Below are 56,648 nucleotides of genomic sequence, written 5' to 3' on the forward strand. Positions count from 1 at the left end.
GGGGAGACGGGCGTGAGTGAGGATCGCAGCGAGGGACGAGCGAGGACCGGAGCGAACGCGGGAGTCGACCGATGAGCTTGAGTCTGGCCCAGATCGCCGTCGACGCCCGGGACCCGGAAGCCCTGGCCAGGTGGTGGTCGGAGGTCCTGGGCTGGCCGCTGCGCGTCGACTCCGATGGTGACGCCTTCCTGACCCCGCCGACCGGCGACGGTGCCGAACTGCTGTTCCTGGGTGTCCCCGAGGGCAAGACCGTCAAGAACCGTCTGCACCTCGACTTCACCCCCGATGACCAGCAGGCCGAGGTCGACCGGGTGCTGGCGCTGGGGGCCACCCGTGTCGACATCGGGCAGGGTGAGCAGACTTGGGTCGTGCTGGCCGATCCGGAGGGCAACGAGTTCTGCATTCTCTCCGCCCAGTGACGCTCAATCTGAACCAGATGGCGACAATCTGGGGATTTGTCGCCATCTAATTCAGATTCGCGTCGACCTCAGTTGGCGACGACTCAGTTGGCGTCGACCTCAGTTGGCGTCGACTCAGTTGGCGTGCAGGGCCTCGTTCAGCGTGATGCCGGTGCCGTCGCGCTTGACGACCTCGACCGCGCCGGACACCGAGTTGCGGCGGAACAGCAGGTTGCTGGACCCGGACAGCTCCTTGGCCTTCACAGTCTGGCCGTCAGAGGTGGTGACCTTGGTGCCGCCGGTGACGTACAGGCCGGCCTCGACGACGCAATCGTCGCCGAGTGAGATGCCGACGCCGGCGTTGGCGCCCAACAGACAGCGCTTGCCGATCGAGATGACCTCGGTGCCGCCACCGGACAGCGTGCCCATGATCGAGGCGCCGCCGCCGATGTCGGAGCCGTCATCGACCACCACGCCGGCCGAGATGCGACCCTCGACCATGGAGTTGCCGAGCGTGCCGGCGTTGAAGTTGACGAATCCCTCGTGCATGACGGTGGTACCGGTGGCCAGGTGGGCACCCAGGCGGACACGGTCGGCGTCGGCGATGCGCACCCCGGTGGGCAGCACGTAGTCGACCATCCGCGGGAACTTGTCCACCCCGTACACCGCGACGGCACCGCGGCTACGCAGCTTGGCGCGCACCAGTTCGAAGCCCTCGACCGCGGCCGGGCCGAAGTTGGTCCACACCACGTTGGCCAACAGGCCGAAGATGCCGTCGAGGTTGGCCTCGTGCGGCTTGGTCAGCCGGTGGCTGAGCAGGTGCAACCGGAGGTAGGCGTCATAGGTGTCGACGGGCTTGTCGTCGAGCGAGGCGATGCTGGTGCGCACGGCCACCACCTCGACGTCACGATCGGCGTCGGGGCCGGTCAGCGCGGTGAGCGCGTCGGTCAGCTCGGCCACCGACAGGCGCACCGTGCCGGTGCTGCCGTCGCCGGTCAGTTCGGGGTTGGGAAACCAGGTGTCCAGGACGGTTCCGTCGGCGGCGATGGTGGCCAGGCCGACGCCAGATGCGGCAGTCACGTCGGCACACGTTACTGGACTAGCCTCGACGGGCATGGGGCTAGACCTGCGCGCCGATCCGATCACACTGACCGCCGCACTGGTGGACATCCCCAGCGAATCGCGCCACGAGCAGCGCATCGCCGACGAGATCGAGGCCGCGCTGCGGGCGCAGGCCCCGCACTTCGAGGTGATCCGCTCCGGTGATGCGGTACTGGCCCGCACCAACCTGGGCCGCGGATCGCGGGTGCTGCTGGCCGGGCACACCGACACCGTGCCCGCCGCCGACAATGTGCCCAGCCGACGCGAGGGTGACCTGATGTACGGCTGCGGCACCTCGGACATGAAGTCGGGCGACGCGGTGTTCCTGCATCTGGCCGCCACCATCGCCGAGCCCGCTCACGACCTGACCCTGGTGATGTACGACTGCGAGGAGATCGAGTCCAGCGCCAACGGGTTGGGTCGCATCGAGCGCGAACTGCCCGATTGGTTGGCCGCCGACGTCGCGATCCTGGGCGAGCCGTCCGGCGGGTTCATCGAGGCGGGCTGCCAGGGCACCATCCGGGTGGTGGCCTCGGCCGCCGGCACGCGCGCACACTCTGCGCGATCGTGGTTGGGCGACAACGCCATTCACAAACTCGGTGCCGTGCTCGACAGGTTGTCCCGGTACCAGGCCCGCAGCGTGGACATCGACGGCTGCGTGTACCGCGAGGGATTGTCCGCGGTGCGGATCGACGGCGGGATCGCCGGCAATGTCATCCCGGACGCCGCATCGGTGACCATCAACTTCCGGTTCGCCCCCGATCGCGGCGTCGAGCAGGCGGTGGCCCACGTCCACGAGGTGCTCGACGGCCTGGATGTCTCGTTGCAGACCACCGACGCCGCCGCCGGAGCGCTGCCGGGGCTGGCCAATCCCGCCGCGGCCGCCCTGGTCGCCGCGGCCGGGGGACAGGTGCGCGCCAAGTACGGCTGGACCGACGTGTCCCGCTTCGCCGCCCTCGGCATCGCCGCGGTGAACTACGGCCCGGGTGACCCGAATCTGGCGCACAAGGTCGACGAGCACGTCGAGGTCGGCGCCATCACCGCGACCACCGAGACCTTGCGGGCGTACTTAACCGCTTGACCCGATCGCTAACATGGTTTCCGTGCTGGGAATCGACGACATCTCCGGGTAAGACCCCGAGATCTCTGCTGTCGTCATCCACCCTCGTCGTTTTCTCGGGAGTTCCCGCATGTCTATTGTCTGTTCCCATCTTTCGTTCAGTTGGCCCGATGACACCGAGGTCTTCGCGGACCTGTCGTGTTCGTTCCCGCGCGGCCGCACCGGTCTGGTGGCGCCCAACGGGGCCGGTAAGAGCACCCTGCTGCGGCTGATCGCCGGCGACCTGACCCCGACGGCGGGCACCGTGTCGGTCGACGGCGTCCTGGGTTACCTGCCGCAGAATCTGCCGTTCTTGGCCCGGCACACGGTGTCCGACGTGCTGGGGGTGACGCCGGTGGTGGCGGCACTCGATGCGCTGGCCGCCGGGGACGCCGGCGAGGAAGTGTTCGCCGCGATCGGCGACGAGTGGGACATCCAGGAGCGCTCCCGCGCCCAGCTGGACCGGCTGGGCTTGGAGGATCTGGAATTGGACCGGCCGCTCTCGACGCTGTCGGGTGGGCAGGTGGTCTCGCTGGGCCTGACCGCGCAGCTGCTGCGCAAGCCCGATGTGCTGCTGCTCGACGAACCCACCAACAACCTGGATGCCGATGCGCGGCAACGGCTTTATCAGGTCATCGATGATTTCGGCGGCTGTCTGCTGGTGGTGAGCCACGACCGGGTGTTGCTGGACCGGATGGACGGCGTCGCCGAACTGCGGGCCGGCGAGGTGTCGCACTTCGGTGGCGGATTCACCGACTACCGGGCTGCGGTACAGGCGGCACAGGTGCTGGCCGAGAGCAACATCCGCAATGCCGAGCAGGAACTCAAACGGCACCGGCAGCAGATGCAGCAGGCGCGTGAACGCGCCGACAAGCGCGCGTCGACCGCCAAGCGCAACCTCAAGGACGCGGGTCTACCGAAAATCGTTGCGGGAAAGATGAAGCGGGACGCCCAGCAGTCCGCGGCCCGCGCCGATGATGTGCATGCCCGGCGGGTCAGCGACGCCCGCGACCGGCTCGATGATGCCGAGCGGGCCCTGCGCGACGATGATCTGCTGGCTCTGGACCTGCCCGACACCGAGGTGCCGGCGGGCCGGGTCCTGTTCAGCGGGTCGGGTCTGTCGGCACCGGTGTTCTCCGGTGTCGACCTGGACATCCGCGGCCCGGAACGTATTGCGCTGACCGGTGCCAACGGGGCCGGAAAGTCGACGTTGCTGCGCATCATCGCCGGGGACGCCGACCCGGGAGACGGCGTCGTGCAGCGTGGTGAGGGTCGTATCGCATATCTGTCGCAGCGTCTCGATCTGCTCGACGAGCAGGTGTCGGTGGCCGACAGTCTGGCAACCTATGCGCCCGGTCTTTCGATCACCCGGCGTCGACACCTGTTGGCGCAGTTCCTGTTCCAGGGTGACCGAATCGATCTGCCGATCGCGGCGCTGTCCGGCGGGGAACGGTTGCGGGCCACCCTCGCCTGTGTGCTGTTCGCCGAGCCGGCCCCGCAGCTGCTGCTGCTCGACGAGCCGACCAACAATCTCGACCTGGCCAGCGTCGCGCAGTTGGAGTCGGCGCTCGATGCCTACCGGGGCGCCTTCGTCGTCGTCAGCCACGACCGCAGCTTTCTGGACAACATCGGGATCGGGCGACGGTTGCGGCTCGCCGACGGGGTGCTGGCGAGGATTTAGCGCAAAGTTGCCTTCAGCGCATCGGCGTAGCCGGCGGGGGAGACGTCACCGAGCAGGAGCCGTTGCAGCATGTAGCCGGGGACCAGGCTGAAGTAGGCGGATCCGGCGGCCGCGGGGTCGGTACCGGCGGGCAGCAGACCGGCCTCGGCGGCGCGCCGGGCATACGTGACGAACAGACCCCGGATCTGGCCGTACCCGTCACCGGCCAGCCGGGCCAGGTTCTCGTCGCGCAGTGCCTCGCCCCACACCTGCACCGCCATCCGCAGCGGATCGTCGTGATCGCCGGGGTCGATGGCGGCAACGACACCGTGGACCGCATCGGCGGGCGTCGGTACCGGATCGGCGAGCAGGACACTCTGCAGTTGGACGTGCGCGCCGGCCAGCACCCGTTCGGCGACGGCGGCCACCAACTCGTTCTTACCGCGGAAGTAGCGGTACACCGCACCTGCAGACAGGTCGGACTCCATCAACACGTCCTGCATGGTGGTCGCGTGAAAGCCCTGCCGGGCGAAGCGTCGAGTGGCGGCGTCGAGTATCTGGGCGCGGCGGGCGTCGAGGTGTTCCTGGGAGACCTTCGGCATACCAGCAATGTAAAGCGAATGTTCGTTCTTGACAATCGTCCGGAAGCCAATACTAATAGAAGGGTCATTCGTTTTTAATAAGGAGCTGGAGATGAGCCAGGACATCCACGTTGTGATCGGTGCCAGTGGCGCCACCGGCAGCGTGATCGTGCGGGAGTTACATGAAGCCGGTCGACGGGTGCGTGCGGTCAACCGCAGCGGTCGAACGTCCGTGCCCGGCGGCGGGGTGGAATTCGTCGGCGCCGATGCCACCGACCCCGCCCAGATGCGCGAGGTCTGCACGGGCGCCGCAGTGGTCTACAACTGCGTCAACCCGCCTTTCCTTCAGTGGCGCGACGCGTTCCCCGCAGTGGTCGACGGGGTACTGGCCGGTGCCGCCGAGGCCGGAGCCACATTGGTGCATGCGGACAACACCTGGATGTACGGAACGGTCGCCGCGCCGATGACCGAGGCCACACCGTATCGCCCGGTGAGTAATCTCGGTGTGCTGCGCGCCTGGCTGGCGGATCGCATTCTGGCGGCCCATCAGCGGGGCGAGGTCCAGGCCGTGATCGGGCGCGCCGGTGAGCTTTTCGGCCCGCGGGTGGAATCCACGATTGGTCGCAACGTATTCGGGGCCGCGCAGCGGGGCCGGACCGTGCATTGGCTGGGTGCCGTGGATGTCCCTCTCACACCGTTGTACATCGATGACTTCGCCCGTGGCCTGATCACATTGGGAGAGAGGGAGGAAGCGCTCGGTCAGGTGTGGCACGTGCCGCACCCCGAACCGGTGACCGCGCGGCAGTTCGTCGGCATGATCACGGCGGTGGCCGGTCAACCCGTCCGAATCATCGCCCATGGCAGCAGAACTGCGCGGGCACTCGGGGTCGTCTCGGCGATCGCCCGGGCCGGGGCCGAGATGATCTACCAGTTCGAGCAGCCCTTTGTCGTCGACGGCTCGCGGTTCGCGCGGGCGTTCGGCGAAAAGCCCACCGGATACGACGACGCCATCCGGTCGACGCTCGACTGGTACCGCGCCAACCCGGGCGCGTTGCGACTCGGTCGTTAGTCCACCTGCGGCCGGGTGGGCGCGGGCTGCGCCGGGACGGGCACCTCGACCGGGGCGCGACCGGCGCTACTCTGTCCGGCCTGCGCCTCGGTGTCCGCCGTCGGGCCGGCCTCGCGCTTCTCGCGCGGGTCGTCCTTTTCCTCGCGCTCGGGCCGCTCCGCCCGCTCACCGATCTCGTCGTCGGCGGACGTCTCGACGCCGGGCAGTTTTCCGGCGCCCACTCCGGACGCACCGGCGGCCTGTGCCGCCTGCTGCACGCCCTGCATGATCTGCTGCGGGACCTGCTGTAGCCCCTGAGCCAGGCCCTGCAGCGGTGCGGTGATGGACTGGGCCAGCTGCCCGACCTGTTGGCCGACCTGACCCATGATCTGGCCCATCTGGCCCATCGGGTCGGCACCGGCGGCCCCCGATGACCCGGCGGCTCCGGGAGCCCCAGCGGCACCGGAGCCGGTCTGTCCCGTGCCATCCAGCGCATCGGCCGCGGCCTTGAGGCGACGGCCACCCTCGGCGTCCCCGCCGGCATACGCGGCCGCCGCCTTCTGCAGCAGCTCGGAGATGGTGGCGGCCGAGGTGGAGGTGACGCCCATGGTGGCGCCGCGACCGTCCAGGACACTGCCCAGGGCCGAGCTCACCGAGGCGGCGATGGTGCCGTGGCTGGTGTTCACCCCGGATCCCTCGGGGGCGGTCAACCCGGCCAGCCCGGACCTCACATCCGAGTGGATCTGCGAGTAGTTGCGCACTCCGTCGGTCTGGACAAAGAGCGGATCGGTCATCTGCGGCCCCCGTTCGATACCGGGATAATTCTATGGCCGCGGTGCTGGCCGGGGCCGCACGAAATCCGGCCCGTTCATTCGCCGGCCTGCCGGGCGGCGTCCCGGGCCGCGCCACCCCAGCCCAGCGCATCCCACCGGGCCGACACCGAATGCAGCCCGGCGACATCCCGGGCAGCCGATGCGCGGGCATGCTCCAACGTCAGCCCGCCGACCACACAGTCACAGGTCAGACCGGAGATGACGGCGACCGCACGCCCGTCGCCAAGGCGCACCGCGTCGTGCGCGGCCCGCAACGCCACCGCCTGCTGCCCACCGCGCAACGCCGCCCGGACCGCCTCGCGCGCCGCGGTGATCGCACCCACCTGGTCACGGCGTGCAGCGGCCGTCCACGCCTTGGCCAGCGCCAGCTCCGGTGCGAACAGCATCGACTTCAAGCCATGCCGGGACTCCGCGCGCGCCAACGCTTTTGCCGCCTCCACCGGTGATCCCTGCTGGGCCAGCGCCTGTGCCAACAGCATCCACGCCAGCGGACCCCACGAGTAGCCGGTGACCGACAGTGCGGTCGCCGACTCGCGCAGCGGCCCGACCGCATCGGCGGGCGCACCGCGCGCCAACGCGATATCGGCGAGCAGCAGCCGGCCGATCGCCGCGGCGGGTGCGGTGTCGGCGGCCAGGCCGCGCACCAACGACTCGGCGTCGTCCAGCCGGCCGGCCAACATCAACGCGGTGGACTGGCCGTAGGCCGAGGTGAACCGCAGCACGCCGGGGTGGCCGGCGGCCGCCGCCCGTTCGGCCAGCGCATCGACCTGCTCCCATCTGCCCATCCGGGCCGCCGACAGTGCGGCCGCGGCAGCCGCCCAGCCGACCGCGCGGTCCTCGGCCGCGGCGGATCCGAGCACCGACTCGGCGATGTCCATCGCCCGTTGCGGGCTGCCGGCGTTCATGGCGAACGTGCACAGCAGCGCATCGATGGTCGGCGCGGAGAGCAACCGGCCCCGGGTCGCGCGCAGAAACGCCGTGGCCCGCTCCGGCTCGTCGAGCATCCAGAACTGGTTGGCCGCTCGCGGCAGCGCCCAGGCGATCAGTTCGTCATCGTCGAGACCGGCCGGATCCACCTGCGCCAGCACCGCATCGGCGTCCGGGCCGCGGCCCTGCCAGGCCAGGGCCTGGGCCAGCGTCAGCCGCGCCGGCAACGATTCCGCGTGCTGCAGGGCGTCGCGTGCCCGTTGCTCGGCGGCCGCGAGGTCGCCACGACCGAGCGCGGCGGCGGCTGCCTCGACCAGATCCGGCACAGCCGCAGTGTAGGGCGACAAGGAATGGAGCCACGGCGAAACCGCCGGTACGTTCTACCCGTGCCCGACTCCAGCCCGTGGGCGGTCTGCGTGTACTGCGCATCCGGTCCCACCCACCCCGAACTGTTGAAACTCGCCCACGACGTCGGTCGGGCCATCGCCGACCGCGGCTGGACCCTGGTCTCCGGTGGCGGCAACGTCTCGGCCATGGGTGCGGTCGCCGACGGTGCCCGCCAGCACAACGGACGCACCATCGGCGTCATCCCGAAGGCGCTGGTGCACCGCGAACTCGCCGACGTCGACGCCGACGAACTGGTGGTCACCGACACCATGCGGGAACGCAAGCAGGTCATGGAGGAGCGCGCCGACGCGTTCATCGCCCTGCCCGGCGGGATCGGCACCCTCGAGGAGTTCTTCGAGGCCTGGACGGCCGGCTACCTGGGCATGCACGACAAACCGATCATCATGCTGGATCCGTTCGGTCACTACGACGGACTGCTGGCCTGGCTGCGCGGACTGGTCGGGACCGGGTATGTCGGCGAACGCGCGCTCGACCGGCTGGTGGTCACCACCGATATTGAGACGGCTCTCAGCGCGTGTAGCCCCGGTCACTAAGGTGTGGTCATGAGTGACGACACAACGCGCACCAGCGTGGGCCTGCTCGACATCGCCACCAAGATCCCAGGGCTGGTCCTCGACGCCCCGGCGATCGTCCGTGGCGTCCTGACCGGCATGGGCGCCCGGCCCAGCGCCAAGACCTCCATCGGCAAGGTGTTCCAGGAACGCGCCGCCCAGTACGGCGACAAGATCTTCATCAAGTTCGACGACGAGCAGATCACCTACCGCAAGGCCAACGAGACGGTCAACCGGTACGCCGCGGTGCTGGCCGCCAAGGGTGTCGGCCACGGCGACGTCGTCGGCATCATGCTGCGCAACTCGCCGGACTCGGTGCTGCTGATGCTCGCCACCGTCAAATGCGGTGCCACCGCCGGCATGCTGAACTATCACCAGCGCGGCAAGGTGTTGGCGCACAGCATCGGTCTGCTCGACGCCAAGGCGATCATCGCCGAGTCCGACCTGGTGGAGCCGATCACCGAAAGCGGGGTCGAAACAACCGGTTTGACGACGCTGGAGGAGCTGCGCCAGGCGGCCACCACGGCACCGACCACCAACCCGGCCACCACGGCCGCGGTGCTGGCCAAGGACAAGGCCTTCTTCATCTTCACCTCGGGGACCACCGGGATGCCCAAGGCCAGCGTCATGACGCACTATCGCTGGCTGCGCGCGCTGGCCGGATTCGGCGGTCTGGGCCTGCGCCTGAACAGCAATGACACGTTGTACTGCTGCCTGCCGCTCTACCACAACAATGCCCTGACGGTGTCGGTCGGTTCGGCGCTGAACGCGGGAGCCGCGCTGGCGCTGGGCAAGTCGTTCTCGGCGTCGAAATTCTGGGACGACGTCATCCGCTTCGACGCGACCGCGTTCGTCTACATCGGCGAGATCTGCGGGTACCTGCTCAACCAGCCGCCCAAGCCCACCGATCGCCAGCACAAGGTGCGTGTGATCGTCGGCAACGGTTTGCGGCCGGCCATCTGGGACCAGTTCACCGAGAGGTTCAACATTCCCCGGGTGTGCGAGTTCTACGGCGCCAGTGAGGGAAACACCGCATTCGTCAACGTGTTCAACGTGTCCAAGTCCACCGGTATCTGCCCCAGCCCGGTGGCCTTCGTCGAATACGACCTGGAGACAGGCGAACCCGCGCGTGGCTCCGACGGGCGCCTGCGCAAGGTGAAGAAGGGGCAGCCCGGTCTGCTGCTGTCCAAGGTCAGCAACTTTCAGCCGTTCGACGGGTACACCGACAAGTCGGCCTCGGAGAAGAAATTGGTCCGCGACGCGTTCAAGGACGGCGATGTCTGGTTCAACACCGGGGACCTGATGCGTTCGCAGGGGTTCGGCCACGCCGCGTTCGCCGACCGGTTGGGGGACACCTTCCGCTGGAAGGGCGAGAACGTCGCCACCACCGAGGTCGAGGCGGCGATCTCGGCCGACAGCCAGGTCGAGGAGGCCACCGTGTTCGGGGTCGAGGTGCCCGGCGCCGGTGGCCGCGCCGGCATGGTCGCGCTGCAACTCAAGGAGGGCCAGGAGTTCGACGGCGCCGCGCTGGCCAAATCCGCCTACGCGCACCTGCCCGTCTACGCGGTCCCGCTGTTCGTACGGCTGGTCAAGGAACTGGCGCACACCTCGACGTTCAAGAGCCAGAAGGTCGAGTTACGCAAGCAGGGTTACGGCGACGAGGTCGAGGATCCGCTCTACGTGCTGTCCGGAAAGTCGGAGGGCTACGTGCCGTTCTACCCCGAGTACGTCGACGAGGTCGTCGAGGGCAAGCGCCCGAAGTAGTCGCCGGGTTCGGTTCTAGTCGTAGACGATGACGGCGCGGCCGATCACGTCACCGCGGCCGATGGCGTCCAAGGTGTCGTTGACGTCCTCCCAGCGCACCTCGGTGATGGTGTCGGTGACCCGTCCGGCCTCGGCGAGGGCCAGCACCTCGGTCAGGTCGTTGAAGTTGCCCCAGAACGACCCGTAGTAGGTGAACTCACGAGATACCAAGGGAAACAACGGGATATCGATCCGATTGCCGATCAGTCCGACCGAGGCGACGGCACCCTCGACGGCGAGGAGCTCGAACGCCAGCTTGATCGAGTCCTCGGCTCCGGCGCAATCGAGCACTGCGTCCAGTTCGGCGCGGCCGGTGAGGTTTTCGAGTTCCGCGGCCACCGCTGCGGCGGTCTTGCCGCCGACGTTGACGACATGGTCGGCGCCATGGCGGGCGGCCGACTGCAGCTTGTCGTCGCTGCGCCCCAACGCCACCACCGTCGCACCGCCGCCCAGCAGCCTGGCGTACTGCACCCCGTAGCTGCCCAGTCCACCGATGCCGGTGACCGCCAATGTGCGCCCCGGGCCCAGGTGGCCGCCGTCGCGCAGTTTCTGCAATCCGCGATAGGGGGTCAGCCCGGCGTCGGTCAGTGGGGCCAGGGTCGCCGGCGTGAGCCCCTCGGCAGCCGGCACCGTGATCACGTAGCGGTAATTCACCGGGAGGTACTCCTGGTAGCCGCCGTGCCGGCCGAATCCGGCCCAGGTGCCGTGCCCGCACAGTTGCTCATTGCCCTCATGGCACTGCCGGCAAGCGCCGTCACCCCACGGTCCGAACACCACCACCTGGGCGCCCTCCGACAGCGCCGCCGCTGCGGGCACCTGCGAGCCCACCCGGTCGATCCAGCCCGCGATCTCGTGACCCGGGGTGATCGGGTAGTCCATCGCGAGGCCGCGGTCGAAGTAGCCGTCGATGAGCTGGTAGTCGGTGCGGCACATCCCGGCGCCGCCGACCTTGACCAGTACGTCCTCGGGTCCGATCTCGGGGACGTCGATCTCTTCCAGGCGCAGGGGCTGGTGGTAGCCGTACATGCGGGCCGCGCGCATCTTCATGGGACGTCCTCCGTGTGACCGGTCAGAAATCAAGATCATGGTGACATCCCGCTGTGCTGCGCGCACCCGTTCCGGCAAGTGCGGACCTGGTTCGCCGCCCATCCCGCGAAACCCGCGTACCCGGGGTTCCCGCGCGACGGATCGCCCCGGGTACGGGGGTTTCGCCGGGAAAAGCGGGCCGCCGAGCCGCACGGCTAGCCTGGATGTGTGCAGTCGACTTTCCTGGGCCGCCCGGTCGCCGGTGACCGCGCCCTGATCATGGCGATCGTCAACCGCACGCCCGATTCGTTCTACGACCGCGGTGCCACGTTCACCGACGGGGACGCGATGGACGCCACCCACCGCAAGATCGCCGACGGCGCCGACATCATCGACATCGGCGGGGTGAAGGCCGGCCCGGGCCAGACGGTCGACGCGGACGAGGAGATCGCCCGGGTGGTGCCGTTCATCGAATGGCTGCGCGGCGCCTACCCGGACCAGTTGATCAGCGTCGACACCTGGCGCGCCGCCGTCGCCAAGCAGGCCTGTGCGGCCGGGGCGGACCTCATCAACGACACCTGGGCGGGCGCCGACCCGGGGCTGCCCGAGGTCGCCGCGGAGTTCAATGCCGGCCTGGTGTGCTCGCACACCGGTGGCGCCGTCCCGCGCACCCGTCCGTTCCGGGTGAACTACGGCATCACCGAGCGCGGAGTCGTCGACGACGTCATCGCCGAGGTGACCTCGTCGGCCGAAAAGGCGGTGGCAACCGGGGTCGCCAGGGACCGTATCCTCATCGACCCGACCCACGATTTCGGGAAAAACACTCATCACGGTCTTAGTTTGTTGCGCCACGTGAAAGATCTTGTAAACACGGGATGGCCCGTCCTGATGGCCCTGAGCAACAAGGATTTTGTCGGGGAGACTCTGGGTGTGGGACTGACCGAACGCCTGGAGGGCACACTGGCGGCGACGGCTTTGGCCGCCGCCGACGGAGCCGCCATGTTCCGGGTCCATGAGGTCGGCCCCACTCGACGCGTACTGGAGATGGTCGCGTCGATCCAGGGATCGCGTCCACCGACGCGCACGGTGAGGGGACTGGCATGACTCTGATATCCGAGCTGACACCAGAACTGACCGGTATCGACAAGACTGACGCGGTGGTGGGACACCCGTGGTTGACGGACCACAGCTTCGGCCGCCCGTCCTGGACGGTCGAGGAACTCGTCGAGGCCAAACGAGGACGCACCATCTCGGTGGTGCTGCCCGCGCTCAACGAGGAGGAGACCGTCGGGTCGGTGGTCGAGACCATCGCCCCGCTGCTGGGCAATCTGGTCGACGAGCTGATCGTGCTGGACTCCGGTTCCACCGATGACACCGAGATCCGCGCGCTCGCCGCCGGGGCCCGGGTGATCAGCCGGGAGGTGGCCCTGCCCGAGGTCCCGCCGCGTCCGGGCAAGGGCGAGGTGCTGTGGCGGTCGCTGGCCGCCACCACCGGTGACCTGGTGGTCTTCGTCGACTCCGACCTGATCGATCCCGACCCGATGTTCGTCCCGAAGCTGCTGGGTCCGCTGCTGACCGTCGACGGTGTGCACCTGGTGAAGGGTTTCTACCGGCGGCCGTTGAAGGTCAGCGGCAGCGAGGACGCCAACGGCGGCGGGCGCGTCACCGAACTGGTGGCCCGACCGCTGCTGGCCGCCCTGCGGCCCGAACTGACCTGCCTGCTGCAACCGCTGGGCGGCGAGTACGCCGGCACCCGGGAGCTGCTGACCTCGGTGCCGTTCGCGCCGGCGTACGGGGTGGAGATCGGTCTGCTGGTCGACACCTACAACCGGTACGGCCTGGACGGCATCGCGCAGGTCAATCTGGGGGTGCGCACGCACCGCAACCGGCCGCTGACCGAACTGGCCAGCATGAGCCGTCAGGTGATCGCCACGCTGCTCAACCGCTGCGGCATCGAGGACTCCGGGGTCGGGCTGACGCAGTTCTTCGCCGACGGCGATGACTACACGCCCCGCATCTCGACGGTGTCACTGGCCGACCGCCCCCCGATGAACACGCTGCGCCCGTAGTCACCGGACGGGGTTGTCACACCGGTAGGGCAATATCGATGTCGTGACGCTGATACTCATGTACCTGGTGGTGCTGATCCTGGTCGGCGCGGTGTTGTTTGCCCTGGGCAGTGTGCTGTTCGGTCGCGGCGAGCAGTTGCCGCCGTTACCGCATGCCACCACCGCGACGGTGCTGCCGGCGTCGGGAGTCACCGGCGCCGACGTCGAGGCGGTCAAGTTCACCCAGACGCTGCGTGGTTACAAGACCAGTGAGGTGGACTGGGTACTGGACCGCCTCGGTGCCGAACTCGATTCGGTGCGTGCGGAGTTGGCGGCGCTGCGCGCGGCCTACGGTGTGGAGGATCCCGCGGCGGTGGTGGGCGAGCACGGGGCCGCGCACGCCAGGGTCGACGAGCCGTGACCGTGTCCGAGGTCGACGCCCGCGTCCGATGTGGCTGGGTGCCAACCGATTCCAAACCGAATTCGGTGCTCTACCGGGAGTATCACGACACCGAGTGGGGGGTACCGCTGCGCGGTGAACGTGCCCTTTTCGAACGGGTCAGCCTGGAGGCCTTCCAGAGCGGGTTGTCCTGGCTGACGATCCTGCGCAAGCGCGACGCCTTCCGGCGCGCCTTCGCCGGGTTCGATCCGGAGCAGGTTGCGCGCTTCACCGATGCCGACATCGCGCGCCTGATGGACGATGTCGAGATCGTGCGCAACCGCGCGAAGATCGAGGCCACCATCAACAACGCCCGCGCCATCGGTGATCTGGACGTCGACTTCTCGGATTTGCTGTGGTCATTCGCCCCGGCCGCCCGCGCACGGCCCACGACGCTGTCCGACGTCCCGGCCGTCACCGCCGAATCGACCGCGATGGCCAAAGATCTGAAGCGGCGCGGCTTCCGGTTCGTCGGGCCGACGACGGCCTACGCGCTGATGCAGGCGACCGGCATGGTGGACGACCATATTGCGTCCTGCTGGGTGCCGAGCGCGGTGTAGGGCGCACCGATCCGGTTACGTTCCGTCAGTTTTGCCGGGTCTTTTCACACCGCGCCGCTGGGATAGGGAACAATAGGATGAGTTCACTGGCAATTCTGTGCCGGCACTTGCCGGTCTTGATCGGGTCCGTCTCACGACGGGCCGGCTCACGCGGAGGGAGCACACGATGGCGGCGATGAAGCCCCGGACTGGAGACGGTCCATTGGAAGCGACCAAAGAGGGGCGCGGCATCGTGATGCGGGTACCACTGGAAGGCGGTGGACGGCTCGTCGTGGAGCTGACCCCCGATGAGGCCGCCGCGCTCGGCGACGAACTCAAGGGTGTCACCAGCTAGGTCGGATACCTGCGGGGACGCGCTGACCTCCGGGTCAGCGCGATACCAGCTCGTAGATACGAAGGGTCTGCTCGGCGATCTGCGCCCAGGAGAACTCCTCGATGCACCGTTGCCGCCCGGCCGCGCCGTAGGTGCGTGCGCGCTCGGGGTCGGCCACCAGGGTGTTGACGGCGTCGGCCAGGCGCTCCTCGAAGCCGCGGGCGTCGGCGGCGTCGTAGTGCACCAGCAGCCCGGTCCGGTTGTCGTCGACGACCTCGGGGATTCCGCCGACATCCGAGGCGACCACCGCGGTCCCGCAGGCCATCGCCTCCAGGTTCACGATGCCCAGCGGCTCGTACACCGACGGGCACACGAAAACGGCTGATGCCGACAGGATTTCGCGGATCTTCTCGACCGGCAGCATTTCGCGCACCCAGAACACCCCGGTCCGCGCCGTGCCGAGCTCCTGCACCGCAGCGCTGACCTCCTCGGCGATCTCGGGAGTGTCCGGAGCGCCCGCGCACAGCACCAGCTGGATGGCGGGATCGAACCTGTGGGCGGCGGCCACCAGGTGTGCCACGCCCTTCTGCCGGGTGATCCGGCCGACGAACGCCACGATCGGCCGGGACGGGTCGACGCCCAGCTCGGCCAGCACCGATGCGCCCGGCTGCGGTGCAGCCGGATACCAGACATCGGTGTCGATCCCATTGCGCACCACATGCACCCGGGCCGGATCCAGCGCGGGATAGGTGGCCAGCACATCGCCCCGCATCCCGGAGCTCACCGCGATCACCGCATCGGCGGCCTCGACCGCCGTGCGCTCCACCCACGACGACACCCGGTACCCGCCGCCGAGCTGTTCGGCCTTCCACGGTCGCATCGGCTCCAGCGAGTGCGCGGTCAGCACATGCGGGATCCCGTGCAGCAACCCGGCCAGGTGCCCGGCCATCCCGGTGTACCAGGTGTGCGAATGAGCCACCGTCGCGCCAGCGGCCGCGTTGACCATCACCAGATCGGCCGACAGCGTGGACAGTGCGGGGTTGGCCGACTGCAGCGCCGGATCGGGTTGCGCGACGATCGCGGTATCCCGCGGCGTACCCATGCAGTGCACGTCGACCTCGCACAGGTGTCGCAGCTGCGAGACGAGTTCGGTCACGTGTACGCCGGCTCCACCGTAGATCTCCGGCGGATACTCCCGAGTCATCATCGCCACCCGCATGGTGTGCACGGTATCGGTCGCGGGGTCACCGGCGCACCCCTGTGCGCTTTCTGGACATCGAGTCGCCCCAAACACCTTGACATGCAGCACTTCGTTCGGGCGATTGGCTAGCCGCACTGCGGCCAGCCCGATAGGTTGGGAGCATGAGGGAAGCGCCACACGTGCTGGGCATCGTCCTGGCGGGCGGGGAGGGCAAGCGCCTTTACCCACTGACGGCAGACCGCGCGAAACCGGCGGTGCCGTTCGGCGGTTCCTACCGGCTCATCGATTTTGTGCTCTCCAACCTCGTCAACGCGCGTTACCTGCGGATCTGCGTTCTGACGCAATACAAGTCGCATTCGCTGGACCGGCACATCTCGCAGAACTGGCGGCTCTCGGGGCTGGCCGGTGAGTACATCACCCCGGTCCCGGCGCAGCAGCGGCTCGGGCCGCGGTGGTACACCGGCTCGGCCGATGCGATCTACCAGTCGATGAACCTCATCTACGACGAGGATCCCGACTACATCGTCATCTTCGGTGCCGACCACGTGTACCGGATGGATCCCGAGCAGATGGTGCAACACCACATCGAGAGCGGCGCCGGTGCCACCGTTGCCGGCATCCGGGTGCCGCGCGCGGAGGCCTCGGCGTTCGGCTGCATCGATGCCGACGACTCGGGTCGTATCCGCGCCTTCGTCGAGAAGCCCGCCGACCCGCCCGGCACCCCAGACGACCCCGAGCAGACCTTCGTCTCGATGGGCAATTACATCTTCACCACCAAGGTGCTCATCGACGCGATCCGCGCCGATGCCGACGACGACCATTCCGACCACGACATGGGCGGGGACATCATCCCGCGGCTCGTTGCCGACGGGATGGCCTCGGTCTACGACTTCGACGACAACGAGGTGCCCGGCGCCACCGAGCGCGATCACGGCTACTGGCGTGACGTCGGCACCCTGGACGCCTTCTACGACGCGCACATGGACCTGGTCTCGGTGCATCCGGTGTTCAACCTCTACAACAAGCGCTGGCCCATCCGCGGTGGCTCCGAGAACCTCGCGCCGGCGAAATTCGTCAACGGCGGCTCGGCACAGGAGTCCGTCGTCGGCGCCGGCAGCATCATCTCGGCGGCGTCGGTGCGCAACTCCGTGCTGTCCTCCAATGTGGCCATCGACGACGGTGCGATCGTCGAGGGCAGCGTGCTGATGCCGGGTGTGCGGATCGGTCGCGGTGCCGTGGTGCGCCGCGCGATCCTGGACAAGAACGTCGTCGTCGGCCCCGGCGAGATGGTCGGTGTCGACCTCGACAAGGACCGTGAGCGGTTCTCGATCAGCAACGGCGGTGTGGTGGCCGTGGGCAAGGGTATCTGGATCTGACCGTCGGACAACGGTTATCGGGGCGCCGCCGGTCCCGCCGTCCGCGCGGTGCGCCGACGGTGGATCAGCCTGACCGCTGCCCATGCCAGCGCCGCCACCGCGACGAGGACGAGCACCGGTAGCAGGATGGCCATGAACACCAACCCGATACTGGTGATGTCCTCGACGGTGCTCAGCACCGGCGCGGCGACCCCGGCGGTCGCGACGTTGGCCGCCGGGCGCACGGTGCTCTTGGTCAGCGATACGACCAGGGCGATCACGATGCCCGCCACGACCGGGATCCACTGACCGGACTGGGCGAACGCGCCAGGGTCGGTGACGGTGGCCGTCTGCGCCGCCGTCCCCGATCCGAACACGATGCCGCCGGCGGTCGGACGCACGAACGTCTGCACCATGTCGTTGACGCTGTCGAGTGCGGGTACTTTGTCGGCGACGACCTCGATGAGCAACAGGATGGCGACGATCAGCATGACCCAGCCGTTCTCCAGCCACGCCCATCCCGACGGTAGCGACACCAGATCGGTGAACCGGGACAGCAGCCCGAGCGCCAGCAGTGGGATGTAGGCGTTCAGTCCCGCCGCCGTCGCCAGGCCGAACCCGGTGAGCAGTTCCATCGGCTCAGTATGTCGCCGGCACCCGACCGCGCGGATCAGTTCGGGCGGCGGGCGTTCTTCGCCGAGGCGCGGGTGGGTTTGTCGTGGCGGGGCACCTCGGGCAGATCCCGGATCTTGCGGCCCCGGCCCGCGACGGTCGCCAGGGAGCGGCGGCACCGCGGACAGATCGGTTTGCCCTCGATGTCGACCGTCCAATTCTTGCCGCTGCCCGGGCATGCACTGTCGGCCATGGGTGCAACTCTATCGATGCTCACCACACATGCGGAATCAGCCGGCAACGGACCTTGTCCCGGTAGTCGCGGTAGCCGGCGAGTTCGTCGATGAGCATCTGCTCCTCGTCGCGGATGCGCGCGGCGATCACCGGCGCCGAAGCTGCGACGCCGAGCAGACCCCACAGCGAATCCAGGGCCGGCGGAGTGCCGATCATCATGATGGCCGCCCCGGTGTACATCGGGTGGCGCACCCAGCCGTAGAGCCCGGTGGAGACCAGCGGCTGATCGGCCTCGATCCGCACGGTCGCCGCGGCATAGTTGTTCTGCACGACGACCAACTGCGCCATGCTCAGCCCGATGGCGACCAGGACGTTGCCGACGATCACGAGCCACACCGGGACATCCGACCAGCCGAAGCGGTGATCCAGCGCGGACAGCACGAACGTGGCGACCACGAGCGTCAGCGTCAGCGCCATGATGATGCGTTGCGCAAGGCGGGTTTCGGCGGTCGGGCCGGCCTTCATGCGGCGGGCCAGCGCATCCGGGTGGCGGATCGCCAGATAGACGCTCGGGCCGATGGTCGTGGCGATGAAGACGGCCAGGAACACCCAGGCCTGCCAATAGTCGAACGTTCCAGCGGGCCAGAACAGGACGGCGACGAAGAACAGCAGACCCAGCACGGTCTGAAAGGCGAGTTTCATGCGGCGTCCCTGTTCCGATAGAGGTGACCGGCCGTCGCGGTGAGCGCGATCGCGACGAACACCATGACCGTGAGCGCGAGCGCGGAGACATCCGCGGGGGCCGTCGTCCGGTTCACCGGGGAGAGGTCCAGCAGCCACTGCGGCAGCCGCAACAACGCCCCCAGATACAACGATGCCACAACGAATCCGACTGCCAGCCAACCGATCAGCGGCCGACGCACGGCCACCGCCAGCGCGGCGACGCCGGCCAGCACCGCCATCGCCGGGAGGAAGGACAGTGCCGCCACAGCCAGCCGCCAGATGTCGGCGGGCGCGCCGATCGTGATCCCGGCACCCAGACCGTTGCCCAACCCGGCGCTGAGCAACAACGCGGCGGCGCCGAGCAGAGTCGCCACCACCGCGCTGAGCATCCAGACCCAGCGCGACACCGCGGCGGCCAGGACCGGTTCGGCCAGGCCCCGCTGCTCATCGGTGTAAAGGCGTAGCACCGCAGACACCACGTAGGCGCTGGTCGCCGCGGCCAGGAACTGCGTCATGGTGGTGTATGCGCCGTCGGTGCCGGAGTCGGCCAGCACGCGGGCCAGCAGCTCGTTGTCACCCGCCGCGTCGAGCAATGAGTCGGTCATCGACCCGAACGTCAGTCCGGCCAGGAACAGCGCCACGCCCCAGCCCAGCAACTGGCCCCGCTGCAGGGTCAGATGCAGCACCAGAACGTTCGGGATGGCATGGGCGCGCGGATGTTCGGTGGTCGAGGCGATGATCGCGTCGTCGTACTGGCGGTGGCTTTCCAACACCAGCGCCACCGCGGTCAGGGCGATCGCCAGCACGATCAGCATGGCCAGCGGCCACCAACGTAACTCGACGAAAGACCGCATCTGCTGCGCCCAGGCGATGGGGGAGAACCAGCTCACCGCGCTGCCCGAATGGTCGATCACATCTCCCACGCCGCGGATGAGTACGGCCGTTGCCAGTGCGCCCATGGCCGCGCCGGTGGCCGCCCGCGCCTGTCGCCACAGTTGGGCGGTGACGGCCGCCAGCGTCCCGAACACCATTGCCACCGCGACGATGCCGAGACCGAAGGCGGCGCTGTCGAGCGCGCCGAAGCCGTCGAGGATCAGCGCGGCAGTCATCGTCACGGCCAGGACGGCGTTGGTGACGCTGACCAGGATCAGCGCTGCGACGGTGCGGGCGTAGCGGCCCACCACCGAGGACTGCACCAGTTCGGCGATGCCGTTCTCCTCCTCGGCGCGGGTATGCCGGATCACGGTGAGGATGGCCAGTATCGAGGTGGCGATGATCAAGGTGAGCATCAGTTCGTTGGCGATCATCGCGCCCAGTGCGGTCGGGTCGGGACCGAACATCGGGCCGCTCAGCATGATTCCGGCGGGGGTCTGCATCAGCTCGATCCGGGCCAGGCGCTGCTCCTCGCCCGGGTAGGTCAGGGCCAGGGCGCCGGGGGTGTAGGCGAGCAGGGCGGTCAGCACCACGATCCACACCGGCAAGCGGATCCGGTCGCGGCGTGACGCGAGCCGCAACAGGGTGGCGGTGCCGGCGAGCGGTGATCCGGTCGCGCTGTCAACGGTGGCCGTCATCAGCTCACCGCCTGGTACTCACGCAGGAACAGATCCTCCAACGATGCCGGGGCGACCTGCAATTCGACGATCCCCAGAGCGGTGAGCTGCGTCATCACGGTGTCCAGGTCGGTGCGATCGACCGAGAAGCTGACCTGCCCGTCGTGCTCGCCGAACTCGTGGACGAACGGCAGGTGCCGCAGTCCGCTGCCGGCGGCGCGGGTGCGGGCGGTCACTTTCGTACGCATCAGGTGCCGCAGATCGGTCAGCGACCCGGAGCGTACGGTCCGGCCCGACCGCACGATGGTGACGGTGTCGCAGAGCTTCTCGACCTCGGCCAGGATGTGGCTGGACAGCAACACCGCCGCACCGCGGTCGGCCACCTCCGTGACGCACTGTTGGAAGTGGTTCTCCATCAACGGATCCAGACCGGACGTCGGTTCGTCGAGGATGTAGAGCTCGGCATCGGTGCTGAACGCCGCGATGATGGCGACCTTCTGCCGGTTACCCTTGGAGTAGGTGCGTGCGACCTTGTGCGGGTCGAGTTCGAACCGCTCGATGAGCTCGTCGCGGCGTCGGGTGTCGACCTCTTTGCCGCGCAACCTGGCCAGGAAGTCGATGGCCTGCGCCCCGGTGAGATTGGGCCACAACGTGACATCACCGGGTACATAGGCGATGCGCCGGTGCAGGGTGACCGCCTCGCGCCACGGGTCTCCGCCGAGCAACCGGACGGTACCGCCGTCGGCGCGCAGTAGGCCCAGCAGCACCCGGATGGTCGTCGACTTGCCGGCGCCGTTGGGTCCCAGGAACCCGGTCACGTCGCCGGGTGCCACGGTCAGGTCCAGACCGTCGAGAGCGGTGCTTCGGCCGAATCGCTTTGTCAGGCCGCGTATTTCTACAGCATCGGTCATGACTGCTCTCCTTCGGGTGCGTGGCTGAACGGGATGCCCTGGCGGCGTTGGGCGAGGAAGGCGTCGTACATCGTGGAATCCGTCATCAGGCCGCGGGTGTAGATCTCCAGTGCGGGCAGCACCATGTCCTCGGCGTAGTCGCGCAACACCGCGCGGAGATCGGTCGGGTTGGCGTGCAATTGGATGTAGAGCAGGAAGCCGCCGCCGCTGAGCATTCCGAGGAATCGCGCTCTGGCCTTCGGGTCGTCGCTGGGTTTGATGGTGCCCGCGCGCACGCCCTCGTCGAGGTACTGCTCGGTGTTGTCGAGCATCTTCTGCCAGAAGGCCTTGGCCAGGTCGCCGCCGGACTGCATGCTGCGCACCAGGTAGGCCATCAGTGGCGCGTACTCCTCGATTTCGGCCATCTGGGCCAGCCAGGTTGCCGGGTCAGAGGACTGGATCGACTCGGACTTGGCGCTGCGGACGTAGTCGGCGATGTAGTCGTCACACGCCTTGCGCAGGCCGTCCTTGGAGCCGAAGTGGTGGATGACCAGGCCGGGGCTGACGCCGGCCGCGGTCGCGATGGCGCGGACGCCGGTGGTGAAGCCGTGCGCGCCGAACTGCGCGATCGCCGCGTCGCGGATGCGGGCGGTGGTCGTCAGATCGTCGCTTGAACGCATGTTCAACAGATTAAACGCGCGTTCAGCCCGCGGTCAAGGTTCTTCCCCCGAGCAGACGCATGTACCCCTTCAGAGCACAGCTTTCAGGGGTATAGGCGTCTGCTCAGCTCGCGCGACGGGCCATATGGTGACCAAGGCGACTTACCAGTTCGACGGGATGCCGTCGAACGTCGTCGACAACCAGGGGGGTGGACAACCACCCGCACTCCTGTAGCCGGGCCACCTTCATCCGGTCGTGCCGCATGGCGACGGGGTTCGCATGCCACTCCATGCTTTCGTATTCGGCGATCAACATGAACTCGGGCCACGCGAAGTCCACACGCCACAACCTGCCGTACAGATCGACGATCTCGTATTGCAGTTCCGGCACCGGCAACCCGCCGTCGTGGAACACCAGCCGAGCTTCACTCTCCATGGGCGATTCTGCGCGACTGTCGGCCAGCGCCAGCATTTCTCGGACGTGCACGATGCCGCGTCGGCCGCGCTGCTCGGCGGCAATGGCGGCTAGCGTGGCGGCATCGCAGGTTTGCGATCTCAGAGCTGAATCGAGGACAGCAAGCGCACGCGGACGCCGGACTGAGCGCGCGATCTCGACGGCAGTCCACGCCGGCGCGGTGCACAGCCGATCGCCAATGTGTTTCAGCGGAGCGCCGATTCGCTGGTGCACCATCACATCTGGGCTTGGTCGCAATCGAATTCCGGGATCCAGGACGTGGATGCGATCGTCGGGTTCGGCATTGAATCCGTAGAGTTCGGCCGCTGTGTTCATGCACGCGACGACGCGCACACCTGCGCAAATGTCTAGTGCGGCAAGCCGAGCGGAGACATCGGGAGGCTGCAGGGCGTAGATCCCGCGGCGGACGCGCAGCAGTTCGCCCTTGCGCAGCATCACTTCGATGCGCTTGGGCGTCGCCCATCTCAGGACTTGCTCTCGCGTCGCGACACCGCCATTGGCGGCGAAGAGTTCGTGCAACGGCATGCGGTGATACTTGCCGTTGTCACCCGGCGACGGTAGCCACCGGCCGCCACACTTGTGGATAACTCGACGAACAGACGCGTCTGCCCCTCAGGGGCCCACTTTCGGGGGTACATGCGTCTGCTCGCGGGGCGCGGGGAGAGGCGAGAGGGGAAAGGGGAGAAGCTAGTCGCGGGCGGCGGCGAGCAACCCGTCGCCCAGCGGCACCAGCACCGGGGTGAACCGCTCGTCCTCGGCGATCAGCCGGGCCGCCTCGCGCACCGCGCTCACCTCGGCGTCGTTGGCCGACGCATCCCCGGCGCGGCCACCGAGCGCGGCGCGGTGCACCACGATCGCCCCGCCGGCCCGCAACAGGCGCACCCCCTCCGCGACGAACTGCGGCTGATCGGCCGGGGCGGCGTCGATGAAGACCAGGTCGTAGGACTCATCGGCCAATCGGGTGAGCACCTCCTGCGCCCGCCCGCCGATCAGCCGGGTGCGCGACGCGCCGACCCCGGCCTCGGTGAACGCCTGCTTGGCCAGCCGCTGGTACTCGGGTTCGACATCGATGGTGGTGAGCACGCCGTCCTCGCGCATCCCGGCCAGCAGCCACAGCCCGCTGACACCGGCGCCGGTGCCCACCTCGACCACGGCCTTCGCCCCGGTCAGCCGGGCCAACACGGACAGCAGGGCACCGACGGCGGGGGTCACCGCACCGGCGCCGCTGTCGACCGCCCGTTCCCGCGCGGCTGCGGTCACCGCGTCCTCGGTGATCGACGCCTCCGCGTGCGAGACGATCGATTGGGCGGCGTCATCGGTGTCGGCCATGCCCGCAGCGTAGAGCGAACCGGCATCCGGGTGCCCCGCGACACGCCCGCCCCGACGACGCACATCACACCCGGAATCCGCCGGTTTTGCCTGGTCGAGCCGGGGGTATCTGCTTTCTCAGGAATTGTTCAGTTTGCTCATATGTCAGGCACACCCCGGCGGGAGAACGTACTACGCATGGAACACGGTGACAGCTCGCGTTATCGGAATACGGATGGCTCCGGCCACGTTTTTCCCAGCAACGAGCAGACGTCCGCCTGCCACCTTGATTTGGAGGATCAGATCACCGCCTCAAGCACCGCGAGCAATCCGGTCGCCAGTCCCGTCTCCATGCCCCATCTGGAGCAGTACACCGATGCCGAATGGGTGGAGCCTTCCGACGAGCTGACCGGGACCGCGGTATTCGACGCCACCGGCGACAAGGCCGCCATGCCGTCCTGGGACGAGCTGGTGCGCCAGCACGCCGACCGCGTGTACCGATTGGCCTACCGCCTGTCGGGCAACCAGCAGGACGCCGAGGACCTCACCCAGGAGACGTTCATCCGGGTATTCCGGTCCGTGCACAACTACCAGGCCGGCACCTTCGAGGGCTGGTTGCACCGCATCACGACCAACCTGTTCCTGGACATGGTCCGTCGCCGCACGCGCATCCGCATGGAGGCGCTGCCCGAGGACTACGACCGGGTGCCCGCCGAGGATCCCAACCCCGAGCAGATCTACCACGATTCGCGCCTGGGCCCGGATCTGCAGGCCGCCCTGGATTCACTGCCGCCGGAGTTCCGCGCCGCCGTCGTCCTGTGCGATATCGAGGGTCTGTCCTATGAGGAGATCGGCGCCACCCTGGGCGTGAAGCTCGGCACCGTCCGCAGCCGTATCCACCGCGGCCGGCAGGCCCTGCGTGAACATCTGGCCAAGCACTCCGACCAGTTGAGCGCTTCGGCCTGAGCGTCAGGGGTGTGAGGCACGGCTTGCCGCGCTACATTCAGATGAGTGGTGTACGAGTGACGGCGCGGCGATCCGGAAGGAGCGGGGTGATGGCTGACCCGGGCGATGTATTTCGTCGTGCGTTCTCCTGGTTGCCCAATCAGTTCGCCTCGCAGAGCAGCGCACCCGTCGGCCCGCGCCGCTTCGGATCCACCGAACATCTCTCGCCGGAGGCCATCGCCGCGTTCGTCGACGGCGAGTTGCGGATGACCGCGCATCTGCGCGCGGGGCACCATCTGTCGCTGTGCCCGCTGTGCGCCAACGAGGTCGAGGCCCAGCGCCAGGCCCGTTCGGCCCTGCGGGATTCGTGTTCGATCCCGATGCCGAGTTCCCTGCTGGGCCTGTTGTCGCAGATTCCCGACCGTGATCAGCCGGAGCCGGCCGCGCAGGAAGACCCACAGCGAGTCGCCGACGGCGTCGCCAGGTCGCGCCGTAAGCGCCGGTAGGGTTGAAGTCGAGATCAGCCGTCGCGTATCCCGCTCTGGGTGCGCGCTGTGAGCGGGGAGTGATGCACCGGTGAGCAATCAGGACGATTCGGGTACCAACCCCCGGCTGGCTCCCCGTCCGGTGTCGCGGCCGCCGGTGGACCCGGCCGCTCAGCGCGCGTTCGGCCGGCCCGACGGCGTGTCCGGGTCGTTCCTCGGCGCCGACAAGCACATCGACCAGGGTGAGTACACCCCCAAGAGCCTGAACCCCGACCCGGTACTCGCCGAGGCCTTCGGTCGTCCCTACTCCGGTGGTGACTCGCTGCAGCGCCACCCGGCCGACGCCGGCGCGCTGGCCGCCGAGCACGAGGCCGACGAAGACGACACCCCCGATCCGTGGCGCGACCCGGCCGCCGCCGTCGCACTCGGGTCACCGGCGATGACACCGGGCGCGCCCGTCGTGGTGCAGGCGCCGCAGGGCAAGCTCGGGGTGCGTGACGTGCTCTTTGGTCGCCGGGTGTCCGCGGTCGCGCTGGTGATCCTGGCCATCATCGCGCTGGTGATCGGCGCGCTGGGCGGTGTGGTCGGCCGCAAGACCGCCGAGGTCGTCGAGGCGTTCACCACCTCGAAGGTCACCCTCGAAACCAGCGACCGGCCCGCCGAGCCCGCCGGACGCCTCGCCGAAGTGGCTGCCGCCGTTGCCGATTCGGTGGTCACCATCGAGGCGACCAGCGATCAGGCGGGATCCCAGGGCTCCGGTGTGGTGGTCGACGGTCGCGGCTACATCGTCACCAACAATCACGTCATCTCCGAGGCGGCGACCAACCCCGCCAAGTTCAAGATGTTCGTCGTCTTCAACGACGGCAAGGAGGTGCCGGCCAACCTCGTCGGCCGCGACCCCAAGACCGACCTGGCCGTCCTCAAGGTCGACAACGTCGACAACCTGAGCGTGGCCAAGCTGGGTGACTCGGAGAAGCTGCAGGTCGGCGAGGAAGTGATCGCGGCCGGCGCCCCGCTGGGCCTGCGCAGCACCGTCACCAGCGGCATCATCAGCGCGCTGCACCGCCCGCTGCCGCTCTCGGGCGACGGCTCGGACACCGACACCGTGATCGACGGTGTGCAGACCGACGCCTCGATCAACCACGGCAACTCCGGCGGTCCGCTGATCAACATGAACGCCGAGGTCATCGGCATCAACACCGCCGGTAAGTCGTTGTCCGACAGCGCCAGCGGCCTGGGCTTCGCCATCCCGGTGAACGAGGTCAAAGATGTCGTCCAGAAGCTGATCGAGGCCGGCCGGATCGAGCACCCGACGCTGGGGCTGACCGCCCGCTCGGTGAGCAACGACCTGGCCTCCGGCGCGCAGATCGCCAACGTCAAGGCGGGCGGCCCGGCCGAGCAGGCCGGCATCCTGGAGAATGACGTCGTGGTCAAGATCGGCAACCGGGATGTGGCCGACGCCGACGAGTTCGTCGTCGCCGTCCGGCAGCTCAAGATCGGCGAGCCCGCCCCCGTCGAGGTCGTCCGCGACGGCCGCCGGGTCACCCTGACCGTCACTCCGATCGGCGACGGCGCGGCCTGACATGTTCTCCAATGTCGGCTGGGGCGAGATGCTGCTCCTGGTGGTGGCCGGTCTGGTCATCCTCGGCCCGGAGCGGCTGCCCGGCGCGATCCGGTGGACCTCCAACGCGGTGCGACAGGCCCGCGAATACCTCAGCGGGGCCACCAATCAGCTGCGCCAGGACCTCGGGCCCGAGTTCGACGACCTACGTCAACCGTTGAGCGAGTTGCAGAAGCTGCGGGGGATGACGCCGCGCGCGGCGCTGACCAAACACCTGCTCGACGGTGACGATTCGTTCCTGACCGGGAACTTCGACGACAAGCCGGTCAAGCCGGTGTCACCCGACGCGCCCAAGCCGGCCACCCCCGAGCCACCGAAGCCGCCGTCGGAGCCCGGCGTGACCCGGTTCGACGCCGACGCCACCTAGCCTGACGGCCCGGCGCTACCGTCCGGCCGGATCCAGCCCCAGCGACATCCCGGCCAGTCCACGCTTACGGGCGCCCAGCGCATCGGCGACCTTGCGCAGCTCCTTGCCCGCGGCCGAATCCGGCGCCGAGAGCACCAGCGGCACACCGGAATCGCCGGCGGCCACCAGGGCCGGCTCCAGGGGAACCTGGCCGAGCAGCGGCACATCGGCCCCCACCGCGCGGGTCAGTGACTCGGCGACCTGCGCGCCGCCACCCTCACCGAAGATCTGCATGACGGTGCCGTCGGGCAGGGTCAGGCCGGCCATGTTCTCCACCACGCCCACGATGCGTTGGCGCGTCTGCAGGGCGATCGCGCCGGCCCGCTCGGCGACCTCGGCGGCCGCCGACTGCGGCGTGGTCACGACCAGGATCTCCGCCCCGGGGATCAGCTGGGAGACCGAGATGGCGATATCTCCGGTGCCCGGCGGCAGGTCGAGCAGCAGCACGTCGAGATCGCCCCAGTAGACATCGGCCAGGAATTGCTGCAGGGCCCGGTGCAACATCGGCCCGCGCCACACCACGGGCGTGTTGCCCTGGGTGAACATCGCGATCGAGATGACCTTCACATCATGCGCGATCGGCGGCAGGATCATGGAATCGACCTGGGTCGGCCGATCGACGATGCCCATCATGCGCGGCACCGAGTGACCGTAGATATCGGCGTCCAGCACGCCCACCTGCAGCCCGCGGGCGGCCAGCGCGGCGGCCAGATTGACCGTCACGCTGGACTTCCCGACGCCGCCCTTACCGGAGGCCACGGCGTAGACCCGGGTCAGCGAATTGGGTTGAGCGAACGGGATCACCGGCTCACGCGAGTCGCCGCGCAGCAGCTTGCGGAGTTCGGCGCGCTGCTCGTCGTTCATCACGTCCAGGCCGACCGTGACCGCGCCGGTCCCCGGGACATCGGTCACTGCCGCGGTGACCTTGTCGACGATTTCGGTTTTCTTCGGGCAGGCCGAGGTGGTCAGGTAGATCTCCACCGCGACGGCATGGTCGTCGGCGATGGTGACGCTCTTGACCATGCCGACCTCGGTGATCGGACGGCGCAATTCGGGGTCGACGACCTTGCTCAGCGCGGAGCGCACCGCGGCTTCCAGGTCGGTATGTGTCGAGGACATCACTGCCGAGTCTAGGCCGCTGCGGCCGGGAACCGGACCGCCGGTCCGGCCAGTCGGTCGGTGCGCCGACGTGCAGGCCGCCGGCCGGGCGCGACGCTCAGGCCGCGGGGCCGTTGTCGACGCTCAGGCCGCGGGGCTGTAGTCGACGCTCAGGCCGCTGGGCCGGGTGCGGGACCGACCGCCGCAGGCAGCACCGGTGCGGCCGGGGCCGGCGCGGGCGGCGGCGCGAACGGATTGAACGGCGCGGGCGGCGCGACCGGGGCGGCCGGCGGGGGCGGTGCGAACGGATTGACCGGGGCGGCCGGCGGCGGCGGTGCGAACGGATTGACCGGAGCCGCCGGGGGCGGTGCGAACGGGTTGAACGGTGCGGCCGGCGGCGGCGGCGCGAACGGGTTGAACGGGGCCTGCGGCGCCGGGGTGTTCTCGCCGATGCAGAACACCGCGCAATTCGGGACGGCCGCGGGCTGATCCGGTCCGGGCGGCACCGGAAGCCGGTCGGCGACGTCGGCCCGGCCCAGATCGAAGAACGGCATCACGGCCATCGGGTCGGTGGACGGCAGGCCCAGCGCATTGAGCGGCAGCCCCGGGCCGAGGCCCTCGCCATTGGCGTTGAGGTGGATGTTGGCGTCGCGCAACTGCGGTACCGACCCGGTGATGGGTGGCAGGTCCACCGGGACGACCCCGGTGGCGTAGGCGGCCGCCCAGCCCAGCACGTTGCGCGCATAGGCGACCGAGTTGTTGTAGCGCAGGATGGCCGTCATCACCTGGCCCTGGTCCCGCATGCTCAGCCCGCCGCTGCACAGATAGCGCGCCGCGGCCAGGGTGGCGTCGAACAGATTCTGCACCTCGGCCTTACCGTCTCCGTTGCCGTCGGAGGCGTACCGCGACCACGTGCCCGGCAGGAACTGCATCGGGCCCATCGCACGGGCGTAGGTGATCCGGTCGTTGTTGCGGCTCTGCACGATGACCTCGTTGCCGGGCAGCGTGCCGTCCAGCGCCGGGCCGAGGATCGGCTGCACCGCGGTGCCGTTGACATCGGTGGCACCACCGCTGGCGTGCATCGACTCGATGCGCCCGATACCGGCCAGCAGGTTCCAGCTCATCCCGCAGTTGGGGGCGGCGGAGGCCATCATCCGCTCGGCATTGCGGTAGGCGTTCAGGGCGACCGTCGGGATGCGAAGGCTGCCCGGGGAGTTGACCACCGCGGCCGGCGGGGGAGCCGACAGAGCGGTGCCCGCGGTCTGGAACGGCCGCGGCTGCTTGTAGGCGGCGACCACGGTGGCGCCGGTGTTCTCATCGGGTGTATCGACGACGGCGGCCAGCGGCGTGACGGTGGCTTCCAGCACCGGTTTCACAATCGGCGCCGACGCGCCGACACCGAGAGTCAGCACCAGCGGGGTGAGCACGGCGATACCGAACAAACCGCGTGAGCTGGGAGCCGAATCGGCCACGGACCGGAGCGCCTTGTCTGCGCTGCGCCGCGCCGCAGCGAGTGCGGCGCCTCCCCGTTTTGCCACTCAACCGTCCTAGATTCGTTACCCGACCGTTGTGAACCAGGTCACCATACCTACTGCTGCCGCGCCGTGGTGCGGCAATGCGTTTACCGGCTCGGTTCGTCCTCGTCGGTGAACGCCGGTTCGGACAGGTCCGCGGGCGTGCGCTTGCCCTTGCTCTTCTTCGGTTTCGGCGGCACCAGTTCGACGAGCATGTCCCGCAGGTCCTCCAGCTCGCGGCGCATGTAGTCGCGGGTCGCGACCTCACCGACGGCCAGTCGCAGCGCAGCCAGCTCGCGGGCCAGGTATTCGGTATCGGCCTTGGTCTGCTCGGCGCGCCGGCGGTCCTCCTCCAGTGCCACCCGGTCACGGTTCTCCTGTCGGTTCTGCGCCAACAGGATCAACGGTGCCGCGTAGGCCGCCTGCGTGGAGAACGCCAGGTTGAGCAGGATGAACGGGTACGGATCCCACTGCCAGGCGAACGCACCGATGTTCAGCAGGATCCAGACGATCACCACGATCGTCTGGATGGCCAGGTAGCGGCCGGTACCCAGGAACCGCGCGATCCGTTCGCTGAACCGGCCCACCGCCTCGACATCGAAGCGCGGCCGCAGCGACCGGGACGGCCGCGGCGTGTCGAGTCGCTGCCGTGCCGAATCGCTCATGCCACCCCCTCGCAGGCTCGGGCCTCGCATGTGGGCCGATGATTCGCTCGGCGAGCCTGACTCATGTCGCGGGCTCCTTCACGATCACCGGTTCGCCCTCACCCTCGCGCCAGTCGTCGGGCAGCAGATGATCGAGCACGTCGTCGACCGACACCGCGCCCAGCAGATGGTTCTCCTCGTCGACCACCGGCCCGCAGACCAGGTTGTAGGCGGCGAAGTACCGCGTCAGCGCGCCCAGTGCCTGCTCGGGGCGCAGGCTGGGCAGATCGGTGTCGACGATGCCGCTGACCAGCGCGGCGGGCGGTTCGCGCAGTAATCGCTGCAGATGCACGCAGCCCAGATAACGGCCGGTCGGCGTGGCGGTCGGCGGACGCACCACGAACACCAGTGAGGCCAGCGCCGGCGTGAGGTCCGGATCGCGCACGCGGGCCAGCGCCTCGGCGACCGTGGTGTCAGGGGCCAGCACCACCGGCTCGGAGGTCATCAGACCGCCCGCGGTGTTCGGCGAATGGCTCAGCAACCGTCGGACGTCCTCGGAGTCCTCGGGGTCCATCCGGCGCAGGAACTGTTCGGCATCGGCCGGGGACATCGACCCCAGCAGGTCGGCGGCGTCGTCGGGATCCATCGCCTCCAGGACGTCGGCCGCACGATCGGTCTTGAGCTGGCGCAGCACCGCGGCCTGCTCGTCCTCGGGCAGCTCCTGCAGCACGTCGGCCAGTCGCTCGTCGTCGAGGGCGTTGACGACCTCGAAGCGGCGCTTGGCGGGCAGGTCGCGGATGGCGTCGGCGACCTCGACCGGTCGCTGGCCCTGGAACTGTTCGAGCAGCTGGGCCACACCCTGATCCGGCATCGCCAGCCCGGACGGCGTCAGGCCGTGCACATGCTTCCAGTCCACCGAGTAGACGTTGCTGCGCCGGCCGAGGCGGCGCTGCGGGCGCACCGCCACCTTGGTCACCATCCAGTCCCTGGTGCGGGTCTGCTCGATGCCCAGGTCGACGACGATGACGTCGAGACCGGCGAGCTGGCTCAGGTCGGGATCGTCGACGCGCACCCGGGTCTCCAGCACCTGCCCCAGGGCGAGCACCTCACCGGGCCGCTGCGAGAACCGGCGTAGTGAGACGTTCCCGGTGGACAGCGTCACGGTGCCCGGCTCGATCGCGGTGACCCGCAGGATCGGCACGAAAATCCTTTTGCGAGTGAGCAATTCGACCACCAGGCCGAGCACCCGCGGTTGCTGTCGGACGATGCTGATGCTGACCACGATGTCGCGGACGCGCCCGACGGACTCGCCGTCGGGGCCCAGGACGACCATGCCCGCCAGGCGGGCCGCATATACCCGGGTGACCGCAACCATGCCCCAAAGCGTAGAGACTTGGGGCGTGGACAACGTGTATCGCCCCCGCCGAACCTGCCTGTCGGTACCGGGTAGCAGCGACAAGATGATCGAGAAGGCCAAGACGCTCGCCGCCGACCAGGTGTTCCTGGACTTGGAGGACGCGGTGGCCCCCGATGCCAAGGACGCTGCGCGGGTGCGGGTCGCCGAGGCACTGGCCGAGCCGGGATGGTCGGCGGACGCGCTGCGCGGGGTGCGGGTCAACGACTGGACGACAGCATGGACGCACGCCGACGTCATCGAGGTCGTCTCCCGGGCCGGCGCCCAGCTCGACGTCATCGTCCTGCCCAAGGTGCCCGACGCCACCCACGTCCACGCGCTGGACATGTTGCTGACCCAGCTGGAGAAGACGCACGGTCTGCCGGTGGGCCGCATCGGTATCGAACCGCAGATCGAGAACGCCCAGGGCCTGGTCAACATCAACGCCATCGCCGCCGCGCCGCGGGTGCAGGCGCTGGTGCTCGGCCCGGGTGACATGGCCGCCAGCCTGAACATGCGCACGCTGGAGGTCGGTGGGCAACCCGAGGGCTACGACATCGGCGATGCGCACCACCACGTGCTGATGACCATCCTGATCGCCGCGCGTGCCCGGGGCATCAACGCCATCGACGGGCCGTATGTGAAGGTGCGCGATGTCGAGGGGTTCCGCCGGGTCGCGGGGCGCTCGGCCGCGCTCGGCTACGACGGCAAGTGGGTGCTGCACCCCGACCAGATCACCGCGGGCAACGAACTGTTCAGCCCGCGGCAGGCTGATTACGATCACGCCGAGTTGATCCTGGAGGCCTACGAATGGCACACCTCGCAGGCCGGCGGCGCGCGCGGGGCGGTGATGCTCGGCGACGAGATGATCGACGAGGCCAGCCGGAAGATGGCGTTGGTGGTGGCGGGCAAGGGGCGGGCGGCCGGCATGGCCCGCACCGGTGAGCCCTACCGGCCGCCGGCCTAGGCGGTCAGGCCGGTGGCGAACACCCCGATCCAGAGCAGGAATCCCAGCGCCATGAACGCGGTGACCAGACCGCCGATGATCGTTGCGGCCAAGGCCAGCCCGTATCCGTCCTGGCCGGTCTGCCTGGTCTGGCGCATCGCGATCACGCCGAGGATCAGGCCCGCCACCGATGGCAGCCCGCAGAACACCAGACCGGCCAACGCGCTGACCAGTGCGCCGATCGCCATCCCGCTGGTGCCCGGGGGCTTGTACGGGGCAGGGAACGGATAGGGCGGGTAGCCGCCGTTGTAGCCGGGGTAGCCGGGGTAGGGCGGCGGGACCGGCGGTGGCAGTCCGGCGTCGTCGGGATAGTCGAACGGACGGCCGTCGGTCACGGTGAGACGCTGGCGATGCCGAAGAGCAAGACACCCAGCGCGATGCCGAGGACCAGCAGCAGTCCACCGAGCACGATGCCGGAGATGGCCAGCTCCTTACCGCGCTGCCCGGTTCGCTTGATCTGGTTCAGCGCGACGATGCCCAGCACGATCCCTGCGATGGCGGCCGGCGGGCCACCGAAGAAACAGAAGAAGAACAGCGGGATGGACAGTCCGGAGCAGACCAGCGAGGCGATCGCCGAGTTGTTCTGCGGGGCGACGGCCGGCCCGCCGTAGGGCGACGGGTATCCGGGAGCGCCATACGGTGGCGGCGCGCCGAACTGCGGAGGGAACGGCGGTGGGGCGCCGTATCCCGGCGGCGGTGGGTATCCGGGTGCGCCGTACCCCGGGGGCGGGTAGGTGGCGCCGGGATCTGCCCCGTACCCCGGTGGCGGGTACCCGCTGTCCTGGGGTGCGCCGTACCCCGGGGGTGGATATCCGGTGTCCTGGGGTGCGCCGAACCCCGGGGGTGGCGGCGGGTACCCGGTGGCCGAGTAGTCGGGTGCGGTGTTACCGGGATGCGGATAGCCCTGCGGCGCGGCGGTCGGCTCGGGCTGGCCGTAGGCGGGCGGCGGGGTGTAGTCCGGGTAGGCCGGTGACTCGCCGGCGGCCTGCTCGATGGGCGGCGCCTCGTACCCGGCCGCGGTCGGCTCGGAACCCGGACCGGAACCCGACCCCGAACCGGCATTCGAATCCGAACCCGACTGTGACGACGGCGTTGCTGCTGCGTCCTCTCCCGGATTGGTCATCCTCCAAACCTAGCGTACGTGCTGGTCTGCGGGATGATTCGGCAATGTGGGCAGGGGTACCCACGATTGCGCGTTCAGGCATAGGGTTGTTGCGCATACCGGCTGTTTCACGTGAGGAGAGCAGAAGCCATGACGGGTCCCCTTCGACCAGGCCAAGACCCGGCGGGACGGCCGGGTGCACGCGGGCCCGCCGCGCTGCCCACCCCGCCCAAGGGGTGGCCCATCGGCTCGTACCCCACCTACGCCGAGGCGCAGCGCGCGGTGGATTACCTCTCCGATCAACAGTTTCCGGTCGAACAGGTCACCATCGTCGGGGTGGACCTGATGCAGGTCGAGCGCGTCACCGGACGGCTGTCGTGGCCCAAGGTGCTCGGTGGTGGCGTGCTGTCGGGTGCCTGGCTGGGTCTGTTCATCGGCCTGATCCTGGGCTTCTTCAGTCCCAGCCCGTGGGGAGCACTGGCCACCGGCCTGATCGCCGGTGTGTTCTTCGGTCTGATCACCTCCGCCATCCCGTATGCGATGGCGCGCGGCACAAGGGATTTCAGCTCCACGCTGCAACTGGTGGCCGGTCGCTACGACGTGCTCTGCGATCCGCAGGGTGCCGAGCAGGGGCGGGATCTGCTGGCACGCTTGACGATCTGATCGCCCGACGCGCCCACGAAGTGGTTGCATAGTACGCGTCTGTGGATCTACGTTGGCCCGGCAGGAGGTTCGCTCCTGCAAGTCGCCATGGCGGCGACATCGGACGCAGACGGAGGCCGGTAGTGCGCACACGACGGCTTTGTGCGGCGGTGATGGCTGCAGTGACGGCCGGGTCGATCACGACGGCGTGTGGTTCCGCCGACGACGGCATCGTCATCAGCTACTACACACCCGCCAACGAGATGGCAACGTTCACCGCGGTTGCGCAGAAGTGCAACGAACAGCTCGGTGGGCGCTTCACCATCAGACAGGTTTCGTTGCCCAAGGGCGCCGACGATCAGCGCCTGCAGCTGGCCCGGCGGCTCACCGGCAACGACAAATCGCTCGACGTGATGGCGCTGGACGTGGTGTGGACCGCGGAGTTCGCCGAAGCCGGTTGGGCGCTGCCGCTCTCGGACGACCCGGCGGGCCGGGCCGAGTCCGACGCGACGGAGAACACCCTGCCCGGTCCGCTGGAAACCGCGAAATGGCAGGACAAGCTCTACGCCGCCCCGATCAGCACCAACACCCAAATGCTGTGGTACCGGGCCGATCTGATGCCCGCGCCGCCGGCAACCTGGGACCAGATGGTGGCCGAGGCCACCCGGCAGTACGCCGCGGGCGGGCCGAGTTGGATCGCCGTTCAGGGCAAGCAGTACGAGGGTCTGGTGGTGTGGTTCAACACGCTGCTGGAAAGCGCCGGGGGACAGGTGCTCTCCGACGACGGGCAGACCGTCACGTTGACCGACACCCCCGAGCATCGCGCCGCGACGGTCAAGGCCCTGCAGATCATCAAAGACGTTGCCACGGCACCGGGTGCGGACCCGTCGATCACCCAGACCGATGAGGGCACCGCGCGTCTTGCGTTGGAGCAGGGCAAAGCTGCCCTCGAGGTCAACTGGCCGTTCGTGCTGCCCTCGATGCTGGAGAACGCGGTCAAGGGTGGCGTCCCGTTCCTGCCGCTGAACCAGGATCCGACGCTGGCCAGTGCGATCAACGATGCCGGCAGCTTCTCGCCGAGCGACGAGCAGTTCGACGTCGCCTACGAGGCGAGTAAGAAGGTGTTCGGTTTCGCGCCGTTCCCGAGCGTGATCGAGGGCTCGCAGGCCAAGGTCACCCTGGGTGGGCTGAACCTCGCCGTGGGCAAGAACACCCAGCACAAGGCCGAGGCGTTCGAGGCCATCCGCTGCCTGCGCAATGTCGACAATCAGCGCTACACCTCGGTCGAGGGTGGCCTGCCCGCGGTGCGGGCCTCGTTGTACGACGACCCGGCATTCCAGGAGAAGTACCCGCAATACGAGATCATCCGCCAGCAGCTGACCAACGCCGCGGTGCGTCCGGCCACGCCGGTGTATCAGGCGCTGTCGACCCGGATCTCGGCCACGCTGGCCCCGATCACCGAGATCGACCCGGAGCGCACGGCCGATGAGCTGACCGAGCAGGTGCAGAAGGCGATCGACGGCAAGGGGCTCATCCCGTGATCGAGGCAGAAGCGGAGCGGGATCGCCCATGAGTACCAAGACCGACGACCTCGCCGCGCAGCGCAGACTGGCCTACTGGCTGATCAGCCCGGCGGTGTTCCTGATGCTCGCGGTCACCGCCTACCCGATCGGGTACGCGGTCTGGCTGAGCCTGCAGCGCTACAACCTGGCCGCCCCCGATGATGTCGAGTTCATCGGGCTGGGCAACTATCAGACCATCCTCACCGACCGGTACTGGTGGACGGCCTTCGCGGTGACGGTGGGCATCACCATCGTCTCGGTGGCCATCGAATTCGTCCTCGGCATGGCGCTCGCGCTCGTCATGCATCGCACCATCTTCGGCAAGGGCACGGTGCGCACCGCGATCCTGGTGCCCTACGGCATCGTCACCGTCGCGGCGTCCTACAGCTGGTACTACGCCTGGACGCCGGGAACCGGCTATCTGGCCAACCTGCTACCCGACGGCAGTGCCCCACTGACCGAACAGCTTCCGTCGCTGGCCATCGTGGTGCTGGCCGAGGTGTGGAAGACGACGCCGTTCATGGCGCTGCTGCTGCTGGCCGGTCTGGCCCTGGTGCCCCAGGATCTGCTCAACGCCGCCCAGGTCGACGGGGCCGGTGCCTGGAAGCGCCTGACCAAGGTGATCCTGCCGCTGATCAAGCCCGCGATCCTGGTGGCGTTGCTGTTCCGCACGCTGGATGCGTTCCGCATCTTCGACAACATCTATGTGCTCACCGGCGGGGCCAACGACACCGGATCGGTCTCGATCCTGGGTTACGACAATCTGTTCAAGGCATTCAACCTCGGCCTGGGCTCGGCCATCAGCGTGCTGATCTTCCTGTGCGTCGCGGTGATCGCGTTCATCTTCATCAAGATCTTCGGCGCCTCGGCGCCGGGTAGCGAAGACGAGAGGGCCGGGCGATGAGCGTGTGCGCGAAGAGCAGAGGGAACAGATGAACGAGCACGTGGGTGCCCGGCGCGCCACCGGCTGGGCCGTCGTCAACGTCATCGTCGTGCTCTACGCACTGATCCCGGTGCTGTGGATCCTGTCGCTGTCGCTCAAGCCGACGTCATCGGTCAAGGACGGCAAGTTCATCCCCGAACAGATCACCTTCGACAACTACAAGGCGATCTTCGAGGGCAACATCTTCACCTCGGCCCTGATCAACTCGATCGGCATCGGGCTGATCACCACGCTGATCGCGGTGACCATCGGCGGGATGGCCGCCTACGCCATCGCCCGGCTGGCCTTCCCAGGGAAGAAGTTGCTCGTCGGCGTCGCGTTGCTGATCGCGATGTTCCCGCAGATCTCGCTGGTGACACCGATTTTCAACATCGAGCGCCGGCTCGGGCTGTTCGACACCTGGCCGGGTCTGATCATTCCCTACATCACCTTCGCGCTGCCGCTGGCGATCTACACCATGAGCGCCTTCTTCAAGGAGATCCCGTGGGATCTGGAGAAGGCGGCCAAGATGGACGGTGCCACCCCGGGACAGGCCTTCCGCAAGGTGATCGCCCCGCTGGCCGCGCCCGGTATCGTCACCGCGGCCATCCTGGTGTTCATCTTCGCCTGGAACGACCTGCTGCTGGCACTGTCGCTGACCGCGACCGAACGGGCCATCACCGCACCGGTGGCCATCGCGAACTTCACCGGGAGTTCGCAATTCGAGGAGCCGACCGGTTCCATCGCGGCGGGCGCGATGGTCATCACCATCCCGATCATCATCTTTGTTCTCATATTTCAGCGACGGATCGTGGCCGGGTTGACCTCCGGCGCGGTGAAGGGGTAACACATGGCCGAAATCGTGCTGGAGAACGTGACGAAGAGCTATGCCGGTGGTGCGACGGCGGTCAAGGACTTGTCGCTGACCATCGCAGACGGCGAGTTCATCATCCTGGTGGGTCCGTCCGGGTGCGGAAAGTCGACCACGCTCAACATGATTGCGGGCCTGGAGGACATCAGCTCCGGGGAACTGCGCATCGGTGGCGAGCGGGTCAATGACAAGGCGCCCAAGGACCGGGACATCGCCATGGTGTTCCAGTCCTACGCGCTCTACCCGCATCTGAGCGTGCGGCAGAACATCGCCTTCCCGCTGACGCTGGCCAAGGTCGGCAAGGACGAGATCAACCGCAAGGTCGAAGAGACCGCCAACATCCTGGACCTGGCCAACCTGCTGGACCGCAAGCCGGCTCAGCTGTCCGGTGGCCAGCGGCAGCGAGTTGCCATGGGGCGGGCGATCGTCCGCAATCCCAAGGCCTTCCTGATGGACGAGCCGCTGTCCAACCTCGATGCCAAGCTGCGGGTGCAGATGCGTACCGAGATCGCCCGCTTGCAGAGCCGGCTGAACACCACCACCGTCTACGTCACCCACGACCAGACCGAGGCGATGACGCTCGGCGACCGCGTCGTGGTGATGCTGGCCGGCGTCGCGCAGCAGATCGGCACGCCGGAGGAGTTGTACAGCACCCCGGCCAACCTGTTCGTCGCCGGCTTCATCGGGTCGCCGGCGATGAACTTCTTCCCGGCCACGCTGACCGACGGCGGCATCAAGCTACCGTTCGGCGAGGTCGTGCTCACCGACGAGGCGCAACGCGTGCTCGACCAGCACCCCCGTCCCGGCAATGTCATCGCCGGTATCCGTCCCGAACATTTCGACGACGCCAGCCTGATCGACACCTACTCGCGCATCCGTGCGGTCACCTTCGAGGTGGAGGTCGACCTGGTCGAGTCGCTCGGGGCCGACAAGTATCTGTACTTCCGCACCGAGGGCTCCGGGGCGAGGTCGGCTCAGCTCGAGCAGCTGGCCGCCGAGTCCGGGGTCGGTGAGAACGAGTTCGTCGCACGGGTTTCCGCCGACTCGAAGGTGACGGCCGGCAGCAGGGCCGAACTCGCGGTCGACACCTCCAAGCTGCTGATCTTCGACGCGGACTCCGGAGTGAACCTGTCGATCCCACCGGCGGGCTAGTGACCGACATCCTGGGCGAGGTGCGGGCGCGGCTGCGCACGCACTTCGCCGACGCCGGGGTGCTCGGCGAACCCGGCGAGGCCAGCGTGACCTTCCTGGGGGCCGACCGGATCGACATCCTGCGTTTCGGGCCGGACGGTGATGGCGTCAATCACTATGTGTCGCTGGGCTGTTCGCGGTACCCGATGACCGATCCGACCGATCTGGTCGCCGACGGGGTGCGCGGTCCGCGGGCCGAGGTCGTGGTGTCGCTGCGCCCACCCAGTCCCGTCGGGCTGGCGAAATCCATCGCGATCCTGGCGGCGGCGCCCGCGGTGGAGGGGCTGGTGCTCGAACCCGACGCGTTGATCGACCTCAGCGGACCGCTGTTCGAGGCGGCACCGTTCACCGCATTCCTGCTGAGCGCCGGCGACATCGCCGATGTCGTACTGCCGGAACCGCTTTCGGCGGTAACCCTGCTGCAGGCCACGCCGATCACGCCCACCGAGGCGGCGTGGGTGCGGCTCAAGGGTGCCGAGGCGATGCGCGAGGCCTGGCGTACCGACGGGGTCGACGTGTTCGACGCCAATCGCCGCGCCTCCGAACCCTCCTGACCCCGGCGATCCGTGGAGCCGGAGCCGTACCGGTTACGGCTCCGCACATCGCCGGCGTCAGAGCCAGTGGTTGCGGCGGAACGTGCGGTACAGCAACAGGCAGATCGCCAGCATGGTCAGCAGCACCGCCGGGTAGCCCCAGGTGGCCTTCAACTCCGGCATGTGTTCGAAGTTCATCCCGTAGATCCCGGCCATCGCGGTCGGCACCGCGGCGATCGCGACCCACGCCGAGATCTTGCGCATGTCGGTGCTCTGCTGCATCGACACCTTGCCCACGGCGGCCTGCACCAGCGAGCTGAGCACCTCGTCGTAGCTACTGATGCGGTCGGAGGCCTTGATCGCGTGATCCAGGACGTCGCGCATGTAGCGGCGGACCTCCTTGGAGATCAGGTCATTGTGGTCAGAGGTCATCCGTTGTAGATCTGTGGCCAGCGGGCTGACCGCTCGGCGCAGCTCGACGACCTCCCGTTTCATCAGATAGATGTGCTCGATTTCGGTGGCGCGGTTGGGCGAGAAGACGTTCTCCTCCATCTCGTCGATGTCGTGCTCGACGAGGTCGGTCACGTCGAGGTAGTCATCGACGACGTGGTCGGCGATCGCGTGCATCACCGCGTACGGGCCGAGCTTGCAGTTGGCGGGGGTGGTATCGATGTGTTTACGAACGCCGGCCAGCCCCCCGTGCTCGCCGTGCCGGACGGTGACCACGAAGTCGGGTCCGACGAAGATCATGATCTCACCGGTCTCCACGATCTCGCGGGTCCTGGCCACCGCATCGTTGGCGACATATTTGACGGTCTTGAGCACCAGGAACAGGGTGTCGTCATAGCGCTCAAGCTTGGGACGTTGATGGGCGTGCACCGCGTCCTCCACGGCCAGCTCGTGGAGCCCGAAGACGTCGGCGACGGCCTGCATCTGATGTTCGTCGGGCTCGTGCAGGCCGATCCACACGAAGGCCTGCAGTCCGTCGGACTCGATCTCGCGCACTTTGTCGAGCGCCGCGGCGTGGGTGTATTTGCCGGGTAGCCGAACGCCGTCGCTGTAGACGCCGCAGTCGACCATGGCGCGCGCGACCGGCACGTGGATGCTGCTCGCATCGGGTTCGGCCACCGGCTGCCGTCGACCCGTATTGCGCAGCTTGGATGGCGGAAGTGCGCGGAACGTCGGCATCGCTACCTCCCAGCATCACCGGATGACACATCCGAATGTTACTAGTCGGTCGCATTTCCAACCTCTCACCTGCGGGGTTGGGGTGCCGGTGAGTTCGGGGCATGAAGTAGCGTCGAGCGCATGTCCGAACTGGTGCGAACCCCACAGGTTGTCGTCGATGACGCCGAGATCTTTGCGGCCCACGAGGGTGGAAAGCTCTCGATCGACCTGAAAGCGCCGCTGGATACCCAGCGGGCACTGTCGATCGCCTACACCCCGGGCGTAGCCCAGGTCAGTCGCGCGATCGCCGCCGATGCGACGCTGGCCAAGAAGTACACCTGGGCCAACCGACTGGTCGCCGTCGTCAGCGACGGCAGCGCCGTGCTCGGCCTCGGTGACATCGGCGCGGCCGCCTCGCTGCCGGTGATGGAGGGCAAGAGCGCCCTGTTCAAGACCTTCGGCGGGCTGGACTCGATCCCGATCGTGCTGGACACCAAGGACCCCGACGAGATCGTCGAGACGCTGATCCGGCTGCGCCCCACCTTCGGCGCGGTCAACCTGGAGGACATCTCGGCGCCGCGCTGCTTCGAGATCGAGCGCCGCGTCATCGAGGCGCTGGACTGCCCGGTCATGCACGACGACCAGCACGGCACCGCCATCGTTGCGCTGGCCGCCCTGCTCGGCGCGGTCAAGGTGCTCGACCGCGAGTTCACCGACCTCAAGGTCGTCGTCTCCGGCGCCGGCGCCGCCGGGGTGGCATGCACCAACATCCTGCTCAACAGCGGGATCACCGACATCATCGTGCTGGACAGCAAGGGCATCGTGGAAACCGGCCGAGCCGATCTGAACTCCTTCAAGGCCGAGCTGGCGCAGCGCACCAACCCGCGTGGCCTCGCCGGAGGAGTTGCCGAGGCGCTCGACGGCGCCGACGTGTTCCTGGGGGTGTCGGCCGGTCTGGTTCCCGAGGAGTTCATCGCGACCATGGCGCCGGGCGGCATCGTGTTCGCGCTGTCCAACCCCGACCCCGAGATCCACCCGGACGTGGCGCGCAAGTACGCCGCGGTGGTGGCGACCGGCCGCAGCGATTTTCCGAACCAGATCAACAATGTGCTCGCCTTCCCCGGTGTGTTCCGCGGCGCGCTGGATGCCGGTGCGCGGCGTATCACCGAGGAGATGAAGGTCGCTGCCGCGCACGCCATCTTCTCGGTCGTCGGGGACGATCTCGCGGTCGACCACATCGTGCCCAGCGCACTGGACCCACGGGTCGGCCCCGCGGTGGCCAAGGCCGTGGCCGAAGCCTCCGGGGTCTGAGGTCGGCTCCACGATGCGGTGGCTGACGGCTGCGCTCGTCGCGCTGCTGATGGCCGGTTGCGGTGGGCAGGCGCCCCCGCCACCCTCGGTGGCGGTCGGGGCGCAGCCCGGCGCCGAGTCGGCGCTGCTGGCCCACCTCTACGCCGCGGCGCTGCGCTATTACGGCAGCGCCGCGCATGTGAAGGATGTCGCGGACCCGTTGGGGGCGCTGGACTCCGGGGACGTCGACGTGGTGCCGGCGTTCACCGGTGCCGCGCTGAGCCGGTTCGCTCCCGATGCCCCCGCGCGCTCGGCGGCCCAGGTGTACCGGGCCATGGTCGGATCTTTGCCGGAGGGGCTCGGGGCCGGTGACTACACCGAAAGTGCCTCGGACAAGCCGACCGTGGTGGTGACCGGGCCGACCGCCACCGACTGGGACGCCACCGATGTGCTGGCACTCGTCGGTCGGTGCGCGGATCTGCAGCCCGGTGCGGTGCGCGGTGCGGACGTGCCCGCAACCCTGGGTACGTGTACGTTGGCGCAGCCGCGTGAGTATGCCGACGCCGACGCGATGCAGGCCGCGTTGCGCGACGGCCGGATCAACATGGCCTGGACGACGGCCGCCGCGCCGGGGCTGTCACCGGAGCTGACCGTGCTGTCCGACCGCACCGCGCTGATCCGGGCCGAGAACATCGTGCCGGTGTTCCGGCGCAACGGATTGACCCAGACCCAGCAGCGTTCGGTGAACGAACTGGCCGGTGTGCTCGACACCGATGCGTTGGCCCAGATGCGGGCCGAGGTCGCCGCCGGCGGTGAGCCGGGCGCGGTGGCGGGTGCCTGGCTGGGCACCCACCCGCTCGGCCACTAGACCCCTACTTCGGGATCAGGCCCTTGGCCACCGATGAGAACAGCTTCTGGTAGCCACCGGATCCGGTGATTCGGATCAGCACGTCCAGGATCTTGGCGTCGGCGCCGACGAGCACCCGGGCGCGGTCCTTGCGGACGGCTTCCAGGATGATCTGGGCGGCCTTCTCCGGGCTGGTGCGGGCCAGCTTGGTGTCGAAAGCCTTGGCCATCTCGGCGACGTCGATACCCTCGGCCGCGGTGGCATTGCGCGCGATGGCGGTCTTGATGCCGCCCGGGTGCACGCAGGTCACCTTGACCGGATGCTTGTTGATCGCCATCTCCTGGCGCAGCGCCTCGGTGAACCCGCGCACCGCGAACTTGGCCGAGTTGTACGCCGCCTGGCCGGGCACCGCGAACAGGCCGAACACGCTGGACACGTTCACCACGTGCCCGTCACCGGAGGCGATCAGGTGCGGCAGGAACGCCTTGGTGCCGTTGACGACGCCCCAGAAGTCGACGTCCATCACGCGCTCGATGTCCTTGAACGCGCTGACCTCGATATCGCCCTGGAAGGCGATACCGGCATTGTTGTAGATCTGGTTGACCTTGCCGAAGTGTTCCTTGACCGCGTCGGCGTAGAGCTCGAATGCCTCGCGCTCGGTGACGTCGAGACGGTCGGCCTTCACCGGTACACCGATGGCCTTGAGGCGCTCCTCGGTGACCGCCAGGCCCTCGGTGTCGACATCGCTGATCGCCAGCTTGGCGCCGGAGCGGCCCAGCTCGACAGCCAGTGCCTGCCCGATGCCCGACCCGGCCCCCGTGACGACGGCAACTTTCCCGGCAAAGCCCTCCATGCGCACGCTCCTCTGCGATCGACTGTCCACGCGATTGTGTCCGACCTTAGCCGTTACCGGCGGTACCGAGGCCGACAGGGTCGGTCCGTTCTCCACGAAAGCGGTGACGAGGTCGGCGAACTCGTCGGCCCGCTCGATCTGCGGCATGTGCCCGGTCGCGGCGAACAGGTGGACCTGCGCGTCCGGGAACTGGCGCCGCGCCGCGGCCAGGTGCGCCACCGGAAGGATGCGGTCGCGGTCACCCCAGATCAGCAGGGTGGGCCGGGGATGCGCGGCGACGGCGGCCAGCAACTCCGCGCGCCACTGCGGCCGGACACCGCGCATGGTCCCGAGATGGCTCGCCATCTCGAGCAGGAACTCTCCGGTGCCGGGCTGGGCGGCGATGCGCAGCGCATGGTCGATGCGTTCCCGGGTGGCCAGGGACGGGTCTGCGAAGAGGCGCCGTTCCATCAGCCGCGCGCCCGCCGGGGTGCTGCGGGTGGCGAGCTGGCGCCCGATGCCGGGAAGCGAGAGCATCCGCAGCAGTGCGGTGACCTCGGCGCCGAAACCGGCGCTGTTGACCAGGGTGAGACTGGCGACGCGTTCCGGGTGGGAGGCCAACAGCTGCATGGCCACCGCACCGCCGAGCGAGTTGCCGATGACATGGCACGGTCGGTTCTCGTCGAGCGCGGCCAGGGCACCGGCCACCCCGTCGGCCAGGCCGGCCAGGTCCGCGGGGCCGTCCCGGCGTGCGGATCGGCCGAATCCGGGCAGGTCGACCGCGATCACGTAGAAGCGCCCCGACAACCGCTCGATCTGCTCGGTCCAGTCCTCCAGGCTGCGGGCGATGCCGTGCAGCAACAACAGCGGGGTGCCGGCGCGATCACCGGCGGTCAGGGTCCGGACGGGGCGGCCATCGACATTCACGACGTGCATCGGATCATGATGTGACGACCGCTACGCGTTGGCCAGAGTCAAAGCGCACCTGATCGCGGCAACTGCGGTGCACTGTGTGCGAGCCGGCCGTAATGATTACGTGGCCGGCAGCGATGTCCCGGGCATGATGCGTCTGATCGTCACCTCCGCCGCTGCCCTGTCGGTGGGCCTGCTCGCCGCGGCACCCGCCCAGGCCGACCCGGCCACCGATTTCCTGAACACCCTCGACGGCACCGGCCTGAGCACGCTCAACCCGGCCGATGCCGTGGCTGCCGGTCAGTCCGTCTGCCCGATGCTGGCCGACGGCGGTCAGAACCTCGCCGATGTCGCCGGACAGGTCGCCGACACCATCGGACGCCCGCTCGGCCCGGCCACCATGTTCACCGGCTTCGCGATCTCGGCGTTCTGCCCCGGCGCGGTCACCTCGATCGCCAACGGCGAGTCGCCCGTCCCGCTGGGGATGCTGGGCTTCTAGCGCCACGAGCGTGCACGAACTGCGCCCCGACACCGGAGTGTCGGGGCGCAGACACGCACGCTCGGCGGGAAGTCGGCGGGAACTTAGGCGAACGCCTCGTCGATGATCTCCTGCTGCTCGACGGCGTGCACCTTCGACGACCCCGAGGACGGGGCGCTCATGGCGCGCCGCGAGATGCGCTTGATCCCGGTCAGCTTCTCCGGCAACAGCTCCGGCAGCGACAGACCGAAGGTCGGCCACGCTCCCTGGTTGGCCGGCTCCTCCTGCACCCAGAAGTACTGCTCGACATTCGGATACTCGTCCAGCGTCGCGTTGAGCCGGCGCCGCGGCAGCGGGTAGAGCTGCTCGATGCGCACGATCGCGATGTCGTCGCGCTTTTCCTTGGCCTTGCGCGCGGCGAGCTCGTAGTAGATCTTGCCGCTGGTGAGCAGCACCCGCTTCACCTTCGACCGGTCGCCGTCGCCGTCCTCGTACATCGGCTCCTCGAGCACCGAGCGGAACTTGATCTCGGTGAAGTCGCGCACCTCGGAGACCGCGGCCTTGTTGCGCAGCATCGACTTTGGGGTGAACACGATCAGCGGCCGGTGGATGCCGTCGAGCGCGTGGCGGCGCAGCAGGTGGAAGTAGTTCGCCGGGGTGGAGGGCATGGCCACCGTCATCGACCCCTCGGCGCACACCTGCAGGAACCGCTCGATGCGGCCCGAGGTGTGGTCGGGGCCCTGGCCCTCGTGGCCGTGCGGCAGCAGCAGCACCACATCGGAGAGCTGACCCCACTTGGCCTCGCCGGAGGAGATGAACTCGTCGATGATCGACTGCGCGCCGTTGACGAAGTCGCCGAACTGGGCCTCCCACAACACGATCGCCTCGGGGTTGCCCACCGAGTAGCCGTATTCGAAGCCCACCGCCGCGAACTCCGACAGCGCCGAGTCGTAGACCATGAAGCGGCCACCGTTGGGGTTGCCGTCGGCGTCGGCGGTCAGCAGGTCGATCGGGGTGAACTCGGCCCCGGTCTTGCGGTCGATGATCACCGCGTGCCGTTGGGTGAACGTGCCGCGGCGGACGTCCTGACCGGTCAGCCGGACCGTCTTACCCTCGGAGACCAGCGACCCGATGGCCAGCAGCTCGCCCATGGCCCAGTCGACCTTGCCCTCGTAGGCCATCTCGCGGCGCTTGTCGAGCACCGGCTGCACCCGCGGATGGACGTTGAAGTCCTCGGGCGCGGCCAGGTGCGCGTCACCGATGCGGGCCAGCACCGACTTGTCGACGGCGGTGTTGAGGCCCTTCGGGGTCTGCTGGTCGGATTCCACCGATTCACTCGGTTCGATCTCGTGCTTCTCCAGCTCGCGGACCTCGTTGAACACCCGCTCCAGTTGGCCCTGATAGTCGCGCAGCGCGTCCTCGGCCTCCTTCATCGAGATGTCGCCACGACCGATCAGCGCCTCGGTGTAGGACTTGCGGACACCGCGCTTGGTGTCGATCACGTCGTACATACCGGGCTGGGTCATCGACGGGTCGTCACCCTCGTTGTGCCCGCGGCGGCGGTAGCACAGCATGTCGATGACGACGTCCTTGTTGAACTTCTGCCGGAAGTCCATGGCCAGTTTGGCCACCCAGACACACGCCTCGGGGTCATCGCCGTTGACGTGGAAGATCGGCGCGCCGACCATCTTCGCCACGTCGGTGCAGTATTCGCTGGAGCGCGAATCGTGCGGCGAGGTGGTGAAGCCGATCTGGTTGTTCACGATGATGTGGATGGTGCCGCCGGTGCGGTAGCCGCGCAGCAGCGCCAGGTTGAGCGTCTCGGCCACCACGCCCTGACCGGCGAAGGCCGCGTCGCCGTGCAGCATCATCGGCACTACCGAGAAGGCCGGATGGCCCTCGGGAGAGGTGAAGTCGATGATGTCCTGCTTGGCGCGCACCAGGCCCTCCAGGACCGGGTCGACGGCCTCCAGGTGGCTCGGGTTGGCAACCAGCGACACGGAGATGTCGTTGTCGCCGAACATCTGCAGGTAGGTTCCGGTCGCGCCGAGGTGGTACTTCACGTCACCGGAACCGTGCGCCTGGCTCGGGTTCAGGTTGCCCTCGAACTCGCTGAAGATCTGGCTGTAGGGCTTGCCGACGATGTTGGCCAGCACGTTGAGCCGGCCGCGGTGCGGCATGCCGATGACGACCTCGTCGAGCCCGTGCTCGGCGGCCTGGTCGATCGCGGCGTCCATCATCGGGATGACGGTCTCCGCGCCCTCCAGCGAGAAGCGCTTCTGCCCGACGTACTTGGTCTGCAGGAACGTTTCAAAGGCCTCGGCGGCGTTGAGCTTGCTCAGGATGTACTTCTGCTCGGCGACCGTCGGCTTGTCGTGCTTGGTCTCCACCCGTTCCTGGATCCAGCGCTGCTGCTCGGGCTCCAGGATGTGGGTGTACTCCACACCGACATGGCGGCAGTAGGCGTCGCGCAGCACCGAGAGGACATCGCGCAGCTTCTTGTATTCGGCGCCGGCGAAACCGTCGACCTTGAACTCGCGATCCAGGTCCCACAGCGTCAGGCCGTGGGTCAGCACATCCAGATCGGGGTGGCTGCGGAAGCGGGTCTTGTCCAGGCGCAGCGGGTCGATATCGGCCATCAGGTGGCCGCGGTTGCGGTAGGCCGCGATCAGCTCGATGATCCGGGCGTTCTTGTGATAGATCGAGTCCGGGTTGTCGGTGCGCCAGCGCACCGGCTCGTACGGGATGCCGAGCTCGCGGAAGATCTCGTCGTAGAACTCGTCGTCGAGCAGCAGGGTGTGGATGGTGCGCAGGAAGTCACCGGACTCCGCACCCTGGATGATGCGGTGGTCATAGGTGGAGGTCAGCGTGATCAGCTTGCCGACACCGAGTTCGGCGATGCGCTCCTCGGAGGCGCCCTGGAACTCGGCGGGATACTCCATGGCGCCGGCGCCGATGATGGCGCCCTGTCCGCGCATCAACCGCGGCACCGAGTGCACGGTGCCGATGGTGCCGGGGTTGGTCAGCGAGATGGTGACGCCGGCGAAATCCTCGGCGGTCAGCTTGCCGTCGCGGGCACGCCGGACGATGTCCTCATAGGCGGCGATGAACTGCCCGAACCCCATCGTCTCGCACTTCTTGATGGCGGCCACCACCAGCGAGCGGTTGCCGTCCTTGCCGGCCAGGTCGATGGCCAGTCCGAGATTCGTGTGGGCCGGCGTCACCACGTTGGGCTTGCCGTCGACCTCGGCGAAGTGCCGATTCATGTTCGGGAACTTCTTGACCGCCTGCACGATGGCGTAGCCGAGCAGGTGGGTGAAGCTGATCTTGCCGCCGCGGGTGCGCTTGAGGTGGTTGTTGATGACGACGCGGTTGTCGATCATCGCCTTGGCCGGGATGGCCCGGACGCTGGTGGCCGTCGGCACCTCGAGGGAGAAGTTCATGTTCTTGACGACGGCGGCGGCGGCACCCCGCAGGACGGCGGACTGGTCGTCGGCGGATGCGGCGGCCTTGGGCTTGGCCGGCTCGGACTTGGCCGGCTCGGCCTTGGCGGCCGGTGCGGACTTGGCGGGGGCGTCGTTCTTGGCCGGCTTCTCGGCAGCGGGCTTGGCTGCGGCGGGCTTCTCGGCAGCCGGCTTCGCGGGGGCGGAGCCGTTCGAGGACGGTGCCGCGGTCTTTGCGGGGGCCTTCGGAGGAGCCGAGGTCTTGGTGGCCTGCGCTGGTGCCGCGCTCGTGGCGGGCTCGCTGCTCACCTCGACCGGTTCCGGCGCGTAGTCCACGAGGAACTCATGCCAACTCGAATCCACCGACGAAGGATCCTCGCGGAACTTGCGATACATCTCTTCGACGAGCCACTCATTTTGTCCGAAGGGTGAAGGTGCACTGCTCACAGCAGCTTTTCGCCTCGATTCCATCTGCTCACGGCGAGCACCGTCTCACGCCACCCGCGCCCATGATTTCTGCGGTTTACCGCGTTTTGCCGCCCTAAAGGCTACGCCTCGGAGCACACCCCCACCACGAGAGTGGGACTTGTCACTCGGACTGCGCGGAGGGCAGCACATGCAGGGTCGACGGCCACCGCGCGGGAGGGTTGCCGAACGCCAGTTGCGCGTTCTTGACGATCTTCTTGCCCATCAACCGATTACCCATCCCGCCAACGACCGCGCCGACGCCGACCGGCAGCATCTTGCCGAAGGCCAACGCGCCGCGTTTGAGGGCGTACTTCTTGACGAAGAACTTCAGCAGCCGGTTGTTCAGCTGTGACACCGCGGGCAGCGGCAGGGTTGCCGCGCCGTCGGAGATCCACGCGCCGCTGGTGCGTCCGCCGCCGACCAGGTCGGCCACGGCGCCGCGGCCGTCCTCACCGACGAGGACGGCGAGCACCAGCGCGCGACGACGCTCGCGGTGGTCGGCCGGGATGCCGTGCACCTCGGCGACCGCGAGCACGAACACCGCCGTCGCCTCCAGGAACACCACCGTCTCGCCGGCGACCGCCGACATCGCGGCCAGCGTGCCGATGCCCGGGAACGCGGCCGCCGAACCGACCGCCGCACCGCTGGCCATCACCGCGGCCAGGTAGTGCTTCTCCAGGGCGGTGATGATCTCGGCCGGGGTGGCGTCGGGGCGCTGGCGGCGCATCCGGTCCACATAGGCGGTGACCGCGGGTGCCTGCAGGCGGGTGCTGCGCTCCAGGATCTGGGACAACGCCTTGGCGGCGGCGCTGGGATCCTCGCTGCCGCCGTCGCGGGTGGCAGGCAGATTCTTGGTGCTGGACCGGGCGTTCATCGGCGTACTTCCCTTCGCATCCTCGGGTGCGTCCCGCGGTGCCTGTCGAATACCCAGGCTAACCACAGTTCAACGACCGGGAGGCCGGTCTGAGTGCCCGACCGGCGAATTGCGGTGACCTGGCTCACTCCTGGCCGGATCGGGAAGAAAAAAGTCGGATGCGACGCTGCCCCTACCCGTGACAACATCCCTGGGCGTGACGACCGAGACCGCACCGCCCAGCAGGTTGCGGATGATCGCCGTGCTGGGCCTGATGGTGGCGCTCGGTCCACTGACCATCGACATGTATCTGCCGGCGCTGCCCCGGATCGCCGGGGACCTGACGGTGTCCTCGTCGGTGGTGCAGTTGACGTTGACCGGCACCCTGGCCGGGCTGGCCGTGGGCCAGCTGGTGATCGGGCCGCTGTCGGATTCGCTGGGCCGCCGGGTTCCTTTGATGGCCGGCATCGTCCTGCACATGGTGGCCTCGCTGATCTGCCTGTTCGCTCCGAACATCGCGGTGCTCGGCGCGGGCCGGGTGCTGCAGGGGTTCGGTGCGGCCGCCGCCGCGGTGGTCGCGGTGGCCGTCGTCGGTGACCTCTACGTCGACAGTGCGGCCGCGACGGTGATGTCGCGGCTGATCCTGGTGCTCGGCGTGGCGCCGGTGATCGCGCCGTCCCTGGGTGCGGCCGTGCTGTTGCACGCGTCGTGGCACTGGGTGTTCGCGGTACTGGTCGTGCTGGCCGGCGGTCTGTTCCTGCTCGCTGCGTTGGCGCTGCCGGAGACCCTGCCGGTATCGCACCGGCGCCCGCTGCGGGTGCGCGGGATCGCCGCCACCTACGGCTCGCTGCTGCGCGACCTGCGCTTCGTGACGCTGGTCGCCGTCGCCGGCCTGAGCATGGCGGGGCTGTTCGGCTACATCGCCGCGGCACCGTTCGTGCTGCAGGGGGACTACGGCCTGAACCAGCAGACCTTCGCGCTCATCTTCGCGGCGGGGGCGATCATGCTGATCGGCTCCACCCAGTCCAATGTGGTGCTGCTGCGCCGGTTCGCCCCGCAGCAGATCATGGTGGCCGCACTCGGCGTCTCGGTGGTGGCCGGCATCGCGTTCGTCGCCCTGGCCGTGACGGCGGTGGCCGGCTTGGCCGGGTTCCTGGTGCCGGTGCTGGTCATCCTCGGTGCCATGGGTCTGGTGCTGCCCAACGCGCCCGCGGTGGCGCTGTCGCGGCACTCCGAGGCCGCCGGTACCTCGGCGGCGCTGCTCGGGGCCGCCCAGTTCGGCATCGGCGCGGCGGTCGCGCCGTTGGTCGGAGTGCTCGGCAACAGCGAATTCGCCTTGGCCCTGGTCATGTTGGTGGGGTCGGCGGTCGCGCTGCTGGGTCTGCTGACCGTCGGCTCGGCCGCACCGCTGCACGGCGAGGGGGCCGCGGTCGAGGACGCCGAGACCGAACGGGTCTGATCGCCCGGCTGTGACCGGGCCCGACTTGTCACCGCAACCGGCGTGACCGTAGCGTCGGGCGGGTCGCCACTTTCCCGATGACGAGTAGATGTTCGAGAACCCCACTGACCGAGCTGTGCGCCCGGCCTCGCGGATGACCGCGCAGGCCGACCGAGCCAACCCGTGGCACGCGCTGTGGGCCATGCTCGTCGGCTTCTTCATGATCCTGGTCGACTCGACCATCGTCGCGATCGCCAACAAGCCGATCATGGAGGCGCTGGGCACCGACTACGACGGCGTCATCTGGGTCACCAGTGCCTACCTGTTGGCCTACGCCGTCCCGCTGCTGGTGGCCGGGCGGCTCGGGGACCGGTTCGGGCCGAAGAACATGTACCTGATCGGGCTGGCGGTCTTCACGCTGGCGTCGCTGTGGTGCGGTCTGGCCGGGTCCATCGAGGAGCTCATCGCGGCCCGGGTGCTGCAGGGGCTGGGCGCGGCGTTGCTGAGCCCGCAGACGTTGTCGACGATCACCCGGCTGTTCCCCGCCGCCCGCCGCGGCGTCGCGATGAGCGTGTGGGGCGCGACCGCCGGCGTGGCGACACTGGTCGGCCCGATCGCCGGCGGTCTGCTGATCGATGGACTGGGCTGGCAGTGGATCTTCTTCGTCAACGTGCCGATCGGCATCATCGGTATCGGGCTGGCGGTGTGGTTGGTACCCACGCTGCCCACCGAGAAACACCATTTCGACCTGATCGGGGTGGCGCTGTCGGGGCTGGCGATGTTCTTCATCGTCTTCGCGCTGCAGGAAGGTCAGTCCCACGACTGGGCGCCGTGGATCTGGGCGTTGATGGCCCTCGGTGGCGCCTTCCTGGTGGCTTTCGTCTACTGGCAGTCGGTCAATCCGCGCGAGCCGCTGATCCCGCTGCGCATCTTCGCCGACCGCGACTTCACGCTGTCGACCGTCGGTGTCGCCGTCATCAGCTTCGCGGTGACCGCGATGATCCTGCCGGTCATGTTCTACGCGCCGGTGGTGCTGGGGTTGTCCTACACCCGCTCGGCGCTGCTGACCGCGCCGATGGCGATCGCCTCGGGAGTGCTGGCCCCGTTCGTCGGTCGGATCGTGGACCGCAAGCCGCCGACACCGATCATCGGTTCCGGGTTCTCGCTGCTGGCGATCGGACTGACCTGGTTGTCGTTCGAGATGACGCCGACCACGCCGATCTGGCGGCTGCTGCTGCCGTTGACGCTGATGGGGGTGGGCATGGCATTCGTCTGGTCGCCGCTGGCGGCGACGGCCACCCGCAATCTGCCGCCGGAGTCGGCCGGCGCCGGGTCCGGGGTCTACAACAGCACCCGGCAGGTGGGCGCGGTGCTCGGCAGTGCCGCCATGGCGGCCTTCATGACCAGCCGCATCGGTGCCGAACTGGGTGGGGGCGCGCAGCCGGTCGCGGGTGAGGCCGGACCCGCCCCCGACCTGCCGGCCTTCCTGGAGGCGCCGTTCTCCTCGGCGCTGTCGCAGTCGCTGCTGCTGCCGGCGTTCATCGCCCTGTTCGGGGTGGTGGGGGCGATCTTCCTGCGCGGCGACGGCCAGGGTGCGCCCGGGCCGGACAGCCCGCCGCCGGTGTCGGTGCCCGTGGACGAGCAGCACTCGCTGGACGAGGACTGGGTCGACGATGACGACTACCTCGAGTACGAGGTGGACTGGGATGCCGCGCCGGACCGCGCCGACGACCGGCCGACCGATATCGTGCCCGCGGTCCTCGTCGACGAGTCGGTGACCGATCAGCTGGGCACCTGGCACGACGAGACCGACGAACTGACACCGGTCGGGCAGGCCGAGCGGTCCGCCGATACCTGGCGCAGCGGCCCGGCGGATCTGCCGGCCGGGCCCGATTACGGCCGGATCGCCCACGCGCACAATGGCTTTCACGCCGATCAGCCGGTCTGGTCAGAGCCGCTGGAACCGCCGGCCGAGGATTCGGTGGGCAGCCTGGCGCCGCGGCCGACCCGGGGCAGGCACTCCCGCGAGGATTGAGCGCCGATGCGCGGCTAGACCGGGTCGGTCAGCGCCAGGAATGCGCCCAGTTCGACGAGACCGGCCGGGGTGCTCGGCAGATAGTCGGTCAATGCCGCGGACCGGACGATCACCGCGGTGTACTTGGCCCGGCTGATCGCGACGTTGAGCCGGTTGCGGTTGAGCAGGAACGACACGCCGCGCGGCACGTCCTGGGCCGAGGAGGCCGTCATCGACACGAACACCAGCGGGGCCTGGCGGCCCTGGAACTTGTCGACGGTGCCCACCTCGACATCGCCGAGGCCCGCCGCGTCGAGGGTGCGCCGCAGCATCACGACCTGGGCGTTGTAGGGCGTGACCACCAGCACGTGCCGCTGATCCAGTGCGACCGTGCCCTTTTCGTCGGTCCACGCGCTGCCCAGCCGCCCGGTGATCGCAGCGGCGATGGCCTCGGCCTCCTCCGGACTGTCGGTGGCGTTGCCGGTGTGCTCGACGGTCAGCACATGCACGCCCGGATCGACACCGTCGAGCCGGCGGGATCCGCTGACCTGTGCCTGGGCCTGCAGCCGTCCGCCATAGGACAGCCGCGACACCGGCCCGCAGACGTCGGGGTGCATGCGGAAGGACCGGTCCAGGAAGTACCCGCGCTCCTCGGGCAGGGTGGCGTGACCGTCCACCAGCCAGCCCAGCGCGGACCCGTCGACCGGTTCAGGGTGGGTGCCCTGGCTGACCTGCGGCAGCTGCTGCGGGTCGCCGAGCAGCAGCAGATTGCGGGCCGCCGTGGCGACGGCGATGGTGTTGGCCAGGCTGTACTGGCCGGCCTCCTCGATGACCAGCAGATCCAGCGCACCGCGTCGCACCCGGGTCGGGTTGGCGAAATCCCATGCGGTGCCCCCGATCACGCAGCCATCGGTGTCGGCGATGAACGCCGGGTAGTCCTTCTCGGCGACCTCGCGCCACGGCCGGTCCGGGCTCTTCTTCTTGCCGACGCGCTCGGCGTCCACCCCCGCGTCGACCACCCCGCCCAGCAGGTTCTCCACCACGGCGTGGGACTGCGCGACGACGCCGATGCGCCATCCGTGCTCGGTGATCAGCCGGGCGATCACCGCGGCCGAGGTGTAGGTCTTGCCGGTGCCAGGTGGGCCGTGCACCGCCAGGTAGGACGAGTCGAGATCCAGCAGTGCTGCGGTGATGTCGGCGCCGACGTCGCCGGTACGGGGGAGCGGACCGCCGCGGCGCATGCGCGGCGGGCGGCGCAGCAGGATGTCGGTGACGGCGTCGGCGGGCAGGTTGGGCAGGCCGGCGGCCAGCAGCGCTGCGGTGTCCGCGATCGACTCCTGCAGCGGTTTGGTGTTGATCGGGCCCGGCGGGGTGAGCGCGAACGGCAGCCGGTCGAACGGCTCGCTGTGCTTCTCGACGATCACGACCTCGGTCGGCGCCTCCGGGTTGTCGCATCCGGTGACCACGACATTGCCGAACGCCCGCCGGTCCGGGTCCTCGGACAGCCCGGCCGGTGCGGGCGGGTCGTAGAGGGCGAACATGTCGCTGCACAGGTCACCGTTGGCGATCTCACCGGTGAGGCGCAGGTGCCGCTGCGGTTTCCGGGCCCGGGGCGGGGTGTGCCAGTCGGCGACGATCTCGGCCGACTCGGCGATAAAGACATCGCTGTTGTCCGACCATTCGTCGACCGGATTGTTCACCCGGTCGAAATGCGCCCACCAGAACGGTTTGTCCTCGCGCTTGTGGTAGCCGCGGGCGGCGGCGACCATGGCCACCGCGGTCTGCTCGGCCGATCGTTCGGCGGTGTTGTCCCCGGCGAATCGCAGCAGTGCGCGGTCGGTGTTGTCGGCGACCGCGACGGCGGTATGAGATGCGGTGTCACGCACCGGTTGCGGGCCGCGCGGGGGCACCGCGGACTCGATGGCGCGGGCCACCAGCCAGTCACGCAGCCGCCGTGTCGACCGGCAGTCGTAGCGGTTGTAGTCCTCGATCTGCTTGAGTACCACCGCGGCGTCGTCGACGCGGCCGTCGGCGGCCAGCGCACAGTACTTGGCGTACTGGGTGATCGAGTCGGTGGCGGTGGTGACCTCGCCGTCGCGCAACTCGTTGCCCATGTAGAGCGGTTCCAGGTATTTGATGCTGTAGCTCTCGGTGCCGACCCGGATGCTCTTGCGCACCAACGGGTACAGGTCGACCAGCACCCCGTTGCGCAACAGGTCGTCGACATCGTCCTCGCCGACACCGTAGCGGCCGGCCAGCCGCAGCAGCGTGCTCTTCTCATACGCCGCGTAGTGGTAGATGTGCATGTTGGGATAGCGCCTGCGCCGTTTGCGGACCATGGCCAGGAAGTCGCACAGCGCCTGCTTCTCCGAGGGCCGGTCGTGGGCCCAGTACGGGGTGAACTCGTCGTTGACGGTCAGTACGCCCCACAGGTATTCCAGTCCCCAGTCGACCCCGTTGCGGGTCCACAGTGGGTCGCCCTCGAAGTCGAAGAACAGGTCGCCCTTGTCGGCGTCGGGGAGCACCATCAGCGGTTGGGCGTCGACGATCTCGTAAGGCGGCTTACCGTCGGTACGGTCGGCGATCTGCAGCCGGGCCTGCGCGGTCAGCGCACCGACCGTACGCCTGGACAGCTCGGGCACCGGCCCGTCGTGGGCGGCCAGCTGGTGCACGGTGGTGATCCCGGCGTCCAGCAGCCGGGCCCGCTGGGTGACCCGCATCCCGGCGACCAGCAGCAGGTCGTCACTGTCCTTGACCTGCACGCTGCAATCGGGGCAGCGGAAGCAGGCCCGCACCGTGTCGTCTGCCCAGGACACCGCCCGGCCGCCGGCGAGGTGATCGTCGAGCAGCCGTTCCAGTGCGGCGCGGCGCGGCCGGTACACCGGCAGCAGTTCGTCGACGCGGTAGGTGGCCACCGCGCCGTCGCCGAGCAGTAGGTCGATCTCGTCGGCCACCGGCACGCCCGCGGCGGCCAGGGTGTCGGCGTAGGCGGCCAGTTGCAGCAGCGCCTCCACCTTCACCGAGCGGGCCAGCTTGGTGTCGCGCAGCCGGTAGCGGCCGTCGGCGTCGAGGGTCAGGAAGTCGGCGAAGCCGGCGAACCGGCCGTCGAACATGGCGGCCTGATAGATCGCCGGGGCTCGGCGCTCGATGGCGGCCATGGTCTGCTCGG

The 56,648-nt window shown here is 68.6% G+C and carries 52 protein-coding genes and 2 pseudogenes (1 of these 54 running past the window's edge); 28 read left to right on the forward strand and 26 right to left on the reverse strand.

Annotated features, from left to right (window positions below; translation table 11 throughout):
* Positions 1-71 precede the first annotated feature (71 nt).
* Positions 72-419, forward strand: a complete 348-nt coding sequence (locus BST17_RS18485) for a VOC family protein (RefSeq protein WP_083060362.1) — start codon at positions 72-74, stop codon at positions 417-419.
* Positions 420-533: 114 nt separating this feature from the next.
* Here the strand turns inward: BST17_RS18485 and dapD are convergent, their stop codons facing one another.
* The gene (gene dapD, locus BST17_RS18490; RefSeq protein ID WP_083060363.1) at positions 534-1,478 is read right to left on the reverse strand and encodes a 2,3,4,5-tetrahydropyridine-2,6-dicarboxylate N-succinyltransferase; all 945 of its coding nucleotides are present in this window, start codon (positions 1,476-1,478) and stop codon (positions 534-536) included.
* Between the two features lie 34 nt (positions 1,479-1,512).
* On the opposite strand from dapD, the gene dapE reads away from it, so the two are divergent.
* Both dapE and BST17_RS18500 read left to right on the forward strand, forming a co-directional pair.
* On the forward strand, positions 1,513-2,580 hold the full coding sequence (gene dapE / locus BST17_RS18495) for a succinyl-diaminopimelate desuccinylase (protein ID WP_083060364.1): 1,068 nt from the start codon (positions 1,513-1,515) through the stop codon (positions 2,578-2,580).
* Between the two features lie 109 nt (positions 2,581-2,689).
* The gene (locus BST17_RS18500; RefSeq protein ID WP_083060365.1) at positions 2,690-4,279 is read left to right on the forward strand and encodes an ABC-F family ATP-binding cassette domain-containing protein; all 1,590 of its coding nucleotides are present in this window, start codon (positions 2,690-2,692) and stop codon (positions 4,277-4,279) included.
* On the opposite strand, the gene BST17_RS18505 is transcribed toward BST17_RS18500, so the two are convergent.
* Positions 4,276-4,860 (reverse strand): TetR/AcrR family transcriptional regulator, encoded by a 585-nt coding sequence (locus BST17_RS18505; protein ID WP_083060366.1) that lies wholly within the window; start codon positions 4,858-4,860, stop codon positions 4,276-4,278. The two genes, BST17_RS18500 and BST17_RS18505, sit on opposite strands and share 4 nt — an antisense overlap.
* Before the next feature lie 91 nt (positions 4,861-4,951).
* On the opposite strand from BST17_RS18505, the gene BST17_RS18510 reads away from it, so the two are divergent.
* A complete protein-coding gene (locus tag BST17_RS18510; protein WP_083060367.1) occupies positions 4,952-5,908 on the forward strand; it encodes an NAD-dependent epimerase/dehydratase family protein in 957 nt (318 codons plus the stop codon).
* On the opposite strand, the gene BST17_RS18515 is transcribed toward BST17_RS18510, so the two are convergent.
* Together BST17_RS18515 and BST17_RS18520 are read right to left on the reverse strand one after the other, a co-directional pair.
* Positions 5,905-6,681: a type VII secretion target gene (locus BST17_RS18515; protein WP_109750199.1), complete on the reverse strand. Its 777-nt coding sequence runs from the start codon at positions 6,679-6,681 to the stop codon at positions 5,905-5,907. The genes BST17_RS18510 and BST17_RS18515 overlap by 4 nt on opposite strands.
* Positions 6,682-6,755: 74 nt before the next feature.
* Positions 6,756-7,967: pseudogene (locus tag BST17_RS18520) on the reverse strand (AAA family ATPase); the annotation flags it as partial.
* 30 nt (positions 7,968-7,997) lie between these two features.
* Here BST17_RS18520 and BST17_RS18525 point away from each other — a divergent pair.
* Positions 7,998-8,588, forward strand: coding sequence for a cytokinin riboside 5'-monophosphate phosphoribohydrolase (locus BST17_RS18525; RefSeq protein WP_083060369.1), 591 nt, complete (start codon positions 7,998-8,000; stop codon positions 8,586-8,588).
* 9 nt (positions 8,589-8,597) lie between these two features.
* A complete protein-coding gene (gene fadD6 / locus BST17_RS18530) occupies positions 8,598-10,370 on the forward strand; it encodes a long-chain-acyl-CoA synthetase FadD6 (protein ID WP_083060438.1) in 1,773 nt (590 codons plus the stop codon).
* A 15-nt stretch (positions 10,371-10,385) separates the two neighbouring features.
* On the opposite strand, the gene BST17_RS18535 is transcribed toward fadD6, so the two are convergent.
* Positions 10,386-11,456, reverse strand: coding sequence for an NAD(P)-dependent alcohol dehydrogenase (locus BST17_RS18535; protein ID WP_083060370.1), 1,071 nt, complete (start codon positions 11,454-11,456; stop codon positions 10,386-10,388).
* 207 nt (positions 11,457-11,663) lie between these two features.
* Between BST17_RS18535 and folP the strand changes: the two genes are divergently transcribed.
* The 5 genes from folP (at position 11,664) to BST17_RS18560 (ending at position 14,816) form a co-directional block, all read left to right on the forward strand.
* Complete coding sequence (gene folP / locus BST17_RS18540; RefSeq protein ID WP_083060371.1) at positions 11,664-12,539, forward strand: dihydropteroate synthase; 876 nt, start codon at positions 11,664-11,666, stop codon at positions 12,537-12,539.
* Positions 12,540-12,595: 56 nt separating this feature from the next.
* Positions 12,596-13,504, forward strand: coding sequence for a glucosyl-3-phosphoglycerate synthase (locus BST17_RS18545; protein WP_207573673.1), 909 nt, complete (start codon positions 12,596-12,598; stop codon positions 13,502-13,504).
* 43 nt (positions 13,505-13,547) lie between these two features.
* A complete protein-coding gene (locus BST17_RS18550; RefSeq protein WP_083060373.1) occupies positions 13,548-13,904 on the forward strand; it encodes a DivIVA domain-containing protein in 357 nt (118 codons plus the stop codon).
* Positions 13,901-14,482 (forward strand): DNA-3-methyladenine glycosylase I, encoded by a 582-nt coding sequence (locus BST17_RS18555; RefSeq protein WP_407937756.1) that lies wholly within the window; start codon positions 13,901-13,903, stop codon positions 14,480-14,482. The genes BST17_RS18550 and BST17_RS18555 overlap by 4 nt, the downstream gene beginning before the upstream one ends.
* Before the next feature lie 166 nt (positions 14,483-14,648).
* Complete coding sequence (locus BST17_RS18560) at positions 14,649-14,816, forward strand: DUF3117 domain-containing protein (RefSeq protein ID WP_003406247.1); 168 nt, start codon at positions 14,649-14,651, stop codon at positions 14,814-14,816.
* 34 nt (positions 14,817-14,850) lie between these two features.
* Here the strand turns inward: BST17_RS18560 and glgA are convergent, their stop codons facing one another.
* Positions 14,851-16,014, reverse strand: a complete 1,164-nt coding sequence (glgA, locus tag BST17_RS18565) for a glycogen synthase (RefSeq protein WP_109750205.1) — start codon at positions 16,012-16,014, stop codon at positions 14,851-14,853.
* A gap of 143 nt (positions 16,015-16,157) precedes the next feature.
* Between glgA and glgC the strand changes: the two genes are divergently transcribed.
* Complete coding sequence (gene glgC / locus BST17_RS18570) at positions 16,158-17,372, forward strand: glucose-1-phosphate adenylyltransferase (protein WP_083060374.1); 1,215 nt, start codon at positions 16,158-16,160, stop codon at positions 17,370-17,372.
* A gap of 14 nt (positions 17,373-17,386) precedes the next feature.
* Here the strand turns inward: glgC and BST17_RS18575 are convergent, their stop codons facing one another.
* The 8 genes from BST17_RS18575 to BST17_RS18610 all read right to left on the reverse strand — a co-directional run bounded on the left by BST17_RS18575 (position 17,387) and on the right by BST17_RS18610 (position 23,823).
* Positions 17,387-17,986 (reverse strand): DUF4126 domain-containing protein, encoded by a 600-nt coding sequence (locus BST17_RS18575; RefSeq protein WP_083060375.1) that lies wholly within the window; start codon positions 17,984-17,986, stop codon positions 17,387-17,389.
* 35 nt (positions 17,987-18,021) lie between these two features.
* Positions 18,022-18,216: a hypothetical protein gene (locus tag BST17_RS18580; protein WP_083060376.1), complete on the reverse strand. Its 195-nt coding sequence runs from the start codon at positions 18,214-18,216 to the stop codon at positions 18,022-18,024.
* A gap of 20 nt (positions 18,217-18,236) precedes the next feature.
* On the reverse strand, positions 18,237-18,899 hold the full coding sequence (locus BST17_RS18585) for a methyltransferase family protein (RefSeq protein WP_083060377.1): 663 nt from the start codon (positions 18,897-18,899) through the stop codon (positions 18,237-18,239).
* Entirely contained in the window at positions 18,896-20,491 is a 1,596-nt protein-coding gene (locus BST17_RS18590; protein WP_083060378.1) for an ABC transporter permease, read from the reverse strand. The genes BST17_RS18585 and BST17_RS18590 overlap by 4 nt, the downstream gene beginning before the upstream one ends.
* The gene (locus BST17_RS18595; protein ID WP_083060379.1) at positions 20,491-21,381 is read right to left on the reverse strand and encodes an ABC transporter ATP-binding protein; all 891 of its coding nucleotides are present in this window, start codon (positions 21,379-21,381) and stop codon (positions 20,491-20,493) included. Before BST17_RS18595 ends, BST17_RS18590 begins: the two co-directional genes overlap by 1 nt.
* Positions 21,378-22,040 (reverse strand): TetR/AcrR family transcriptional regulator, encoded by a 663-nt coding sequence (locus BST17_RS18600; protein WP_083060380.1) that lies wholly within the window; start codon positions 22,038-22,040, stop codon positions 21,378-21,380. Before BST17_RS18600 ends, BST17_RS18595 begins: the two co-directional genes overlap by 4 nt.
* Before the next feature lie 103 nt (positions 22,041-22,143).
* Entirely contained in the window at positions 22,144-23,019 is an 876-nt protein-coding gene (locus BST17_RS18605) for a type IV toxin-antitoxin system AbiEi family antitoxin domain-containing protein (protein WP_083060381.1), read from the reverse strand.
* Positions 23,020-23,181: 162 nt separating this feature from the next.
* Positions 23,182-23,823, reverse strand: coding sequence for an O-methyltransferase (locus BST17_RS18610; protein WP_083060382.1), 642 nt, complete (start codon positions 23,821-23,823; stop codon positions 23,182-23,184).
* Between the two features lie 177 nt (positions 23,824-24,000).
* Here BST17_RS18610 and sigE point away from each other — a divergent pair, with 177 nt between their 5' ends.
* The 4 genes from sigE to tatB all read left to right on the forward strand — a co-directional run bounded on the left by sigE (position 24,001) and on the right by tatB (position 27,220).
* Complete coding sequence (sigE, locus tag BST17_RS18615) at positions 24,001-24,768, forward strand: RNA polymerase sigma factor SigE (protein WP_083060383.1); 768 nt, start codon at positions 24,001-24,003, stop codon at positions 24,766-24,768.
* A gap of 89 nt (positions 24,769-24,857) precedes the next feature.
* A complete protein-coding gene (gene rseA, locus BST17_RS18620) occupies positions 24,858-25,253 on the forward strand; it encodes an anti-sigma E factor RseA (RefSeq protein ID WP_083060384.1) in 396 nt (131 codons plus the stop codon).
* Between the two features lie 70 nt (positions 25,254-25,323).
* Complete coding sequence (gene htrA / locus BST17_RS18625; RefSeq protein WP_083060385.1) at positions 25,324-26,814, forward strand: serine protease HtrA; 1,491 nt, start codon at positions 25,324-25,326, stop codon at positions 26,812-26,814.
* Position 26,815: 1 nt separating this feature from the next.
* Positions 26,816-27,220 (forward strand): Sec-independent protein translocase protein TatB, encoded by a 405-nt coding sequence (gene tatB / locus BST17_RS18630; RefSeq protein ID WP_083060386.1) that lies wholly within the window; start codon positions 26,816-26,818, stop codon positions 27,218-27,220.
* A 15-nt stretch (positions 27,221-27,235) separates the two neighbouring features.
* Here tatB and BST17_RS18635 read toward each other — a convergent pair whose 3' ends face one another.
* From BST17_RS18635 to BST17_RS18650, 4 genes are all read right to left on the reverse strand, one after another.
* On the reverse strand, positions 27,236-28,378 hold the full coding sequence (locus tag BST17_RS18635) for an Mrp/NBP35 family ATP-binding protein (protein ID WP_083060387.1): 1,143 nt from the start codon (positions 28,376-28,378) through the stop codon (positions 27,236-27,238).
* Between the two features lie 149 nt (positions 28,379-28,527).
* Entirely contained in the window at positions 28,528-29,895 is a 1,368-nt protein-coding gene (locus BST17_RS18640) for a lytic transglycosylase domain-containing protein (RefSeq protein WP_083060388.1), read from the reverse strand.
* Between the two features lie 83 nt (positions 29,896-29,978).
* A complete protein-coding gene (locus BST17_RS18645; protein WP_083060389.1) occupies positions 29,979-30,536 on the reverse strand; it encodes a DUF1003 domain-containing protein in 558 nt (185 codons plus the stop codon).
* Between the two features lie 61 nt (positions 30,537-30,597).
* Positions 30,598-31,890 (reverse strand): magnesium transporter MgtE N-terminal domain-containing protein, encoded by a 1,293-nt coding sequence (locus BST17_RS18650; protein ID WP_083060390.1) that lies wholly within the window; start codon positions 31,888-31,890, stop codon positions 30,598-30,600.
* Between the two features lie 25 nt (positions 31,891-31,915).
* On the opposite strand from BST17_RS18650, the gene BST17_RS18655 reads away from it, so the two are divergent.
* Complete coding sequence (locus BST17_RS18655; protein WP_083060391.1) at positions 31,916-32,875, forward strand: HpcH/HpaI aldolase/citrate lyase family protein; 960 nt, start codon at positions 31,916-31,918, stop codon at positions 32,873-32,875.
* Here the strand turns inward: BST17_RS18655 and BST17_RS29495 are convergent.
* Positions 32,872-33,249 (reverse strand): DUF4190 domain-containing protein, encoded by a 378-nt coding sequence (locus BST17_RS29495; RefSeq protein ID WP_083060392.1) that lies wholly within the window; start codon positions 33,247-33,249, stop codon positions 32,872-32,874. The genes BST17_RS18655 and BST17_RS29495 overlap by 4 nt on opposite strands.
* Positions 33,246-34,037 (reverse strand): DUF4190 domain-containing protein, encoded by a 792-nt coding sequence (locus BST17_RS18665; protein ID WP_083060393.1) that lies wholly within the window; start codon positions 34,035-34,037, stop codon positions 33,246-33,248. Before BST17_RS18665 ends, BST17_RS29495 begins: the two co-directional genes overlap by 4 nt.
* 129 nt (positions 34,038-34,166) lie before the next feature.
* Between BST17_RS18665 and BST17_RS18670 the strand changes: the two genes are divergently transcribed.
* From BST17_RS18670 to BST17_RS18695, 6 genes are all read left to right on the forward strand, one after another.
* Positions 34,167-34,679: a YflT domain-containing protein gene (locus BST17_RS18670; RefSeq protein ID WP_083060394.1), complete on the forward strand. Its 513-nt coding sequence runs from the start codon at positions 34,167-34,169 to the stop codon at positions 34,677-34,679.
* A gap of 122 nt (positions 34,680-34,801) precedes the next feature.
* A complete protein-coding gene (locus BST17_RS18675) occupies positions 34,802-36,199 on the forward strand; it encodes an ABC transporter substrate-binding protein (RefSeq protein WP_083060395.1) in 1,398 nt (465 codons plus the stop codon).
* Positions 36,200-36,227: 28 nt separating this feature from the next.
* Positions 36,228-37,124, forward strand: a complete 897-nt coding sequence (locus BST17_RS18680; protein WP_083060396.1) for a carbohydrate ABC transporter permease — start codon at positions 36,228-36,230, stop codon at positions 37,122-37,124.
* Between the two features lie 40 nt (positions 37,125-37,164).
* Positions 37,165-37,989, forward strand: coding sequence for a carbohydrate ABC transporter permease (locus BST17_RS18685; protein WP_207573674.1), 825 nt, complete (start codon positions 37,165-37,167; stop codon positions 37,987-37,989).
* Positions 37,990-37,992: 3 nt separating this feature from the next.
* Positions 37,993-39,165: an ABC transporter ATP-binding protein gene (locus tag BST17_RS18690; protein WP_083060398.1), complete on the forward strand. Its 1,173-nt coding sequence runs from the start codon at positions 37,993-37,995 to the stop codon at positions 39,163-39,165.
* On the forward strand, positions 39,165-39,758 hold the full coding sequence (locus BST17_RS18695; protein WP_083060399.1) for a suppressor of fused domain protein: 594 nt from the start codon (positions 39,165-39,167) through the stop codon (positions 39,756-39,758). Before BST17_RS18690 ends, BST17_RS18695 begins: the two co-directional genes overlap by 1 nt.
* A 57-nt stretch (positions 39,759-39,815) precedes the next feature.
* Here BST17_RS18695 and corA read toward each other — a convergent pair whose 3' ends face one another.
* Positions 39,816-40,925, reverse strand: a complete 1,110-nt coding sequence (gene corA / locus BST17_RS18700; protein ID WP_083060400.1) for a magnesium/cobalt transporter CorA — start codon at positions 40,923-40,925, stop codon at positions 39,816-39,818.
* Between the two features lie 120 nt (positions 40,926-41,045).
* Between corA and BST17_RS18705 the strand changes: the two genes are divergently transcribed.
* Both BST17_RS18705 and BST17_RS18710 read left to right on the forward strand, forming a co-directional pair.
* Positions 41,046-42,215, forward strand: a complete 1,170-nt coding sequence (locus BST17_RS18705; protein ID WP_083060401.1) for an NAD(P)-dependent malic enzyme — start codon at positions 41,046-41,048, stop codon at positions 42,213-42,215.
* 13 nt (positions 42,216-42,228) lie between these two features.
* Positions 42,229-43,062 carry a glycine betaine ABC transporter substrate-binding protein gene (locus tag BST17_RS18710; RefSeq protein WP_083060402.1) on the forward strand — a complete coding sequence of 278 codons (834 nt, stop codon included), beginning with the start codon at positions 42,229-42,231 and terminating at the stop codon, positions 43,060-43,062.
* A 4-nt stretch (positions 43,063-43,066) separates the two neighbouring features.
* Here BST17_RS18710 and BST17_RS29690 read toward each other — a convergent pair whose 3' ends face one another.
* Positions 43,067-43,894 (reverse strand): SDR family NAD(P)-dependent oxidoreductase, encoded by an 828-nt coding sequence (locus BST17_RS29690; RefSeq protein ID WP_165762303.1) that lies wholly within the window; start codon positions 43,892-43,894, stop codon positions 43,067-43,069.
* Between the two features lie 123 nt (positions 43,895-44,017).
* Positions 44,018-44,809: pseudogene (locus tag BST17_RS29695) on the reverse strand (alpha/beta fold hydrolase); the annotation flags it as partial.
* A gap of 124 nt (positions 44,810-44,933) precedes the next feature.
* On the opposite strand from BST17_RS29695, the gene BST17_RS18720 reads away from it, so the two are divergent.
* Entirely contained in the window at positions 44,934-45,284 is a 351-nt protein-coding gene (locus BST17_RS18720) for a DUF732 domain-containing protein (RefSeq protein ID WP_083060441.1), read from the forward strand.
* A gap of 83 nt (positions 45,285-45,367) precedes the next feature.
* Here BST17_RS18720 and BST17_RS18725 read toward each other — a convergent pair whose 3' ends face one another.
* Together BST17_RS18725 and BST17_RS18730 are read right to left on the reverse strand one after the other, a co-directional pair.
* Entirely contained in the window at positions 45,368-49,153 is a 3,786-nt protein-coding gene (locus BST17_RS18725) for a multifunctional oxoglutarate decarboxylase/oxoglutarate dehydrogenase thiamine pyrophosphate-binding subunit/dihydrolipoyllysine-residue succinyltransferase subunit (RefSeq protein ID WP_083060404.1), read from the reverse strand.
* Between the two features lie 142 nt (positions 49,154-49,295).
* Positions 49,296-50,048 carry a hypothetical protein gene (locus BST17_RS18730; protein ID WP_083060405.1) on the reverse strand — a complete coding sequence of 251 codons (753 nt, stop codon included), beginning with the start codon at positions 50,046-50,048 and terminating at the stop codon, positions 49,296-49,298.
* A gap of 232 nt (positions 50,049-50,280) precedes the next feature.
* Between BST17_RS18730 and BST17_RS18735 the strand changes: the two genes are divergently transcribed.
* Positions 50,281-51,486, forward strand: a complete 1,206-nt coding sequence (locus tag BST17_RS18735; protein ID WP_083060406.1) for a multidrug effflux MFS transporter — start codon at positions 50,281-50,283, stop codon at positions 51,484-51,486.
* Between the two features lie 133 nt (positions 51,487-51,619).
* Positions 51,620-53,500: an MFS transporter gene (locus BST17_RS18740; RefSeq protein WP_083060407.1), complete on the forward strand. Its 1,881-nt coding sequence runs from the start codon at positions 51,620-51,622 to the stop codon at positions 53,498-53,500.
* A 14-nt stretch (positions 53,501-53,514) separates the two neighbouring features.
* Here BST17_RS18740 and BST17_RS18745 read toward each other — a convergent pair whose 3' ends face one another.
* Positions 53,515-56,648, reverse strand: the 3' portion of a protein-coding gene (locus tag BST17_RS18745; RefSeq protein WP_083060408.1) for a TM0106 family RecB-like putative nuclease. The gene runs 268 nt beyond the window's last position; the window shows 3,134 of its 3,402 coding nt (coding positions 269-3,402); its start codon lies beyond the right edge, outside the window; it ends in the stop codon at positions 53,515-53,517.

This window comes from Mycolicibacterium bacteremicum, from assembly GCF_002086115.1.
Lineage (GTDB): Bacteria > Actinomycetota > Actinomycetes > Mycobacteriales > Mycobacteriaceae > Mycobacterium > Mycobacterium bacteremicum.

Coding starts and splice junctions, on each gene's coding strand:
- BST17_RS18650 (WP_083060390.1), bottom strand. CDS start 31,890: ATGGTTGCGGTCACCCGGGTATATGCGGCCCGCCTGGCGGGCATGGTC.
- corA (WP_083060400.1), bottom strand. CDS start 40,925: ATGCCGACGTTCCGCGCACTTCCGCCATCCAAGCTGCGCAATACGGGT.
- glgC (WP_083060374.1), top strand. CDS start 16,158: ATGAGGGAAGCGCCACACGTGCTGGGCATCGTCCTGGCGGGCGGGGAG.
- sigE (WP_083060383.1), top strand. CDS start 24,001: ATGGAACACGGTGACAGCTCGCGTTATCGGAATACGGATGGCTCCGGC.
- BST17_RS18635 (WP_083060387.1), bottom strand. CDS start 28,378: ATGTCCTCGACACATACCGACCTGGAAGCCGCGGTGCGCTCCGCGCTG.
- BST17_RS18515 (WP_109750199.1), bottom strand. CDS start 6,681: ATGACCGATCCGCTCTTTGTCCAGACCGACGGAGTGCGCAACTACTCG.
- BST17_RS18645 (WP_083060389.1), bottom strand. CDS start 30,536: ATGAGCGATTCGGCACGGCAGCGACTCGACACGCCGCGGCCGTCCCGG.
- BST17_RS18485 (WP_083060362.1), top strand. CDS start 72: ATGAGCTTGAGTCTGGCCCAGATCGCCGTCGACGCCCGGGACCCGGAA.
- tatB (WP_083060386.1), top strand. CDS start 26,816: ATGTTCTCCAATGTCGGCTGGGGCGAGATGCTGCTCCTGGTGGTGGCC.
- rseA (WP_083060384.1), top strand. CDS start 24,858: ATGGCTGACCCGGGCGATGTATTTCGTCGTGCGTTCTCCTGGTTGCCC.
- BST17_RS18665 (WP_083060393.1), bottom strand. CDS start 34,037: ATGACCAATCCGGGAGAGGACGCAGCAGCAACGCCGTCGTCACAGTCG.
- BST17_RS18605 (WP_083060381.1), bottom strand. CDS start 23,019: ATGCCGTTGCACGAACTCTTCGCCGCCAATGGCGGTGTCGCGACGCGA.
- BST17_RS18670 (WP_083060394.1), top strand. CDS start 34,167: ATGACGGGTCCCCTTCGACCAGGCCAAGACCCGGCGGGACGGCCGGGT.
- BST17_RS18710 (WP_083060402.1), top strand. CDS start 42,229: ATGCGGTGGCTGACGGCTGCGCTCGTCGCGCTGCTGATGGCCGGTTGC.
- BST17_RS18525 (WP_083060369.1), top strand. CDS start 7,998: ATGGAGCCACGGCGAAACCGCCGGTACGTTCTACCCGTGCCCGACTCC.
- BST17_RS18510 (WP_083060367.1), top strand. CDS start 4,952: ATGAGCCAGGACATCCACGTTGTGATCGGTGCCAGTGGCGCCACCGGC.
- BST17_RS18680 (WP_083060396.1), top strand. CDS start 36,228: ATGAGTACCAAGACCGACGACCTCGCCGCGCAGCGCAGACTGGCCTAC.
- BST17_RS18735 (WP_083060406.1), top strand. CDS start 50,281: ATGATCGCCGTGCTGGGCCTGATGGTGGCGCTCGGTCCACTGACCATC.
- BST17_RS18575 (WP_083060375.1), bottom strand. CDS start 17,986: ATGGAACTGCTCACCGGGTTCGGCCTGGCGACGGCGGCGGGACTGAAC.
- BST17_RS18590 (WP_083060378.1), bottom strand. CDS start 20,491: ATGACGGCCACCGTTGACAGCGCGACCGGATCACCGCTCGCCGGCACC.
- BST17_RS18500 (WP_083060365.1), top strand. CDS start 2,690: ATGTCTATTGTCTGTTCCCATCTTTCGTTCAGTTGGCCCGATGACACC.
- BST17_RS18690 (WP_083060398.1), top strand. CDS start 37,993: ATGGCCGAAATCGTGCTGGAGAACGTGACGAAGAGCTATGCCGGTGGT.
- BST17_RS18585 (WP_083060377.1), bottom strand. CDS start 18,899: ATGAAACTCGCCTTTCAGACCGTGCTGGGTCTGCTGTTCTTCGTCGCC.
- BST17_RS18610 (WP_083060382.1), bottom strand. CDS start 23,823: ATGGCCGACACCGATGACGCCGCCCAATCGATCGTCTCGCACGCGGAG.
- BST17_RS18505 (WP_083060366.1), bottom strand. CDS start 4,860: ATGCCGAAGGTCTCCCAGGAACACCTCGACGCCCGCCGCGCCCAGATA.
- BST17_RS18730 (WP_083060405.1), bottom strand. CDS start 50,048: ATGAACGCCCGGTCCAGCACCAAGAATCTGCCTGCCACCCGCGACGGC.
- BST17_RS18595 (WP_083060379.1), bottom strand. CDS start 21,381: ATGACCGATGCTGTAGAAATACGCGGCCTGACAAAGCGATTCGGCCGA.
- BST17_RS18740 (WP_083060407.1), top strand. CDS start 51,620: ATGACCGCGCAGGCCGACCGAGCCAACCCGTGGCACGCGCTGTGGGCC.
- BST17_RS18535 (WP_083060370.1), bottom strand. CDS start 11,456: ATGAAGATGCGCGCGGCCCGCATGTACGGCTACCACCAGCCCCTGCGC.
- BST17_RS18600 (WP_083060380.1), bottom strand. CDS start 22,040: ATGCGTTCAAGCGACGATCTGACGACCACCGCCCGCATCCGCGACGCG.
- BST17_RS18720 (WP_083060441.1), top strand. CDS start 44,934: ATGATGCGTCTGATCGTCACCTCCGCCGCTGCCCTGTCGGTGGGCCTG.
- BST17_RS18580 (WP_083060376.1), bottom strand. CDS start 18,216: ATGGCCGACAGTGCATGCCCGGGCAGCGGCAAGAATTGGACGGTCGAC.
- BST17_RS18705 (WP_083060401.1), top strand. CDS start 41,046: ATGTCCGAACTGGTGCGAACCCCACAGGTTGTCGTCGATGACGCCGAG.
- fadD6 (WP_083060438.1), top strand. CDS start 8,598: ATGAGTGACGACACAACGCGCACCAGCGTGGGCCTGCTCGACATCGCC.
- glgA (WP_109750205.1), bottom strand. CDS start 16,014: ATGCGGGTGGCGATGATGACTCGGGAGTATCCGCCGGAGATCTACGGT.
- BST17_RS18560 (WP_003406247.1), top strand. CDS start 14,649: ATGGCGGCGATGAAGCCCCGGACTGGAGACGGTCCATTGGAAGCGACC.
- BST17_RS29690 (WP_165762303.1), bottom strand. CDS start 43,894: ATGGAGGGCTTTGCCGGGAAAGTTGCCGTCGTCACGGGGGCCGGGTCG.
- dapE (WP_083060364.1), top strand. CDS start 1,513: ATGGGGCTAGACCTGCGCGCCGATCCGATCACACTGACCGCCGCACTG.